Here is a 57,494-nt window from a genome sequence, read left to right on the forward strand (position 1 = left end):
CCGGCGGCCGACAGCGAGGTGCTCAACGCGCTGACCGCCTATGCCTACTGGCTGTCCACCGGCGCGCCGGTGGGCAAGGCCTTGCCGGGCCGCGGCTTTGACGAACCAATGCCGCCCAAGGGCGGCTACGACATCGCCCGCGGGGCGAAGGTGTACGAGGCCCAGTGCGCGCTCTGCCACGGCGCCAACGGCGAGGGCAAGAAGGTGGGGGCGACCCAGGTCTTCCCGCCGCTGTGGGGCAAGGACTCCTACAACTGGGGCGCCGGCATGCACCGCATCAACACGGCGGCCGGCTTCATCCAGCACAACATGCCGCTGGGCAAGGGCGAGACACTGAGTGACCAGGAGGCCTGGGACGTGGCGGCCTTCGTCAATTCGCATGAACGGCCGCAGGACCCGCGCCTGGTCCAGGGCGACATCGAAGCCACCCGCAAGAAGTTCCACGAGGGCGACGGTGTCAACCTCTACGGGGTCATGGTCAACGGCGTGCTGCTGGGCCAGGGTGTGAAGTGAGGGCTCAGCCGGCCTGACGGCCGGCGGCCTCGATCTCCTCGCCCAGTTCCAGCCAGCGTTCCTCCAGCATGGCCAGCTCGGCCTGGATGTGGGCCAGGCGGCGGCCATGCTCGGCGAACTGTTCGCCGGTCAGGCCGGGGGCAGCCAGCAGGGCCTCCACCTCGGTCTTCTCGCGGCCCAGCTTTTCCAGCCGCTTGTCGATCTGGGCCTGTTCGTTGCGCAGGGGGCGCGTCAGGTCGGCCAGCTTGGCCCGGGCCTGGGCGGCGGCCTTGCGGTCCTCCCGGCCGTGGCTGACGGCGGGTGGGGCGCTGACAACCGCGGCGGCGGCTGTGGTGGGCGTCACGGGGGCGGAGGCCCGCTGGGCTGGCGCCTTGCCGCTGGCGGCCCGCTGGGCCTCACGGCTGCGTTCCACCAGCCAGCGCTGGTAGTCGTCCAGGTCGCCGTCGAAGGACTTCAGCTCGCCGTCGGCCACCAGCCAGAATTCGTCGCAGACCTCGCGCAGCAGGGCGCGGTCGTGGCTGACCAGCATCAGCGTGCCGTCGAAGCTGTTGAGCGCCATCGACAGGGCCTCGCGGGTCGCCAGGTCCAGGTGGTTGGTCGGCTCGTCGAGCAGCAGCAGGTTGGGCCGCTGCCAGACCAGGCTGCACAGCACCAGCCGCGCCTGTTCCCCGCCCGACAGCGTGCCGATGGGCTGGTGCACCATGTCGCCGACGAAGCGGAACTGGCCCAGGAAGTCGCGCAGCTCCTGCTCGCGTGGCTCGCCGCCCAGGTGGGCCGCGGTGGCCTTGCCCAGCCGCACCATGTGCTGCAGCGGGCTGTCGTCGGCGTGCAGCAGGTCCATCTCCTGCTGGGCGAAGTAGCCGATCGCCAGGCCCTTGCCTTCGGTCAGCGTGCCGGCCAGCGCCGGGTGGGCGCGGGCGATGGTCTTGACCACGGTGGACTTGCCCTGGCCGTTGGCGCCCAGGATGCCGATGCGCTGGCCCGCCAGCACGGTGCGGTTGATGCCGTGCACGATGGGCTTGTCGCTGCCGTCCTCGTTGGCACCGACGTAACCACAGACCACGTCGCGCATCGCCAGCATCGGGTTGGGCAGGCTGATCGGCTCGCGGAACTCGAAGCTGAAGTCGGCCGCGGTGAGCACCGGGGCCAGCTTTTCCATCCGCGCCAGCGCCTTGACCCGGCTTTGCGCCTGCTTGGCCTTGGTGGCCTTGGCCTTGAAGCGGTCGATGAACTTCTGCAGATGGGCGATGCGGTCCTGCTGCTTGGAGAAGGCGGCCGCCTGCTGCTCCATGCGCTCGGCGCGCATTTCCTCGAAGCGGGTGTAGTTGCCGCCGTAGCGGGTCAGCTTGGCCTCGTCCAGGTGCACGGTCACGTTGGTGATGGCGTCCAGGAACTCGCGGTCGTGGCTGATGATCAGCAGGGTGCCGGCATAGCGCTGCAGCCAGCCTTCCAGCCAGACCAGGGCGTCCAGGTCCAGGTGGTTGGTGGGCTCGTCGAGCAGCAGCAGGTCGCTGGGGCACATCAGCGCGCGGGCCAACTGCAGGCGCATGCGCCAGCCGCCGGAGAAGCTGTTGACCGCGCCTTCCAGCTGGTCGGGCTTGAAGCCCAGGCCCAGCAGCAGGGTCTGGGCCCGGGCCTTGGCGTCGAAGGCGCCGGCCTCTTCCAAGGCCAGGTGGGCCTCGGCCATCGCGTGGCCATCATCGGTGGCTTCGGCCGCGTCCAGCGCGGCCTGGGCCTCCATCAGCGGCAGGTCGCCCTGCAGCACGAACTCGGTGGCCGGGGTGTCCACCTCGGGCATCTGCTGCGAGACCTCGCCGACCCGCCACTTGGGTGGGATTTCGAAATCGCCCGCGTCCGGCGCGAGCCGGTGGGTCAGCATGGCGAACAGGCTGGACTTGCCGGCGCCGTTGCGGCCGACCAGGCCGACCTTCTCGCCGGGGTTGAGGGTGAGTGTGGCGCCATCAAGCACCACCTTGACGCCGCGGCGCAGCGTCACATTGCGAAGAGTGATCATGGAACGTCCGAATGCGGTGGGGACGTCCCCGCGGGCTCAGGCCGGGCCGGGCAGGGCGCCGGGCGCGGTCAGCGCATCGCGGGTGACGAGCAGCACCTGGTCGTCGCCGGCGCTGGTGGGCAGCCAGACAACCTCCAGGTGGGGAAAGGCGGCTTCGAAGAAGTCGCGCTCATGGCCGATCTCCAGCACCAGCACGGCGCCGGGGTTCATGTGCGCCGCGGCCTGTTGCAGCAGCGGGCGGATGAAATCCATGCCGTCGTGCCCGCCGGCGGCATTGCCGGACAGGGCAAGCTGGGGTTCGGCCCGGTATTCCGGCGGCAAGGCCGCCATCGCTTCGGCGTTCACATAGGGTGGGTTGCAGAGGATGAGGTCAAAGGTCTGGCCGGCGACGGCTTGGAGGCCATCGCCCCGGGCCAGGCGAATGCGGTCGGCCAGGCCGTGCCGCGCGATGTTGATGCGGGCCACGGCCAGCGCATCCTCGGACAGGTCGGCGCCGGTCACCTGCACGTCCGGCCAGGCCATCGCAGCCAGCACGGCCAGGCTGCCGTTGCCGGTGCACAGGTCCAGCACGGTGTGGGTGCTGTCGCTGAGCCAGGGGTCGATGGTGGCGTCGGCCAGGCATTCGGCGATCAGCGAGCGCGGCACGATGACCCGCGGGTCCACCGTGAAGGGCACGCCCTGCAGCCAGGCCTCGCCGGTCAGGTAGGCCGCGGGCTGGCGGGTGGTGATGCGGCGCTCGATCAGCTCGGCCGCCTTGGCGGCTTCGTCGGGCGGCACTGGCTGCTCGGCCACCTCGTCGAGTGCGTCCAGCGGCAGGTCCAGCGACCAGAGGACCAGCCAGGCGGCCTCGTCGAAGGCGTTGGTGGTGCCATGCCCAAACGAAACGCCCGCCTCGGTGAGGCGGGCGCTGCTGCGCTCGATCAGTTCCAGGACGGTCATGATGGGTCAGGCCAGCAGGGTTTCCAGGGTGCGGCGGTAGATGTTCTTCAGCGGCTCCACGCTGTCCACGGCCACGTGCTCGTTGACCTTGTGGATGGTCGCGTTCACCGGGCCGAATTCCACCACCTGTTCGCACAGCTTGGCAATGAAGCGGCCGTCGGAGGTGCCGCCGGTGGTGGACAGCGCGGTGGTGACACCGGTCTCGGCGCGGATGGCCTCGCTCAGCGCATTGACCAGGCTGCCCACCGGGGTCAGGAAGGGCTCGCCGCCCAGCGTCCAGTCGATGCGCCACTGCAGTTCATGGCGGTCCAGCACCTGGGCCACGCGGGCCTTCAGACCCTCCGGCGTGGAGGCGGTGGAGAAGCGGAAGTTGAAGTCCACCACCAGCTCGCCCGGGATCACGTTGGTGGCGCCGGTGCCGGCGTGGATGTTGGAGATCTGCCAGGTGGTGGGCGGGAAGTAATCGTTGCCTTCGTCCCAGACCATGGCGGCCAGTTGGGCCAGCGCCGGCGCCGCCTCGTGCACCGGGTTGCGGGCCAACTGCGGGTAGGCCACGTGGCCCTGCACGCCGGTGATGGTGAGCTTGCCCGAGAGCGAGCCGCGCCGGCCGTTCTTGATCATGTCACCCAGGGTCTCCACCGACGTCGGCTCACCGACGATGCAGCAGTCCAGCGGCTCACCGCGCTCGCGCAGGGTCTGCACCACCTTGACGGTGCCATCCACCGAGGGGCCTTCTTCGTCGCTAGTGATCAGGAAGGCGACGCGGCCGGCATGGTCCGGGTGGGCCTGCACGAACTCCTCGGCCGCCACCACCATGGCGGCCACCGAGGTCTTCATGTCGGCGGCGCCGCGGCCGTAGAGCTTGCCCTCGCGGTAGCTGGGCACAAAGGGGTCGCTGCCCCAGGGCGCCAGCGGGCCGGGGGGCACCACGTCGGTGTGGCCGGCAAACACCACGGTCGGGCCGGGGCGGGGGCCGGTGTGCACGGCCCACAGGTTCTGGACGCGAAAGTCCTCCGGCCCGAAGGGCAGGTGCTCACAGGCGAAGCCCCGCGGCGTGAGGCGCTGGGCGATCAGATCCTGGCAGCCTTGGTCGGCCGGGGTGACGGAAGGGCGGGCGATCAGGTCTTCGACCAGGCGCAGGGTATCGGACATCGGGGGAACAACAGGACAGGGTCAGCGCGTGCGGGCACTGACCGAAGGATCGCCGCGAGGGGTGTCGGGCACCACGTCGAGCGTGATTTCGGTGAAGGAGGGCGCGTCCGGTTCGGGCGGCGGCGCCGGGGCGACGCGCGAGACCGGGGCCTGTTCGTTCTGCAGGCGCCAGAGCAGGTTGGTCGGCGAATCGGCCTGGGACAGCGCCTCGTCGCGCGAGACGATGCCTTCCTTGATCAGCCGGGCCAGGTCCTGCTCGAAGGTCTGCGAGCCGGCGGCCAGCGAACGCTCCATGGCCTCCTTGACGCCAGCGAAGTCGCCCTTCTCGATCATCTCGGAGACGAGCTTGGAGTTCTGCATCACCTCCACCGCCGGGATGCGGCCGCCCTTCATCGAGCGCAGCAGGCGCTGCGAGACGATGGCCTTGAGCGCGGCCGACAGGTCGGCCAGCAGCGCGGGGCGGGCCTCGGGCGTGTAGAAGGACAGGATCCGGCCCAGCGCGTGGTAGCTGTTGTTGGCGTGCAGCGTGGCCATCACCAGGTGGCCCGACAGCGCATAGGAGATCGTCTGCGTCATCGTTTCCCGGTCGCGGATCTCGCCGATCATGATGCAGTCGGGGGCCTGGCGCAGCGCGTTCTTCAACGCGATGTGCATGCTGGCCGTGTCACGGCCGACTTCGCGCTGGTTGACGATCGAACGCTTGTTGTTGAACAGGAACTCGATCGGGTCTTCGATGGTGAGGATGTGGCCCGAGACGTTCTGGTTGCGCCACTCCAGCATGGCGGCCATGGTGGTGCTCTTGCCGGTGCCAGTGGCGCCCACCATCAGGATCAGGCCGCGCTTTTCCAGGGCCAGCGGGGCCAGCACATCCGGCAGGTTCAGCGTGTCCATCGAGGGGATCTTCACCGGCACGCAACGCACCACCGCGGCGATGCTGTTGCGCTGCTTGAAGCCCGACAGGCGGAAGCTGCCGACCTTGGGGATGCCGATGCCGATGTTGAGCTCACCGGTCTGGTCCAGCTCTTCCAACTGCTGTGGCGTCAGCACCTCGGCCAGCAGCGTGCGCGGCATGGCCGGGGGCAGCACGTGGTCGGTGATGGGCACCAGTTGCCCGTTGATTTTCAGCAGCGCTGGGGCGTTGGCCGACAGATAGAGGTCGGACGCCCCTTTTTCTGCCATCAGCTGCAGCACACGTTGCATGTTCATCGGCAGGTTCTCCCTCGCATGGAAGCCGACAGGATAGGCGCAATCAACGGGCGGGGCGAGCGCGCCGTGTCAGCCGCGCAGCAGGTCGTTGATGCTGGTCTTGGAGCGGGTCTGGGCGTCCACGCGCTTGACGATGATGGCCGCGTACATGCTGTAGGCCTGGCCGGCGGCGGTCGTCTTGGGCAGGTTGCCGCTGACCACCACCGAGCCGCTGGGCACGCGGCCGTAGCTGATCTCGCCGGTTTCGCGGTTGAACAGCGGGGTGCTCTGGCCGATGTAGACGCCCATGCCGATCACCGAGTTCTCCTCGACGATCACGCCTTCGACCACTTCGGAGCGGGCGCCGATGAAGCAGTTGTCCTCGATGATGGTCGGGTTGGCCTGCAGGGGTTCGAGCACGCCGCCCAGGCCCACGCCGCCCGAGAGGTGCACGTTCTTGCCGACCTGGGCGCAAGAGCCCACGGTGGCCCAGGTGTCGACCATCGTGCCCGAATCGACGTAGGCGCCGATGTTCACGTAGGAGGGCATCAGCACCGCGCCCTTGGCGATGAAGCTGCCGCGGCGGGCCACGGCCGGCGGCACCACGCGCACGCCGGTGGCGGCCAGGGTGGCGTCGTCCATGCCGCCGAACTTGGTGTCCACCTTGTCGAAGAAGGCCAGTTCGCCGGCGCGCATCACGCGGTTGTCGTGCAGGCGGAAGGACAGCAGCACCGCCTTCTTGACCCATTGGTTGACCTGCCACTGGCCCACGCCCTGGCGCTCGGCCACACGCAGGCGGCCGCTGTCGAGTTCGGCGATGACATGGGCGACCGCGTCGCGCACGTCGGCCGGGGCCTGGGTGGCGCTCAGCTCGGCGCGTTGTTCCCAGGCGTTCTCGATGGTGGTTTGGAGTTGTTGCGTCATGTCAGGGCTGGAGAGGGGAGTCAGAGAAGGGTTCGGGTGTAGGCCACGATGCGTTCGGCGGCCTCGACGCATTCGTCGAGCTCGGCCACCAGGGCCATGCGGATGCGTCCGGCGCCGGGGTTCACGCCATGGGCCTCGCGGGCCAGCAGGCTGCCGGGCAGCACCGCCACATTGTATTGAGCGAGCAAGCCCAGGCTGTAGGCAATGTCGTCCCCGCCGGGCACGGCCGCCCAGAGGTAGAAGCCGGCGTCGGGCAGCTTCACGTCCAGCACCTCGGCCAGCATGGGGGTGACGCGCTTGAACTTCTGGCGGTAGAGCGCCCGGTTGGCCTCCACATGCGCCTCGTCGTTCCAGGCGGCGATGCTGGCCTGTTGGATCGTCTTGCTCATCGCACTGCCGTGGTAGGTGCGGTAGAGCAGGAAGGCCTTGAGGATGCGGGCGTCGCCGGCGACGAAGCCCGAGCGCATGCCCGGCACGTTGGAGCGCTTGGACAGGCTGGATAGCATCACCAGGTTGCGGAAATCGTCGCGGCCCAGGGCCTTGGCGGCCTGCAGCGCCCCCAGCGGGGCTTCAGAACGGAAATAGATCTCCGAATAACACTCGTCACTGGCGATCACGAACCCATGCCGATCACTCAGTTCGAACAGGCGCTGCCACTCGTCCAGCGGCATCACCGCGCCGGTGGGGTTGCCGGGCGAACAGGCGTAGACCAGCCGGGTGCGGGCCCAGGCGGCCTCGTCGATCTGCGACCAGTCGCAGGCGAAGTTGCGGGCCGGGTCGCTGTTGGCGAAGGCGGTGTTGGCGCCGCCCAGCAGGGCCGCGCCTTCGTAGATCTGATAGAACGGGTTCGGGCAGACGACGATGGCATCGCGCTCGGCCGGGTCCAGCACCGTCTGGGCCAGCGAGAACAGCGCCTCGCGCGAGCCATTGACCGGCAGCACCTGGCTGGCGGCGTCCAGCGTCACGCCGTATCGGCGCTGTACCCAGCCGGCGATGGCCTCGCGCAGCGCAGGCTCGCCCGCGGTGGCCGGGTAGCTCGACAGCCCGCCCAGGTGGGCGCACAGGGCCTCTTCCACCAGGGCCGGGGCCGGGTGCTTGGGCTCGCCAATGCCCAGGCTGATCGGCCGCAGGGCCGGGTTGGGGGTGATGTCGCGCGTCAGGGCGCGCAGGCGTTCGAAGGGGTAGGCGTGCAGCCGGCCAAGCAGCGGATTCATGGGGCGTGATTATCGGCGAGCGAGGCTGCCGCTGCCTGCTTGAAACGCCGCGGCAAGTCCTGCAACAAATCCTGTAGCATGACCCGGCAATGCCAAGGGGCAATGCACAGCGCCCCACGGGGCATGTGCCATGGGTTGGGACCGGGCGGGACCCGGTGGTGGTTTGACAGCAGAACAACGGATGTCCAGGCCGGGAGTGGCGCGATGAAGCGGCGAGGCGTGCTGCATGCGGCAGCCTGCGCTCCGTGGGCCAGCCTGCTGGCGGGCTGCCAGCGGGCGGCCGACGCGCCGGAGGCCGAGACCCTGCGCCTGGCCATCGACCTCTGGCCCGGCTACCTGCCCGGCGTGCTGGCCGACGAACTGGGCTGGCTGTCGCCGGCCGGCATCCAGCTCAAGGTGTTCTACCCCGGTGACACGGACAAGATGCTGGCCGACTTCGTGGCCGGCCGCTATGACGTCATGGGCGCCTCGCTGGGTGACATCTTCACGATCAGCCGGGGGCACCTGGCGGTCAAGGTGATCGCGATCACCGACGAATCGGCCGGTGGCGACATGGTGCTGGCCCGGCGGGGCCTGAAGCTGCGTCCGGACGGCCACTACACCATCGCGACCAACCTGGGCGGCTTTGGGGAGCTGTTCCTGCAGGAGTTCATTCGCCGGCGTCAGCTGGGCTCGGCGCGCTGGTCCTGGGTGAATGCGGACGGGGCCGAGGTGCAGCAGCTGCTGGCCAGCGGCAAGCTCGACATCGGCCACACCTGGGATCCTTACGCCTCCCGCGCCGTCGCCGCCGGCGCGCAGAAGCTCTTCAGCAGCCTGGACACGCCCGGCTTGGTGGCCGATGTGCTGGTGGCCACCAATGCCACCATCCAGCGTCGTGCGCGGCTGCTCAAGCTGTTCCTCAAGTTCTGGTTTGAGGCGGTGGATTGGTGGCTGGCCCATCCGGAGGAGGCCCGCAAGCTGATCTCCCGCCGGGTGCGCATCGAGCCGGACCGGATCTCGCTGCATGGCTTGCAGCTGCTGGACCTGGCCCATGACCGGCAGCTGATGATCGGGGCCCAGGGCCGGGGGCCCGGTGTGGCCGACGTGGTGCAGCGCTACAGCGACTTCTTCATCGAGAAGGGCTCGGCGGTGCGTCCGCTGGGCGCAGCCGACCTGCTGGAAGCGGGGTTGCTGCCATGAGAACCCGCCTGTTCGCGGCAGCCATGCTGTTCGGGGTGGCCGTGCTGCCCCTGGGCCTAGTGTCCGGCCTGCAGGTGCGCAAGGATGTGGCGCAGATCCGCGGCGCGCAAGACCAGGTCCTGAAGGGACTGAGCCAGGAAGCCGCCCGCGGGCTGAGCCAGCGCTTCTTCAGCCTGGAGGACAACGTTCGGGCCGATGCCTCCATCCCGGGGCTGGCCGAGGCCGTGATGAAGCCGGCCCGGGCCGACCCGTTGTGGCTCAACCAGGTGGTCAACATGATCCGCCTGCGCGAGCCGGCCAACACCACCTCGGTGGGCATCCTGGATGGCGCCGGCATCGACATTGCCGACACCCAGGCCCAGCGCGTCGGCCGCCAGGAGGCGTCGGAGGCCTATTACCGCCAGGGCGCCGCCCGCCTGTATCCCTCGGTGCTGGGGCCGATGCATTCGCCCGAGGACGGGCGCCGCGTGCTGTTCGTGCTCAGCCCCATCCGGCATGAGGCGCAGGTGGTGGGCCTGCTGCGGGTGCGGCTGGAAGAGGGCCTGCTGGGCCAGGTGCTGATGGAGGCCCTGGCCGATCAGCCGGCCATGCAAGGCATGGTGTTCGACGGGAACGGCGCGGTGCGGGCCTGGACCGATCCCGAGTTCCAGAGCACCGATGAATCACTGCCCATCGAGCTGACCCGCACCCAGGCCTCGCATGTGGACCTGACCTGGCGCGGCAACCGGCTGCGCGGGGCGGTCGAAGCGGTGCCGGGCACCGACCTGCGCGTGCTGGCCTATGAGCCGCGCAGCCGATATGACCTGTCGGCCCATGCCCGCCTGCGGGACTGGGGCTTTTTCATGGGGGTGCTCACCCTGCTGGCCCTGGGCGCCGCCTGGACCATCGCCGAGCGCATGGCGCGCCCGGTGGATGACCTGAGCCGCACGGCCGAGGCGGTGGCCGGCGGCGACCTGACGCGCCACATGCCCGTCCACGGCACCGATGAGCTGCAGCGCCTGAGCCGGGCCTTCAACCTGATGCGCGAGCACCTGGTGACCAACCTGCGCTCGCTGTCGGACGAACTGGCGCAGCGGCGGCAGGTGGAATCGGCCCTGCGGGCCAGCGAAGCCCAGCTGCAGACCCTGAACCAGCGGCTGGAGCAGGAGGTGCGCGAACGCACCGCCGAGCTGGCCCGCGCCAAGGAAGTGGCCGAGACCAGCAGCCGCGCGAAGAGCGCCTTTCTGGCCAACATGAGCCATGAGATCCGCACGCCGATGAACGCCATCATCGGCCTGACTGGCCTGATGCGCGAGGCCACCCAGGACCCGGCCCAACTGGACCGGCTGTCCAAGGTGAGCGCTGCGGCGCGCCACCTGATGAGCCTGATCAACGATGTGCTGGACCTCTCGCGCATCGAGGCGGGCAAGCTCTCGCTGGAGACCGTGACCTTCTCGCCCGGCGACCTGATGCAGCGGTCGATCGTGATGGTGGAGCAGGCCGCTCGCGACAAGGGCCTGCACCTGCGCGCCGATGTCGACCCGATGCTGCCCACCTTCCTGCGCGGCGACGAGCGCCGGCTGGGGCAGATCCTGCTCAACTTCCTGGGCAATGCGATCAAGTTCACCGGCACCGGCGAGGTGGGCCTGCGGGCGCAGATGCTGCGCCGCGAGGGCCAGCAGGTCTGGCTGCGCTTCGAGGTCTGGGACACCGGCATCGGCCTGTCACCCGAGCAGCAGGCCCGGGTGTTCGATGCCTTCGAGCAGGCCGATGTCTCGACCACCCGGCGCTTTGGCGGCACCGGGCTGGGCCTGACCATCAGCCGCGAGCTTTGCCACCTGATGGGCGGCCAGATCGGTGTGGCCAGCCAGTTGGGGGAGGGCAGCCGCTTCTGGGTGGTGGTGCCGCTGCAGGTGCCTCAGGAATTGGCGCCGATCGACGCCCTGCCGACGCCGGGCCAGGGGCCGACGCGCTGGGAGGGCCGGCGGGTGCTGGTGGTGGACGACAACCCGGTCAACCTGGAGGTGACGCAGGCGATGCTGATGCGCCACGGCCTGGTGGTCGATTGCGCCAGCGATGGCGTGCTGGCCGTCTCGCGGGCGCAGAGCCAGGCCTACGACCTGATCCTGATGGACATGCACATGCCGCTGATGGACGGGCTGGAGGCCACGCGGCGCATCCGGGCGCTGCCGCTGCACGCGCGCACGCCCATCCTGGCGATGACGGCCAATGTCTATGAGGAAGACCGCGAACGTTGCCGCGCCGCGGGCATGAACGCCCACCTGGCCAAGCCGATCGACGTGGACGCCTTGCAGGCTGCGCTGGCCCGCTGGCTGGCCCCCGCGCCCACCCCGGCGCCGCAGGCGCCGGCCTGAACCGGCTCAGAGCCGGCCGACGCAGCCCGGCGCGCCGCAGCGGCAGCTCAGCCGGCCTTCGTGGTGGGTTTCGCCGTAATCGACGGTGATTTCCTCGCCCACGGCGATGTCGCGCAGCGCGTAGAACTCGATGCGGCCCTCGTCGATGCTCAGCCGCGCATTGGGCTGGCAGCTGTGGTTGGTGAACCGCATCGGGTCGGTCGAGCGGGCCAGGTCCACCGCCGTCTTGTGCGAGACCTCGACGATCATGATGCGCTGCAGCGTGGCGGCGCGGCGCCGGGCCTCGGCCACGGTGATGGTCTCGCCCCGCACCTCGCCGATCTTGTGCCAGTGCGGCACCGCCTCCAGCGCGAACACGCCGAAGCCGTCGATCGGGCTGCGCCGCACCGCCACGTCGTACTTCTGGTACGGCGGGCGGATCGCCAGGCAGCCCATCAGCCGGGCCTGCGCATCGGGCGCGGGCGGCCCGACGAAGACTGGAGGGCGGACGGCAGGCGCAGGCGCACGCGGGGCGAGCTTGGGCAAGGTGTCAAAGGCCGGTGGCGTGGGGCAGGTGGGCGGCCGGCACCACGGCGTCGCCCTTCCAGCCGCGCTTGCGGTGCTCGGCGATCACGTTGGTGTAGATGCCGCCACGCACATACCAGCGCGCGGTGATGCGCACATAGCGCGGGTTGGTGGTCTGGACGATCTTGGTCAGGATGTCGTTGGTGACCTTTTCGTGGAACGCGCCCTCGTTGCGGAAGCTCCACATGTACATCTTCAGGCTCTTGAGCTCGATGCACAGCTTGTCGGCCACCATGTCGATGACGAAGTGCGCGAAGTCGGGCTGGCCGGTCAGCGGGCAGTGGCAGGTGAACTCGGGGATCTGGAACTGGATGACGTAGTCGCGTTCCGCCGCCGGGTTGGGGAACACATGCAGTTCCTTGGACGGGGCGCTGGGCGGGTTGACCGGCATCGGGCGCTCCTTCGGGGCCGCGGCGGCGGCCTTGGCGGCGCGGGCCGGCTTGGCCGCAGGCTTCGAAGCGGTCTTCGCGGGGGTCTTCACAGGCGTCTTGGGGGTGGCAGGGGTACGGGCCATGGCAGCGGATGCGCAATGCGCAAAGCAAACAGGGCCGGTGCCGGCGCATGGCCGGGCGGCCCAGACAACAGGATCGGGCTGCTGCACCAGCCCGGACGGGAAGGCCGCGATGGTATCATGCAGGGCAGTCCAGATGCCCGAAACTGGGCAAAAAATACCCATAAATCAACAGCTTAGCGAGGAGGTCCAGCCCATTGCAGGGTTGGCGCCCTTCCCACTGCATGCGGCTCAACCAGATCAAGCTTTCCGGCTTCAAGTCCTTCGCCGAGCCCACCACCTTCCAGCTGCCGGGGCAGCGCGTGGGCGTGGTGGGCCCCAATGGCTGCGGCAAGTCCAACATCATGGACGCGGTGCGCTGGGTGCTGGGCGAATCCAAGGCCAGCGAACTGCGTGGCGAATCCATGCAGGACGTGATCTTCAACGGCTCGGGCAACCGCAAGCCGGCCAGCCGCGCCAGCGTCGAGCTGGTGTTCAACAACGAGAGCGGCCGGGCCGGCGGCGTCTGGAACCAGTATGCCGAGATCGCCGTCAAGCGGGTGCTGACCCGGGACGGCAACAGCAGCTACTACATCAACAACCAGGCGGTGCGCCGGCGCGACGTGCAGGACGTGTTCCTGGGCACCGGCCTGGGCCCGCGCGCCTACGCCATCATCGGCCAGGGCACGATCAGCCGCATCATCGAATCCAAGCCCGAAGAGCTGCGCCTGTTCCTGGAAGAGGCGGCCGGTGTCTCCAAGTACAAGGAGCGCCGCCGCGAGACCGAGAACCGACTGAAGGACACGCGCGAGAACCTGACCCGGGTCGAGGACATCCTGCGCGAGCTCAACGCCAACCTCGACAAGCTGGAGCACCAGGCCGAGGTGGCCACCCGCTACCGTGGCCTGCAGGAGCAGGGCACGCTCAAGCTGCACCAGCTCTGGTTCCTCAAGCACCGCGACGCGGCGGCCGAGGAGGAGCGGGTCAAGCTGGCGATGCTGGAGGCCACCAACGCGCTGGAATCGCGCATGGCCGAACTGCGCCACGTCGAGGCCCAGTTGGAGACGGTGCGCCAGGCCCATTACGAGGCGTCCGATGCGCTGCACGCCCGCCAGGGCGACCTGGCCCAGGCCTCGCTGGAGGTCAGCCGGCTGGAAGAGCGCATCCGCTACGTCGTGGAAGGCCGCCAGCGGGCCGAAGCCCGGCTGGCCGAGCTGAAGGCCCAGAACGAACAGTGGGAACAGCGCCGCGAAGAGGCGCTGGCCGAACAGGACACCATTGCCGAGCAGATCGCGGCCGCCGAAGAGCAGGCCGAGATCCTGGCCGCCCAGGCCGAGGAGGAGGCCGGTGCCTCGCCCCAGCATGAAGAGGCGGTGCGCGCCGCCCAGGCCCAGGCCAATGCGCAGCGCGCCGTGGTGGCCCAGGTGCAGCAGCAGATCCAGGTGCTGGCGGCCGAGAGCCGCAACATCGACGAGCAAAGCCGCGGCCTGCGGTCCCGGCGCGAGCGCCTGGCCGGCGAGCGCCAGGGCCTGGCCGCGCCGGACAGCGAACGGCTGACGGCCCTGCGCGAAGACCTGGCCATGGCCGAGGAGGCCAGCGCCGAGGCCGAGGCCCGCCTGCAGGAGCTGGGCGAACAGCTGCCCACGCTGGACGAGCAGCGCCGCAGCCAGCAGGCGCTGGTCAACCGCGAAAGCGCGAAGCAGGCCGACCTGACCGCCCGCCTGGAGGCGCTGCGCGCCCTGCAGGACAAGGTGCAGACCGAAGGCAAGCTCAAGCCCTGGCTGGCCAAGCATGGGCTGGACGGCTTGCAAGGCCTGTGGACCCAGGTGCACATCGAGTCCGGCTGGGAAGTGGCGCTGGAATCGGCGCTGCGCGAGCGGCTCAACGCGCTGTCGGTGGGCCGGCTGGAGACCGTGCGGGCCTTCGAGCTGGACGCACCGCCGGCCAAGCTGGCCTTCTATTCGCCCCCGACCGGCACGGTGACGCCGCCGCCCGCTGCCCCCGCCGGCATGGCCCCGCTGGCCGCGCTGCTGAAGGTGGCCGACGCCGGCCTGCAGGCCTTGCTGACCGAGTGGCTGACCGGCGTCTACACCGCCAGCAGCGTGGAAGACGCGCTGGCCCGCCGCAGTCAGCTGCAGCACGGCGAGCTGCTGATCACCCAGAAGGGCCATGCGGTCTCGCCGTTTGCGGTGAACTTCTACGCCGAGGATTCCGAGCAGGCCGGCCTGCTGGGCCGGGCCCAGGAGATCGAGAACCTGGAGCGCGGCACCCGCGCCCAGGCGCTGCTGGTGGACGAGGCCCGCAGCGCGCTGGTGCGGCTGGAGGCCGCCTACACCGAGGCTGCCCAGCGCCTGGCCCAGGCCCGGCGCGAGGCCAGTGAAACCCAGTCCCAGGCCCACCAGCTGCAGGTGCAGTGGGTGCAGCTGAGCCAGCAGGCCGAGGCCGCCAACACCCGGCGCGGTCAGCTGGAAGAGGAACTGGCCGAGGTCGATGGCCAGCTCGACGAGCTCAACGAGCGCCGTGCCACCGGCGAGGCCCGCTTCGAAGAGCTGGACATGGAACTGGCCAACACCCAGGAGCGCCATGCGGAGCTGGAAGAGGGCGTGATCCAGGCCGAGCGCAAGCTCTCGGGCGCGCGCGAACAGCTGCGCGCGCTGGAGCGCCAGGCCCAGGAGGCCCAGTTCCAGGCCCGGGCATTGGCTTCGCGCCGGGGCGAGCTGCAGCGTGCCATCGAAACCGCCCAGCAGCAGATCCAGGCCAACATCACCAGCGGCGAGCAACTGCGCGAGGAGCTCGACAGCTTCAACGACGCCGCGGCCCAGGCCGGTCTGCAGGAAGCGCTGGCCGTGCGGGCCGAGAAGGAAGAGGCCCTGGCCGCCACCCGGATGCAGTACGACGAGCTGTCGCAGCAGTTGCGCCAGGCCGACGAGCAGCGCCTCACCTTCGAGCGCAGCCTGGACCCGCTGCGCGAGCGCATCACCAAGCTGCAGCTGGAACAACAGGCCGCCGCGCTGGGTGGGCAGCAGTACCTGGAACAGCTGACCGCCGCCGAGGTGGACCTGGAGGTCCTGGCCCAGGGCATCGAGGCGGGCCAGGTGCGGCTGCACGGTCTGCAAAGCGAGATCGACCGCATCAACCGCGAGATCGCCAGCCTGGGCGCGGTCAACCTGGCCGCGCTGGACGAACTGGCCGCCGCGCGCGAGCGCAAGACCTTCCTGGACGCGCAGAACGCCGACCTGACCGACGCCATCACCACGCTGGAAGGCGCGATCCACAAGATCGACCTGGAAACCCGCGACCTGCTGATGAGCACCTTCAACCAAGTCAACGAGGGCTTTGGCCGCATGTTCCCCAGCCTGTTCGGCGGCGGCACGGCCAAGCTCATCATGACCGGCGACGAGGTGCTGGACGCGGGTGTGCAGGTGATGGCCCAGCCGCCGGGCAAGAAGAATTCGACCATTCACCTGCTCTCGGGCGGTGAGAAGGCCCTGACCGCGATCGCCCTGGTGTTCGCGATCTTCATGCTGAATCCAGCGCCGTTCTGCCTGCTTGACGAGGTGGACGCGCCGCTGGACGACGCCAACACGGAACGCTATGCCCGGCTGGTGGCCGAGATGTCCACCAAGGGCACGCAGTTCCTGTTCATCTCGCACAACAAGATCGCCATGGAAATGGCCGAACAGCTCATTGGGGTGACCATGCAAGAGCAAGGCGTGTCCCGCATCGTGGCGGTGGACATGGAAGCCGCCGTCAACATGATGGAGGCGGCATGACGTTGACCGTGGGGCTGGCCATTCTGGCCGGCATGGTGCTGCTGGGGGTGGTGGTGCACGGGGCCTGGTCCGCGCGCAAGGCCAGCCCGCGCGCGTTGCCCGACCTGGGCGAACGGCACGAGCCCTCGCTGGGCGATGGCGCCCCTGCCGAAGCGGCCGCAGATGGCGCGCCGGCCGAGCCGACGCTGGCTGAGCCGCCGGTGCGCCCCGTGCCGCCGCGGCGCAGCATCCGCATCGACGCACTGATCGACGCCATCGTCACTCTGTCGCCCGAGGCGCCGGTGACCGGCGAACTGGCGCTGCAGCACCTGCCGCCCACCCGGCGTGCCGGCGGCAAGCCCTTCCAGGTGGAGGGCCTGAACGCCGACAGCGGCGAATGGGAGCTGCCGCGCCCGGGCCAGCGCTATGGCGAGTTCCAGGCCGGCCTGCAGATGGCCAACCGCAGCGGCGCGCTCAACGAGATCGAATACTCCGAGTTCGTGCAGAAGATCCAGCCCTTTGCCGACGCGCTGGGCGCCACGGCCGACTTCCCGGACATGCTGGAAGTGGTGGCGCGCGCCCGCGAGCTGGACGCCTTCGCCAGCCAGCACGACGCCCAGCTGGGCGCGGTGCTGCGGGCCAACTCGGTGGCCTGGTCGGTGGGCTACATCCAGCAGTGCGCGGCCCGGCATGGCTTTGTGCCCGGCGTGGTGCCGGGGCGGCTGGTGCTGCCGTCGGCCGACGAGGGCGCGCCGCCCATCCTGGTGCTGTCCTTCGATTCCCAGGCAGCGCTGTCGGAAGACCCGGGCCAGGCTGCGCTGCGCGACCTGTACCTGACGCTGGACGTGGCGCAGACGGCCGAGAGCGTCGAGCCCTTTGCCAGCTGGCAGGAATGTGCCCGCCGCCTGGCCGACGACCTGGACGCCACGCTGGTGGACGACCGCGGCTCGCCAATCACGCTGCATGCCTTCGCCACCATCGGCCAGGAGCTGGAACGTTTGTACCGGGCCCTGGAAGAGCATGACCTGGCGGCTGGTACGGCCGCCGCGCGACGACTGTTCAGCTGAGCGCATGACGACCCACGAGACGCCGGTGCCGGCCGAGGCCGCCACCGAAGCCGCCCAGCTGCGCACCGCGCTGCACCACCATGCGCACCGCTATTACGTGCTGGATGCGCCTGAGATTCCGGATGCCGAGTACGACCGGCTGTTCCAGCGCCTGCAGGCGCTGGAAGCCCGGTACCCGGCGCTGCGCACACCCGATTCGCCCACCCAGCGCGTGCTGGGCCAGGTGCTGGACGGCTTCACCCCGGTGCGCCACGCCGTGCCGATGCTGTCGATTTACACCGAGACCGACACCACGGTGGGTGGCGCCCAGGCTTTCGACGCCCGGGTGCGTCGCCAACTGGCGCTGGGTGACGAGGCCGCGCCCATCGACTATGCCGCCGAGCTGAAGTTCGACGGCCTGGCGATGAACCTGCGCTACGAGCGCGGCGTGCTGGTGCAGGCCGCCACCCGGGGGGACGGCGAGACCGGCGAGGACGTCACGCAGAACATCCGCACCATCGGCCAGATCCCGCTGCGGTTGATGGGCGCCACGCCGGATGTGCTGGAGATCCGCGGCGAGGTCTTCATGCGGCGAGATGACTTTGAGGCCCTGAATGAGCGCCAGCGCGCGCTGATCGCCGCCGGGGCCAAGAACGAGAAGACCTTCGTCAACCCGCGCAATGCCGCGGCCGGCGCGGTGCGCCAGCTGGACCCGGCCATCGCCGCCAAGCGCCCGCTGAGCTTCTATGCCTACGGCCTGGGCGAGGTGCAGGGCTGGGACGTGCCCACCACCCACAGCGGCCTGCTGGATGCCGTGGCCGCCTTGGGCCTGCCGGTGTGCGAACACCGCGCGGTGGTGCAGGGCGCCGCAGGCCTGATGGCCTTCCACGACCGCATCGCGGCGCTGCGCGACAGCCTGCCGTTCGACATCGACGGCGTGGTCTACAAGGTCAACGACCGGGCGCTGCAGGAACAGCTGGGCTTTGTCAGCCGCGAGCCGCGTTGGGCGGTGGCGCACAAGTTCCCGGCGCAGGAGCAGATGACCCGTCTGCTGGACATCGACATCCAGGTCGGCCGCACCGGCAAGCTCACGCCGGTGGCCAAGCTGGAGCCGGTGTTTGTCGGCGGCACCACCGTCAGCAACGCCACGCTGCACAACGAGGACGAAACCCGCCGCAAGGACGTGCGGGTGGGCGACACCGTCATCGTCCGTCGCGCGGGTGATGTGATCCCCGAGGTGGTGGGCGTGGTGCTGGACAAGCGCCCCGAGGACGTGGGCGAGCCCTTCGACCTCTACAAGCGCCTGGGCGGCCAGTGCCCCGTGTGCGGCAGCCCCATCGAGCGGGAAGAGGGCGAAGCCGACTGGCGCTGCACCGGTGGCCTGACCTGCCCGGCCCAGCGCAAGCAGGCCCTGCTGCACTTTGCCAGCCGCCGCGCCATGGACGTGGAAGGCCTGGGTGACAAGCTGGTGGACCAGTTGGTGGACGCGGGCATCGTGCGCGCCATCCCCGACATCTACAAGCTCGGCTTCACATCCCTGGCCACGCTGGAGCGCATGGGCGACAAGAGCGCCCAGAACCTGCTGGCCGCCATCGAGAAGAGCAAGACGACCACGCTGGGCCGCTTCCTGTTCAGCCTGGGCATCCGCCATGTGGGCGAGGCCACGGCCAAGGACCTGGCGCGCCACTTCGGCAATATCGACCGGCTGATGGACGCCCGCGTCGAAGAGCTGCTGGAGGTGAACGACGTGGGTCCAGTGGTGGCCGAGAGCATCCGCCACTTCTTCGACCAGCCGCACCACCGCGAGGTGGTGGAACAGCTGCGCGCCGTCGGCGTGCACTGGCCCGACGAAGTCGGTTTGGCCAGCGACGCGCCGCGCCCGCTGCTGGGCCAGGTGCTGGTGCTGACCGGCACGCTGCCCACGCTCAGCCGCGACGAGGCCAAGGCCCTGATCGAGGCCGCGGGCGGCAAGGTGACCGGCTCCGTCTCGAAGAAGACGAACTACGTGGTGGCCGGCGAAGAGGCCGGCAGCAAGCTGGACAAGGCCCGCGAGCTGGGCATCACCGTGCTGGACGAGGCGGGGCTGCGCGCCTTGCTGGGCGGCGAAACAGACTGAGGTCGTCGCGGGCCGGGGTCGGTTGGCTGTCCACGACGTAACACCCGTATCCAAACCTTGCCACAGGCGGGTGTTTCGACGCTGACTCCCTCTGGCGGGGGATGGTGACGATGCGCGGGCTGGCGACACTGGCGGCTTCGTCAAACGTCGGTGCCCCGCATGGCCGCCTTGTCCCCTGAACTCGACGCCCTCAGCGCCTTCACCTGGCTGGAAGAGACCGAGCGGCTGATCACGCTGCGCACCGCGCTGCCGGCGCTGAACCTGGTGGCCACCCGGCTGGTGATGCGTGAAGCCGAGGGGCAGGGCTTCGAGCTGATCCTGGACGCGGTCTCCACCTCGGCCTACCTGCCGCTCAAGCGCCTGATCGGCGAGCAGATGACCGTGGGCCTGCGCCAGGCCGATGGCAGCTACGCCCCCAGGCACGGCTACGTGACCGAGGCCGCCCAGTTGGGCAGCGACGGCGGCCTGGCCCGCTACCGCCTGGTGATGGCACCCTGGCTGGCCGTGCTGCAGCTGCGCCGCGACAGCTTCGTCTTCCAGGACAAGACGGTCCCCCAGATCCTGGACGACATCTTTGCCGACTATCCCCAAGCCCAGTGGCGCTGGGAGTTGGCCGACGCTTCGGCCCTGCGCACCCGCTCCCTGTGCATCCAGTACCGCGAGAGCGACTGGGCCTTTGTGCAGCGCCTGCTGGCCAGCGAGGGCCTGAGCTGGCACATCGAGCATCTGGGGGAAGAGGACGCCGCCACCGCCGACGAGCAGGGCAAGGCCCGCCATGTGATGGTCATCACCGACGCCGGGGCCGAGCGCGCCGACCTGGGCCTCATCCGCTTTGCCAGCCTGCACCCCACCGCCGTGGTGGCGGGTCTCGAAGACCCGATCACCGGCTTTGCCGCCCAACGCAGCCTCACCCCCAACGCCGTGGCCCTGGGCAGCTGGAACTACCGCAGCCTGGCCGGGGCCAGCGCCGAACTGGCCAGCGCGCTGGACCTGGGCGAAGTGCCCTGGCTTGAGCAGTACGACGGCAGCGGGGCGTATCGCTTTGCCGACACCCAAGCCGCCGAACGTGCCGCCCGCCTGGCACTGGGTGCGCTGGAACTGCAGGCCAAGCGCTTTGCCGGCCAGGGCGGTGCCCGGGTGCTGCGTGCGGGCGCGCAGTTCCAGCTGATCGACCACCCGCTGTACGGCGCCAACACCACCGCCCCGAGCTATGCGGCGGCCCTCACCGCCAGCCACCCGCGGCCCGACAACGCCTTCACCGTGCTGGCCGTCGAACACCATGTGGCCAACAACCTGGGCGACCAGGCCGCCGAGCTGCTCAAGCAGACGGCCCTGGCCAAGGGCGGCTACCGCAACCAGTTCCAGGCCGTGCCAGCCGCCGCCCCCGTGCTACCGCGCCCCGCACGCGCGCCCACCGCGCCCTACCTGCTCACCGCCCGGGTGGTGGGCCTGCAGGATGAAGCCCTCACCACCGAGCGCGACCACCGGGTCAAGGTGCAGTTCCACTTCCAGCGCGGCAGCGCCCCCAACCCCGGCGGCCTGCCGCATGCCTACAGTGCCGACGAGACTGGCAACGCCCCGGGCAACGACCAGAGCGGCACCTGGGTGCGGGTGGCCACCCCAGCCGCCGGGGCCAACTGGGGCGCCGTCTGGGTGCCGCGCATCGGCTCGGAAGTGGCGGTGCAGTTCATCGAGGGCGACATCGACCGCCCCATCATCGCCGGCGGCCTGAGCAACGGCGACCAGCCGCCGCCCTTTGCGGCGGGCGTGGACGCCGGCGTGAACCACCCCGGCGTGCTGGCCGGCCTGCACAGCCGCACGCTGGATGGGCAGCACACGCAGCAATGGGTGGTGGACGACGCCCCCGGCCAGCTGCGCACCCGGCTGGCCACCACCCCATCCTCCTCAGGTGGCGGCAGCGAGCTGAGCCTGGGCCACCTGATCCACCAGAGCCCGACCAGCGCCCAGCGCGGGGCCTGGCGCGGCAGCGGCTTCGAGGCCAACACCCAGGGTTGGGCCAGCCTGCGCGCCGGAGCGGGCCTGCTGGTGAGCACTCAGGCGCGCAGCGGCACCTACGGCTCGGCCCAGGGCCCACAGATGGACGCGGCCGAGGCCCTGGCCCAGCTGCAATCGGCCAGCGAGCTGGGCCAGCGCCTGTCACAGGCCGCTCAGGCCATCGGTGCCCAGGCTCTCTCCAGCACCGAGGAGGGCCAGGACCTGGTCAAGCTGCACCAGGCCCTGGACCCGAGCCAGGACGGGCGCCACCCGGACCAGGTCAACGGGCAGGATGCCAAGATCCCCACGGACGGAAGAGACCCCAGCCAGGGCGAGCCCGTCCCGGCCTTCGCCCAACCCGCCGTGGTGCTGGACAGCGCCGCCGCCCAGCTGCTGGCCACCCCGGCCAGCGTGCAGCAGTTCAGCGGCCAGCGCCTGAGCCAGGTCGTGCAGCAGGACCTGCAAACCACGGCCGCCCACACCGCGTCCATCGCCGCGGGCCAGACCGCCAGCCTCTACGCCCACCAGGGCGGGCTGCAGGTCAAGGCCGCCAACGGGCCGGTGTCCCTGCGCGCGCACACCGATGAGCTCAAGCTGCTGGCCGACCAGAGCGTGACGATCACCAGCGTCAACGACGAGATCCGCATCAGCGCCAACAGCAAGATCGAACTCATCGCCGGCCAGTCGGGCATCACGCTCGAAGGCGGCAACATCACCGTCACCACCCCGGGCAGCTTCGCGGTCAAGGGGGCCACGCATGGGTTTCTGGGCGGGGGGAGTCAGGCGGCGAGTTTGCCGGCGCTGCCCACGGGGCAGGTTTCTCAGGCGCCCGTGTTCATGGAGCTGAACCTGCACGACGAGTGGCTGATGCCGGTCGCCGGCGCGGCCTACACCGTGGTGTTCGAAGACGGCACGCAGCGGCAAGGCCACCTGGATGCCGACGGCCATGCCCGGCTGGAAGGCGTGCCCAATCTGCCGGCCCGCGTGTTCTATGGCGAGGACCCGGCTGAGCCTGAGGCCCGGGTGGCGTTGCCCGCCAACGACTTCCAACCCAGCGCACAAACCAATGAAGAGGCAGAGGCCAACATCAAGGCTTACCTCGAACGCGCCGAAGCCTTCTGGGCGGAGCAGGCGACCACCGAGCAGCGAGAGGTCCGTGCCGAACTCAACGACGAGGGCACCGACGACGCTGGCGAGAACCTCTGGCACTACCTGGACGAAGCACAACAGCAGTCGCTGCAGCAGGAACTGCAAGGAGACGGCGCATGAGCGGCGCAACAGTCGTGGCCAAGGGCGGCGCAGCGGTAGCCCGGGCCGATCGAGGAGGGTGGTTCGACTCGATCAAGAACGAGGCGCTGAGCTTCGTCAAAGGCGACAACAACGCCCCCTGGGCCATCCTGGCGGAGACGGTGATCGGCTGCGTGCCCATCCTGGGCCAGGTGGTGGATGCTCGGGACATCATCAAAGGGCTGGTGGATGTCAGTGGGGCACCAGCCAGCCCTCTGGCCTGGTTCAACCTCATCACCGCCCTCATCGGCCTGATCCCCGGTGGGGGCGACGCCGCCAAGCGGGCGCTGCGTTCCGTGAAAGCCGGCGCCACACAGGTGGACGATCTGCTGGCGATGATCCGAAGGATCTACAAGGGTGACCCGGAGGCCTTGCTGCGCAAGGTGCTCGATCTGTCCACACTGCGCAAGTCCCTGGACGACATCCTGGCCGATTCACGGCTGACCAGCCGGCTCAGTCCCGAGCTCAAGCAGAGCGTCGAGGGCATCCGCACCAACCTGGCCAAGCAGTTCGACAGCTTCAAGAAGGAAGTGGACGGCTGGCTGGCCAAGGGACGCAAGACCAGCGCCGACGGGCCACCGGCGGCCAAGGCGCCCACTGGCACGCCAGCGGCCAAGCCGGAGACGCACGCCAAGGCCGGTACGCAGGAAAAGGCACCCCACAGCGACCCGGCCCAGCCCCAGACGCCCAACGCGGCCCAGCAGCGCACGGCCCGCTTCAAGACCCTGGCCAACAAGTTCCTGGGCGTGATGGGCGAGCACATGGCCGACTACCACTGCCAGGACACCAAGGGCTGGGGCAGCAAGACCGCCCACGACGGTGGCGGCATCAACCTGGCCAAGCTCAACGATGGTGGCCACTTGGTGCAACTGTGGCCGACGTTGGTGCGAGGGCGTGGCATCGATGCGGTCTGGAAGACCACAGGGGCCACCAAGCCCTACGCCATCATCGAAGCCAAGGCCAGCTATGACCCGACCAAGTCACTCAAGGCGCTGCTGGGTGAGGCGGGGGACAAGACGGAGCGCCAAGGCGGCAACTCCGGAGGACTTCAGCGGCGTTCAGGTACGGGCGGGAAAAGTGCGAGTGGCCCCGATACCATTCGCCAGACCAACGGCAAAGTCACGCAGATGGGGCATGGGTGGATTCAGCGGCGATTGCCCAAGGCAACCGGTGAATTGGAAGCCAAAAAAGTTGGGAAAGCAGACTACACCCGTCACGTCCTATTCTTCTCCATTCCGCAAGCCGTTGCTCATGCAGAAGCACTGATCAAGTTGATCGCCAAGCAAGACGTCTCGGCAGACTTTCATGCAGCGCACGAGGTCACCAGGGAATGGGGTGACGCGGCCATCGACAAGGTTGTCGACAATCGAGCCGGGCTTGAAGGTGCTGCCCGCAAACGTTGAGCAGAGCAATGAACATGGAATTTCATAAGAAGCGTCGTCAGCAGTTCTTGGGGGAAGATAGATATAGGACCACTGCGCCGATCCTCGTTGATTCAATTGCCTACTTTGATACGAACCCTTATGGCAGCGGTCGCAATCAAGCAGAACGCGACATGTTGGGACGTATGTCGGCGGCGCTTGATCGATTCAACATGCTCACTTTCAAGTACACCGCCGGCGAGCCAATTGAGCCCTTGCGGTCCGAGCTTGAGCAGGTCGTTGCAGCTTACGAACGTTATGGCGAGTTGCTGTGGTCCTTCCGCAAGGACCGCAATGAAGTGGTCTTCGAGTTCACCAGCATCGACGACTACTGCCAACTGATGCAGTTGATCGGCCTGTGTTTCCTGCTGCATCGCAGGGATCTTCTGCCCCGGTTGGCTGCGCTCCAGGACGGCGTCGATGGCACGAATGGCGGCTGCGATGTGATCTATGAGGAGTTCATGATTCACGTGGTCGGTCCTGAAAAGCGGTATCAGACGGACCACGCCTGCCAGATCCGCCCCTACGAGAACCTGTTCTACGCCCTGACCGAAGACACGCAGGCCAAGCAGCTCAAGGAACTCGATCTGTTCCTGAAGCACTGGTACAAGGACCTGGCCGGCACCGGCTGGCACGACAGTCACAAGCCCGACGAGAACGGCAACCAAGGCGGCTACTACGGCTACTGGAGCTTCGAGGCGGGCGCGGCCGTGCTGCTGCTGGGCATTGAAGACGATTCCAGCCTGCACAAGTACCTGTACTACCCCAAGGACCTGGTGGCCTGGGCTCGCGAGCATGCCAAGCTGACTCAGGCCGATGTTGCATCACCAGGCCACTCACTGCGTCTGCGCTGCGAAGCCAACCAACCCTGCCCCAAGACCGGCTTCTGGTTCACCCCGGCACGCGCCAGCAGCCGCCAGCGCTTCGAAGCTGGACAGGTCATGCCCGAGGTCGGCGGCGACTACGGTGCGACGGTCTGGCAGTGGGACGAACTGCAGGATTGAGCCGAAAGGACGGACCATGCCAACGCAGTGCACACCTGAAGACCGTGACACTTCCCAAGCCCCGAAGGACTCGCACTTCGGCGTCAAGCGCTCCTTGCTGAGCCAGCTCTGGGAAGTGCGGCTGTACCGCCGCGGTGTGACCCACCGGCGGTGTTTCAGTGCAGCGCGCTATGGCGACATGGACCAGGCGCTGGCGGCGGCCCTGGCCTGGCGGGATGCCCGTCTGGCTGAGCTGGCTCCGTTCACCGAGCAGGAACTGTGCATGCGCCAGCGGGGCAACAACACCTCGGGCACACCGGGCGTGACACTGATGACGGTCCGCCGCAAGCGGGCCGATGGCCACGTGGCCGAGGAGCAGCATTGGGTGGCCCGGCTGGAGCGGCGGGGGCAGCGTCGGCAGGCCAAGCGGTTTTCCGTGGCCAGGTACGGGTATGAGCGGGCCTATGAACTGGCGGTGCAGGCCCGCCTGGCCATGGTGGCCACAGTCACGGGCCTGCGGCTGTGTCAAACACCGGAACAGCTCAAGCCAGCCTCAGACGCACGGCTGACGGTGCAGGAGCAGCCACTGCCCACCCGGCCCCGGGGCGGTCGAGGGGTGCGCTTGGATTGAGCAAGGGGTAGGCCGGCGCGCCGCCCCACCAAGCTGGGCTCAATACACCTCGGGGACGATCATCTCCGCGGGCACCGGCTCGCGGTGGTAGTCCTCGTGGCGCTCGCGCGCGGGCAGCACCACCGGCGGCTTGACGATCTCGTGGTAGTCGAACTGCTCCAGCAGGTGGTGGATGCAGTTCAGCCGGGCGCGCTTCTTGTCCACTGCCTGCACCACCCACCAGGGGGCTTCGGGAATGTGGGTGCGCTCCAGCATGTCTTCCTTGACCTTGGTGTAGTCCTCCCAGCGGCGGCGGCTTTCCAGGTCCATGGGGCTGAGCTTCCACTGCTTGAGCGGATCGTGGATGCGGCTCAGGAAGCGCAGGTGCTGCTCGTCGTCGGTGATCGAGAACCAGTACTTGATGAGCTTGATGCCCGAGCGCACCAGCATGCGTTCGAACTCCGGCACCGAGCGGAAGAAGTCCTCCACCTCGTCCTCGGAGCAGAAGCCCATCACCCGCTCCACGCCGGCGCGGTTGTACCAGCTGCGGTCGAACAGCACCATCTCGCCCGCGGCGGGCAGGTGCGAGACATAGCGCTGGAAGTACCACTGGGTCTTCTCGCGGTCGTTGGGGGCGGGCAGGGCCACGGTGCGGCACACGCGGGGGTTCAGGCGCTGGGTGATGCGCTTGATCACGCCGCCTTTGCCGGCGGCGTCCCGCCCTTCGAACAGGATCACCACCTTCTGGCCGCTGGCCTGCACCCAGTCCTGCAGCTTCACCAGCTCGCCCTGCAGGTGGAACAGGCTCTTGAAGTAGAACATGCGGGCCGAGCGCTCGTCGTCGCTGCGGATGGGGTCGTGGCCATCGGCGGTGTAGTGCCGGTCCTCGATCTCCAGTTCCAGTTCCTCGTCGTAGCCGTCAAGCAGGTCCTGGCGGATGTGGTCGACCAGGGTGCCGTGGTCCTCGGCGGGCGGAATCGGATTCATGGATGGGGGGAAAGGCAGTCGCAGACTGCACCAGTCTGACAGGAATGCATGACATCGGCATGTCATCGTCAAGAAGGGCTGGCGGCTAGGATGCAGGCCAACAGCCTGCCTTCTCCGGAGCCTCTTGCCCATGACCACCGACGCCCCCATCCAGCCGCCCGTGCCCTACCTGGTGACCGGCGAGGAGAGCCAGGGGCTGATCTGCGGCTACCAGTTCATCCCCGGCCAGGCCCCGCGCGTGCTGGACACCCTGGCCGCCGTGGACGCCGCCGGCACCGACGGCTTCTGCTGGCTGCACTTCAACCTGAACCACGTGGCCGGCATGCGTTGGCTGCAAGAGAACGGCGGCCTGAGCGAAGCCTTCTTCGAGGCCCTGCACGAGGGCTCGCGCTCCACCCGCATCGAGCGTGATGGCGACACCCTGTTCGCAGTGGTCAACGACGTGGCCTACGACTTCAATTTCGACGCCAGTGACGTGGCCACACTGTGGGTCAGCGTCAGCCCGGGGCGGGTCATCACGGCGCGCTGGCACCCGCTGCGCTCGGTGGACCACCTGCGCATGGTGGTCAAGCGCGGCGAGGAGCAATTGGCGTCCAGCGTGGACCTCCTGGACCAGCTGCTGCGCTTCCAGGCCGACGAGCTGCAGCGCATTGCCCGCCGCGTGGCCGACCGGCTGGAGGACATCGAGGACGAACTGCTGGCGGGCCACCACCAGCGCCACACCGCCGAACTGGCGCGGCTGCGCCGCCTGGCCGTGCGCCTGCAGCGCCTGCTGGCGCCCGAGCCCAGCGCGCTGATGCGCACCCTGGCCAACCCGCCCGGCTGGGTGCAGGCCGAAGACCGCGCCCAGCTGCACCGTGCCAGCGAAGAGTTTGCGCTGGTGCTGCGCGACATCGCGGCCCTGCAGGAGCGCATCAAGGCCATGCAGGACGAGGTGGGCGCCCGGGTGGCCGAAGAAAACAACCGCACCCTGTTCATGCTGACCATGGTGACCGTGCTGGCCCTGCCCATCAACCTCATCTCCGGCCTGTTCGGCATGAATGTGGGCGGCATCCCCCTGAGCGAAAGCAGGGAAGGCTTCTGGCTGATGCTGGGCTTCATCGTGCTGCTGACCGCCGTCATCGCCTGGATGGCGCTGCGGCGGTTGGTGCCCCGGGGGGACGCCGAGCGGCGCTGAGGGCGGTGCGTTGGCGCGGGCCGCTCAGGCCAGGCCCAGCCACAGCACGCCCAGGCTGTACTGCATGGCCAGGATGCCCAGCACCAGCACCGGCAGCAGGAGGGCCGACACGGCCAGCGCTGCCGGCTTGGGCAGCACCCGGGCCAGGGCCGGCTGAAGGGCCTCCAGCCCCACCGTCAACCCGGTGAGCAGCAGCAGCGCCGGCAGGTGGGCCCAGGCCAGGGCCAGCGAGGTGCCCAACGCCTGCAGCGCCGTCGTCTGCGGCGTCAGCACCAGCACGGCCGGCAACATCAGCCAGGGCAGGCCACCCAGGTACATCGCCCATTTGAAGGCCATGAAGTCCCGCGGTGCCGGGGGCTTCTCCTTCCCGAAGCGGCCAAAGAAGAAGCGTGGCGCCGCGGCGCCAGCCTTCCACCGCAGAAACGCCAAGCCCAGGCCAAAGGTCAGCAAGCTGGTGCCGGCCAGGGCCAGCACATGCCCCAGCGGCCAGTGCAGCACCCCCAGCAACTGGCCCAGCGATGGCGCGCCACCCGCTGCCGCCGTGGCAAACAACAACAGCGCCTGCGCACCCAGCACCGCACCCACCGCCGTCTTCACCACAAAGCCGATTCGCGGCAGAAACATCAGCCCCTCCACCAGCACCAGAAAGACCAGCACGAACAGCAGCCAGAAGCCGGGATGGGCCGCCAACAGATGGGCGGAGGCTAGGAGGGCGTGGGTGAAGGCGGGGAGGTCGGGCATGGGCAATGGGGCAGGTGGTTTCTGCGCTTCTGGGGCAGCCGGTTCGTCTACCTAGGTGGGCTGAGAGGGGCGCAATTCAAGACCGGTGATCCACGAGCTACGGCCATCTTCTTCTGAGGGTTTGCGCTGAATTGGCACGCTTTGCCTTGCAGGTCGCCTTCCTCACTTTGAGTGATTCGATCAATGTCCTTTTTGGAAGCTGATTTGCAGTGATGCTATATTATGATGTCATGAAGCGACTCAATGAATATATCGATGTCGACGGTGATAATTTAATTGATAACTTCCGTTGTTGTTTTTGAATGGTGGTTGATTTTGCGGTTTTGGATTAGCCATTATGTAGATTTTTTTAGGGTGGGTGGTTTGATGTATTATAAGTTTTGGCGGCGAATGGCTGCTTTTTGTGTTGATTGTATTATTCTTAGTCCATTGTTCGTTGTTTCGAATTTTGGGGATGAGAATTTTAGGCTATTCAAAGTTTATTGGTTTCTGCCGGCAAATATTTTTTGCGCCTTCTACTACGTCTACTTGCCGTACCGTTTTGGTGGTACGCCCGGGAAGCGAATTTTTGGGTTGAGGATGCTTCGGATAAATGGTGAGCCGCTGAAGTATCGAGAGGTGATTTTGAGATTCTTGACTTTCTGGCTGCCGGGGTTGGGTGTTTCTGTTGCTGGAATGATGGCTGTATGGAGTCTCACGGATGCTCAGTATTTTTCTGTTGCGTCCGCTCTTGATAGAAGCCGCTTGGTAACAATGGCGATGCCCAGTTGGTACAATCCATTGACTGTTGTTTGGGGGATGTTTCTTTGGGGTGACTGGGGTGCAATTCTTATGAACAAGAAGCGACGGGCGTTGCATGACTTCATTGCAGGAACGGTTGTCGTGAGGGATATTCCACACGGTTCCGGCGCTTCGCCTGGCAACGCTAGGGAAAAGGATGTTGCATAGCGCTTTGAGCCTGAGCTCATAAAAACTGGCCGGCACAAGAGAATCGCCTGCCATCAAGCCGCCAAGTTCGAATAGAAATTTCCATGCCCTTGTGTCTCCGCCTTTCTCTATCCCTGCTGCCGCTGGCCCTGCCCCTGGGCGCTTGGAAACCGAGCTTGCTTGTCAATTCCGCGTTGGGATGTCATGCCGTGGGCAAGTCGCCCCAAGCCTGCCTGGATATGGGGGTGGATGTTCAGCCGGCTTTGGCTCTGGGGGCCTGGTGGGGCATGTTGTTGTGGGGGCCCGGGCTGGTGCTCAGCGGCTTGCTCGTGGGCCAGGTGTTGGCTGGCAAGCTGCCGCGCCCCTGCGGGCGTGGCGATGCGCGGTGATCGGTTCTGTACAGTGCCCGCCGATATGCCCATCACCCTCGAATCCCCCAACCAACCCGACGTGATCGCCCTGATCGGCGAGCTGGATGCCTTTCAGGACAGCCTGTATCCGCCCGAGGCGCGCTATGCGCTGGATGTGGCCTCGCTGATGCAGCCGAACGTGCGGTTTGTGGTGGCGCGGGACGCGCAGGGCGCAGCCATCGGCTGTGGGGCAGTGGTGCTGGCCGCAGACCATGGGGAGCTGAAGCGGATGTATGTGCAGCCCGGCGCCCGGGGCAGCGGCGTGGCGCAGGGCATGCTGGTCTTGCTGGAAGCTGCCGCGGCGGCAGAGGGGTGCCCGGAGATCCTGCTGGAAACCGGGCCCTTCCAGCCGCAGGCCATCGCCTTCTACGAGAAGCAGGGCTACCGCCGCCGCGCCGCCTTTGGCGAATACCCCGAACACCCAATGAGCGTGTTCATGGGCAAGCGGCTCTGAGCCTCCTCGGTCCGGCTCGGTCAGGGCTGGCTGGCCGCGGCCGATGCCGCGTTCATCACCTGCTGCAGCGGCGTGGCCTGCAGCCGCCCCTGGCCGATGGGCCGGCCTTTGGCGTAGAGCTTGAAATCCGGCTGGCCGGGGGCCACGCGGAAGGGCTGGGTGCAGCGCAGGGCGATTTCGGCGGATTCGCCGGGGGCGATGCGGGAGTCGTCGGTCGGCATGCGCAGCGAGCAGGTCACCACCTCGGGCTCGCCCGAGAACTTCACCTGCGCCATGAAGCCGTGATACACGGGCTGGGCCAGGCCGCTGCGCATGCCGGGCTTCCACAGGCTGACTTGCACGGCCACCGGGGTTTCTTGGGCGAACTGCAGCGGTGCGGCGGCCTGGGCCGCCATGCCGACTAGGCCGACCCAGGCGGCCAGGGCGCGGCAAAGGCCGGGGCGAACCATCAGGCCGCCTCCACCGCCGCTTCCACCACCATCTGCACGCGCTGCTGGCCCTGGAATTCGTCCAGGCTGATGCGGTAGGCCAGGCGCACCTTTTCGCTCACCGGCTCGGCGTGGCCGAACCAGATGGCGTCGCGCAGTTGGCCCTGGTGGCGCACGCGCAGCTTCAGGTGTTTTTCGCCGACCAGGCGCTGCTGCACCACGTCCACCACATCGCAGAAGACGGGGGCCTCGAAGCCCTGGCCCCAGACCACCTGTTCCAGCTGCGCGGCGGTGGCGGGGGTGAAGTACTCCACCGGCAGCGGGCCGTCGGTGGCCATGCGGCGCTGCAGAGCCTCGGGCGCCAGCCATTCGCGGGCCACCTGCTGCAGGGCCTGCTCGAAGGTGTCCAGGTGCTCTTCGGCCAGGGTGCAGCCGGCGGCCATGGCGTGGCCGCCAAAGCGGATCAGCACGCCGGGATGGCGCTTGCTGACCAGGTCCAGCGCGTCGCGCAGATGAAAGCCCGGGATGGAGCGGCCGGAGCCCTTGAGCAGCCCGTCCGCGCCGATGGCGAAGACGAAGGTGGGGCGGTGCAGCCGGTCCTTGGTGCGGCCGGCCACGATGCCCACCACGCCCTCGTGGAATTCGGGGTCGAAGAGCACCACCGCCTCGGGCGGCGTGCCTTCGGGCATCAGGTGTTCCAGCAGGGCCTCGGCCTGTTCGCGCATGCCGCCTTCCACCTCGCGGCGCTCGCGGTTGATGGCGTCGAGCTGGCCGGCCAGTTCGGTGGCGCGGGCGGGGTCGTCGGTCAGCAGGCACTCGATGCCCAGCGTCATGTCGGCCAGGCGGCCGGCGGCGTTGATGCGCGGGCCCAGCGCAAAGCCGAAGTCGAAGGCGCTGGCCTTGGCCGGCTGGCGAGCCGCGGCCTGGAACAGCGCCGCCACGCCGGGGTGCACGCGGCCGCTGCGCACGCGCTTGAGGCCCTGGGTGACGAGGCGACGGTTGTTGTCGTCGAGCTTGACCACGTCGGCCACGGTGCCCAGGGCCACCAGGTCCAGCAGGGCGTCCAGCCGGGGCTGGTTGGTGGGGTCAAAGCGGCCGCGGGCGCGCAGCTCGGCGCGCAGGGCCAGCAGCACGTAGAAGACCACGCCCACGCCGGCCAGCGACTTGCTCTCGAAGGGGCAGCCCGGCTGGTTGGGGTTGACGATGACGTTGGCGTCGGGCAGATCCACCTGGCCGTCGATGACGGCGGGCAGGTGGTGGTCGGTCACCAGCACGTCCAGGCCCTGGGCGCGGGCATGGGCCACGCCGGCCAGGCTGGCGATGCCGTTGTCCACCGTCACCAGCAGCGCGGGCTGGCACTGGGCGATGGCCAGATCGACGATGGTGGGCGTGAGGCCGTAGCCGTGCACCGCGCGGTCGGGCACCACGTAGTGCAGGGTGTCGGGCCGGGCGCCCAGCATGGCCAGGCCGCGCAGCGCGGTGGCGCAGGCGGTGGCACCGTCGCAGTCGTAGTCGGCAATGACGCACAGGCGCCGGCCGGCGTCGATGGCATCGGCCAGCAGCTGGGCGGCCTCAAGCGCGCCTTTCAGTGCGGTGGGCGGCAGCAGCTTGGCCAGGCCGTCGTCCAGGGCCTCGGGGCTGCGCACGCCGCGGGCGGCAAACAGCCGGGCCAGCAGCGGGTGCACACCGCTTTCTTCCAGCGCAAAGGCGGCGCGCGGCGGCACGTCGCGGGTGAAGAGGGTGGGGGTGGCGGGGATGGGCGCGTTCACAGCAGAGGTTCAGGCTCAGAGGTCTTGCAGCAGGGCGGCAGCGTGGGGGCGGGCACGGGACAGCAGGCGGCGCCACCAGGGCTGGGGCTGCGGCGCCCAGTGGCGCACATGGCGCTCGCCGCACAGGCTCAGACGCAGGGGCTGGCCCTGGTCCAGCCGGGTCAGCAGCTCGGGGATGCGGCTGGCGTCCAGCGCCTGCCAGGCCTCGGCCCAGGCGGCCCAGTCGTCGGCCAGCACGGGGCCTCGCAGGCGGTCGTCCAGGGTCACGGCATCGGTGGCGGGCGGGGGCAGGGCGGGGCCGGTGCCGCTCAGCCAGAAGGAGTTGACGGGCAACTGGCCGCGGGCCTCGCGTTCGTCGTTGAGCGGGTGGGTGTAGAGCAGCATCTGCACCTCGGCCTGCAGGCGGCGGATCTGCTTGGCGGCGGGGTGGTCGTTGAGCCACCAGTCCACGTTGCGGCCGATCACCCGGTCCAGCGACGCGGTGGGCAGGCTGGCCAGCTGCGGGTGCTGCACATACCAGCGGGTGGGCGCGCCCCAGTGCAGGCGCCAGCCGTCCTCCTCGAACAGGGGGCGCAGCACGTCGAACAGGGCACGGGCGGTGGGCTCGTCCAGGTCCAGCTCGGCCGGGTTGGCCAGCGACACCTGCTCGGTGCCCAGGTGCCAGTGGGTGGGGCTGATGAGGCCCCAGCCTTCGCCTTCGGGGGCCAGGCCATCGGCCCGGGCGCTCAGCGTGGCCAGGGGCAGCAGGCCGTCGGCCACGGGCCAGCCCCAGGCCTGGGCCAGGGCGCGTTCGTGCGGGGCGCTCAGGCTCAGCTCGTCGCCCAGGTCCTCGGCCACCGGGGCCATGCGGGTGAGCAGGCGTTCCAGGTTCGGCAGGGTCAGGCCGCTGAGGGCCTGGGTGGCCGCGGGCGAGAGGGCGCTGGCGTGGGCGATGACGAACTGCATGGGGCGCGATTATCGGTCCCCCACCCGGTGGGCGCCGGCGCTCAGACCACGCTGTCCCAGGGGGCCGACAGGCGCACCGCGCCGTGGATGATGCCGACCATGGAATAGGTCTGCGGGAAGTTGCCCCACAGTTCGCCGGTGGTGGCGTGCATGTCCTCGCTGAGCAGGCCGACGTGGTTGCGCCGGGCCAGCAGGGCCTCGAAGGACTCGCGGGCTTCCTCGCGCCGGCCGATGCGGGCCAGCGCATCCACCCGCCAGAAGGAGCAGACGTTGAAGGCCACCTCGGGCTTGCCGAAGTCGTCGGCCGCCTCGTAACGCCGCATGAAGGGGCCGTCGCACAGCGTGCGCTCCATGGCTTCGACGGTCTGGATGAAGCGCGGGTCGTTGGGCGGCAGAAAGCCGACCTCGCCCATCAGCAGCACGCTGGCGTCCAGGTCTTGGCCGCCAAAGCTATCGGTGAAGGCCTGGCGCTTGTCGCTCCAGGCGTGCGCCAGGATGTCGGCGTGGATCTTGGCGGCGCGGGCCTGCCAGAAGTGGGCCCGCTCGGGCAGACCCAGCGGGCCGGCGATGCGGGCCAGCCGGTCGCAGGCCGCCCAGCACATCAGCGTGGACGAGGTGTGCACGCGGGAGCGGGTGCGCAGCTCCCAGATGCCAGCGTCCGGCTGGTCGTGCAGGCGCCAGGCCTGTTCGCCCATGGCCTCCAGCGCGGCAAAGTCGGCGCTGTCGCCACGGCGGAACAGGCGGTGGTCATGGAAGGCCTGGGCCGCACCCAGCACGATGTTGCCGTACACGTCGTGCTGGAAGTGCTCGTAGGCCTGGTTGCCCACCCGCACCGGGCCCATGCCGCGGTAGCCGGCGGCCTGCGGCACGATGGATTCGGGCAGGGCCCGCTCCAGGCCGATGCCGTAGAGCGGCTGCACGTGGTCGCCGGGCGTGCTGCGGATGACGTTGTAGAGCCAGTTCAGGTAGCTCTCCATCGTACCCACCTCGGACAGGCCGTTGAGCGCCCGCACCACGAAGAAGGCGTCGCGCAGCCAGCAGTAGCGGTAGTCCCAGTTGCGGCCGCTGTTGGCTGCTTCGGGGATGCTGGTGGTCATGGCGGCGACGATGGCGCCCGTTTCCTCGTACTGGCAGAGCTTGAGGGTGATGGCCGCGCGGATCACCGCGTCCTGCCATTCCAGCGGCAGGGCCAGACGGTGGGTCCAGTTGCGCCAGTGCAGGCTGGTGGCTTCCTCGAAATCCCGGGCGGTTTCTTCGATGCCGCCGGACAGCGTCTCGTCCGGGCCCAGCAGCAGGCTGACCGGGCCATGCAGCGAGAACCAGGTGCCGTCCAGCAGGTAGGTCAGCGGCACGTTGGTGTTCAGACGCAGCGTGATGTCCGGCAGCACGAAGCGCAGGTGGTGGCTGCCGCGGGTCAGCGTGGGGGCGGTGGCACCCCAGTCACCGCGGGGCTTGACCGAGAAGCGCACCCGCGGGTGGCCGGCCAGGGGGCGCACGCGCCGGATCAGCTGGGCCGGGCGGAACACCCGCTCGCGGGTGATGAAGCGGGGCGCGAAGTCCACCACCTCGATGCCCTGGCCCTGGCCATCCCACAGCCGGGTGCGCAGAATGGCGGTGCCGTCGTCGTACTGCTGCTCGGTGCGGGTCAGGCCTTCCAGCTCCACCGTCAGCGCGCCATCCAGCGGCAGGCCCTCGGCCGAGTGCAGCAGGGCATCGAACACCGGTGGGCTGTCGAAGCGGGGCAGGCAGGCCCAGACCAGGCTGGCCCGGTTGTCCACCAGCGCGCTGATCGCACAGTTGCCGATCAGCGCCAGATCCAGAGAGGCGGCGGGGCGGGGAGCAGCGGCGGGAGAGGTCATCAAGAAAGACTCCGGGTTCCGGGATGGAACTTGAGATGATGGGGCTGTGGCACTATATATTTATACAAATATAAAGAAGCGCGTTTCCAATGACCGCCAGGCACGACCGGCGGAGAAGGGTTCATCCCAGGCATGTTCAAGACACTGCGACTTCAGCTTCGGTTCCTCCTGCCCCTGACGGTGACCTTGGTGGCGGCGGCGTACTTGGCGGTACCGTTGCTGGACCAGGTGACTTTGCGCTGGTTTGCCCGCGATCTCAACAGCCGTGGGGCGCTGGTGGCCGGCACCTTGTCGGACAACGCGGCCGAGGCGATCACCAGCGGGTATTTCGGGCGGCTGCGCGCCATGATGGAACGGGTGGCGCAGGATGAGCGGCTGTTCGCCATGGGGCTGTGCAGCCCGAGCGGTGATTGGCTGGTGCGCACCTCCGGTTTCCCGGCCGACCTGAGCTGCCGGCGGGCCGAAGAGGTGGCGGCCCAGCCGGAACACCGTCTGGCGCTGGCCGGCGGGCCCGTCCACCTGGGGGTGCACCCGGTGATGGGGTTGCCGCCGGCGGCGCCGGTGGCGCAAACCCCGATGACGGCGGCCTCTTCGGCGGCCCAGGCCTCCAGCCTGTTCGTCGGGCCGCTGATCGAACCGCGGGCGCAGCCCGAGGACACCGCGCCCATCCTGCTGGGCGAGCTGGTGCTGGTTCATGACCTCAGCTTCATCGAGCGCCGCAGCCAGGACACCCGGCGCTATCTGATCGTCTTCCTGGCGGTGCTGGGCTTCGTGATCGCGCTGATCACGATGGTGGTGGCGCAGCTGAGCTGGCGCGGCTGGGTCAACGGCGTGCGTGCCATCCTGCGGGGCGAGGGCCTGCTCACCCCAATGGTGCCGGCGCCGGAACTGGCGCCGTTCGCCAAGGAGATGCAGCTGCGCCTGCGCGACCTGGAGGACGAGTACCGTCGCCTGCAGGGGCCGGAATCCGACTGGACGGCCGAGCGGCTGCGGGCCCTGCTGCACACCCAGCTGCGGGGAGACCAGGTGATCGTGGTTTCCAACCGCGAGCCCTACATCCATGAGCGGGGCGAGAACGGCAGCGTGGTCGTGCGCCGCCCCGCCAGTGGTCTGGTCACCGCGGTGGAGCCGGTGATGCGGGCCTGCTCGGGCACCTGGATCGCCCACGGCAGCGGCAGTGCCGACCGCGAGGTGGTGGACGACCGCGACCGCGTGCCGGTGCCACCGGGGCACGACGACTACTACCTGCGGCGCATCTGGCTGTCCCCGGACGAGGAGCGCGGCTATTACTTCGGCTTTGCCAACGAAGGGCTCTGGCCGCTGTGCCATGTGGCGCATGTGCGGCCGGTGTTCCGGGAAAGCGACTGGGAGGCCTACAAGGCCGTGAACCAGCGCTTTGCCGACGCGGTGGTGGCCGAGGCCCGCAGCGAGGACCCGGTGGTGCTGGTGCAGGACTACCACTTCGCGCTGCTGCCGGCCATGGTGCGCGAGAAGCTGCCGCAGGCCACCATCCTGACCTTCTGGCACATCCCCTGGCCGAACCCGGAGTCCTTCGGTATCTGCCCGTGGCGCAAGGAGCTGCTGCAGGGCATGCTGGGTTCCACCATCCTGGGCTTTCACACCCGCTTCCACTGCCGCAACTTCATGGAGACGGTGGACCGCTACCTGGAGGCGCGCATCGAGCAGGAGCACTCGACCATCTCCTACCAGGACAAGGAGACGCTGGTGGAGGCCTACCCGATCTCCATCGAGTGGCCGAGCGCCGCCACCGTGGCGAGCTGGGGCCCCGTGGCCCAGTGCCGCCAGCGGGTGATCGAACGCCTGGGCCTGCCCGAGGACGTCTGCCTGGCCGTCGGGGTGGACCGTTTCGACTACACCAAGGGCATCCTGGAGCGGCTCAACGCGGTGGAGCGCCTGCTGGAAAAGCACCCGGACTGGATCGGCCGCTTTGTCTTCGTCCAGGTGGCCGCGCCCACCCGCAGCTCGCTGGAGGAATACCGCAGCTTCCAGGAGCGCATCGAACGCCTGACCCACCGCATCAACGAGCGCTTCGGCCGCCCGGACTACCAGCCGGTGCACCTGCTGGCCCAGCACCATGAGCCCGAGAAGGTCAACGAGCTGTTCCGCGCCGCCAACATCTGCGTGGTGACCAGCCTGCACGACGGCATGAACCTGGTCAGCAAGGAGTTTGTCGCGGCGCGCGACGACGAGCAGGGCGTGCTGCTGCTCAGCCGCTTTGCCGGTGCGGCCCGCGAGCTGACCGAGGCCCTGATCGTGAACCCCTACCACGTCGAGGAGACGGCCGACGCCCTCTACCAGGCCGCCACCATGCCCTCGGCCGAGCAGCGCGAGCGCATGGCCAGCCTGCGCAGCACGGTGCATGAGTTCAATGTGTACCGCTGGGCCGGCCACATGTTGAGCGACGCTGCGCGCTGGCGCCTGCGGGCCCGGGTCGAAGCACGGGTGCGGCGCTTCCAGAACGCCGGCCCTTCATCGAACTCTGACCTGCGTCCCGCATCGGATCACCCATGAGGCATTTGTTCAGTCCGGAAGGCGAGGCGGCCCTGGTCGCCGCCCTCCAATACCAGCCCCTGCTGGCCTTCGATTTCGATGGCACCCTGGCGCCCATCGTCCCCCGGCCGGGCGACGCCCGGGTGTCCCGGGCGGTCGCGGGGCGTCTGAGCCAGCTGATGCGCTGGCTGCCGGTGGCCATCGTCACCGGCCGGCGGGTCGAGGATGTGCGCGAGCGGCTGGGCTTCGTGCCCAGCTACGTGGTGGGCAACCATGGCGCGGAGGACGAGGCCGACCCGGCGGTGGGCCAGGCCTTGTGCGAGGCGTTGGACAGCGCGCGCGAGTTGCTGCTGCAGCGTGAACCGGTGCTGAAGGCGGCCGGCGTCAGCGTGGAGGACAAGCAGCAGTCGATCGCCTTGCACTACCGGCTGGCGCGTGACCGCGACCGGGCCAGGCAGGTGATCGACGAGGTGCTGGAAGGCCTGGGGCCGACCCTCACCGTGTTCGGCGGCAAGTTGGTGGTCAACCTGACCCCGGCCGATGCGCCGGACAAGGCCCATGCCGTGCGCACGCTGGTGGCCCGCAGCGGCGCGGGCGGGGCCTTGTTCGCCGGCGACGACCTGAACGACGAACCGGTGTTTGCCGCCGCGGCGCCGCACTGGCTGACGATCAAGATCGGTCGCGAGCCTGCCCACACCCGTGCGGCCTTCTTCCTGGAGAACCCGGCCGAGATGGCCTTGCTGCTGGAACGCATCCTGGGCCTGGTGCCCAAGCTGCTGGCGCGCTGAGTCGGCCCTGCGGGTAGCATTCGGGCCCATGAGTCTACGCATATCGCTGCCCTACGAGTGGCAGATCGGCTGGCGCTACACCCGCGCCGGCCGCGCGGGCCGGCGCAACGGCTTCATTTCCTTCATCTCCTTCGTCTCGGTCATCGGCATTGCGCTGGGGGTGGCGGCGCTGATCATCGTGCTCAGCGTGATGAACGGCTTTCAGAAGGAGGTGCGTGACCGCATGCTGTCGGCCATTCCGCATGTGGAGCTGCTGTCGCCCAACGGGGACGCGCTGCCGGACTGGCAGGCCCTGGCCCGGCAGGCCCGGCAACAGCCGGAGGTGCAGGCGGCCGCGCCGTTCATCGCCGTGCAGTCGCTGCTGGCCCGGGGTGAGGACATGCGCGGCACCATGGTGCGCGGCGTGGAACCGGCCGACGAGGGCGGCGTGACCGACCTGGCCGCACAGCTCAAGCGCGAAGGCGTGCTCGACCAGCTGCAGCCCGGGTCCTGGAAGATCGTGCTGGGCAGCGAGCTGGCGCGTTCGCTGGGCGTGCGCGAAGGCGACCCGGTGACGCTCATCGCCCCGGGCGGGCAGGTGACGCCGGTTGGCGTGTCCCCGCGCCTGAAGCAGTTCACCGTGGCCGGCGTGTTCACCGTGGGCCACTTCGAATATGACAGCGCGCTGGCCCTGGTGAACCTGGACGACGCCGCCCGGCTGTACCGCGTGGGTGGACCCACCGGCGTGCAGCTGCGCCTGAAGGACGTGCAGGAGGCCCGGCGCGTGGGCGCGGACCTGGCGGCCCGCCTGGGCGACCAGGTGCTGGTGCGTGACTGGACCCGCACCAACGCCGCCTGGTACGACGCGGTGCAGATCGAGAAGCGCATGATGGCCATCATCCTGACCCTGATCGTCGCGGTGGCCGCCTTCAACCTGGTGTCCACGCTGGTGATGACGGTGACCGACAAGCGGGCCGACATCGCCATCCTGCGCACGCTGGGGGCCAGCCCGCGCTCCATCATGGGCATCTTCGTGGTGCAGGGCGCGGCGGCCGGGGTGATCGGCACCTTTGCCGGCGTGGCCGGGGGGCTGCTGGTGGCCTTCAACATCGACATCATCGTGCCGGCCATCGAGCACCTGCTGGGTGTGCACTTCCTGCCCGGCAGCGTCTACCTGATCAGCCGCATGCCCAGCGACCCGCAGGCGGCCGACATCGTGCCGATCGCGCTCATCTCGCTGGCCCTGGCCTTCCTGGCCACCCTGTACCCCAGCTGGCGGGCCAGCCGGGTCAACCCCGCGGAGGCCCTGCGCTATGAATGACGTGATCCTGGAAGCCACCGGCCTGCACAAACGCTATGTGGAAGGCCCGCTGGACGTGCATGTGCTGCGCGGCGTGGACCTGCAGGTGCGCGCCGGCGAGACGCTGGCCATCGTCGGTGCCTCGGGTTCGGGCAAGAGCACGCTGCTGCACCTGCTGGGTGGGCTGGACGCGCCCAGCCAGGGCGCGGTGACGCTGATGGGCAAGCGCCTGGACACGCTGAGCGCCGCGGAGCAGGGTGCCTGGCGCAACCAGCACCTGGGCTTTGTCTACCAGTTCCACCACCTGCTGCCCGAGTTCAGCGCGCTGGACAACGTGGCCATGCCGCTGCGCATCCGGCGCGAGAGCGTGGAGGCCGCTCAAGCTGCGGCCCGCCAGGCGCTGGCGGCGGTGGGCCTGGGCGAGCGGGTGTTGCACCGGCCGTCCGAGCTCTCCGGCGGGGAGCGCCAGCGGGTGGCGCTGGCGCGGGCGTTGGTGGCCCAGCCGGCCTGCGTGCTGGCCGATGAGCCGACCGGCAACCTGGACCGCGAAACGGCCGACCGGGTGTTCGACCTGATGCTGGGCCGCGCGCGGGAGCAGGGGCTGGCCTTCGTGCTGGTGACCCATGACCCTGCGCTGGCGGCGCGCTGCGACCGCGTGGTGCGCATGCAGGCCGGCCAGCTGCTGGCCGCAGAGGCCCCTGCCGAATACCTCTGACCCGGCCCCCCCGATGTGGATCGACACCCACTGCCACCTGGACGCCGCCGAGTTCGACCCGGACCGCGACGCCGTGCTGGCGCGTGCCCGGGCGGTCGATGTGACGATGCAGGTGCTGCCCGCGGTGGCGGTGGCCAACTTCGATGCGGTGCGCACGCTGGCCCACCAGCATGGCCTGAGCTATGCGCTGGGCATCCACCCGCTGTACGTGGACCAGGCCGCCGACGAGGACCTGGACCGGCTGGCCGAGGCGCTGGATCGGCACCGGGACGACCCCCGGCTGGTGGCGGTGGGGGAGATCGGCCTGGACCACTTCGTGCCCGGCCTGGACCAGGGGCGCCAGGAGCGCTTCTACCTGGCGCAGCTGAAGCTGGCGCGCCAGGCCGGGCTGCCGGTGCTGTTGCATGTACGGCGCTCGGCCGATGCCTTGCTCAAGGGGCTGCGCCGGTTCGAGGGCGTGACCGGCATCGTCCATGCCTTCAACGGCAGCCACCAGCAGGCCCATGCCTTCGTGCGGCAGGGCTTTGTGCTGGGCTTTGGCGGCGCGATGACCTTCGAGCGGGCGCTCAACATCCAGGCCCTGGCGGCCGAGCTGCCGGCCGACGCGCTGGTGCTGGAGACCGACGCGCCGGACATCCCGCCGCAGTGGCTCTACCGCACGGCCGAACAGCGGGCGGCTGGCGAGCGCAGCCGCAACGAGCCCGGCGAGCTGCCGCGCATCGCCCGCACGCTGGCGGCGCTGCGCGACTGGACACTGGCGGCCACCGAGCTGGTCACCAGCACCAACGCCTGCACGGCCCTGCCGCGGCTCAAACCCTTGATTGAGGTCTGAACCCGTGCTGACCGGTTTCCCTCCGGTGGCCGACGCCGGCACCCGCCTGCTGGTGCTGGGCAGCTTTCCCAGCGTGGCCTCGCTGCAGGCGCAGCAGTACTACGCCCACCCGCGCAACCAGTTCTGGCCGCTGCTCTCGGCCCTGTTCGGCCTGGACCTGAAGCCCCTGGCCTACGCCGAGCGCGTGGCCGCGGTGCAGGCCCGCGGCCTGGGCATCTGGGACGTCTATGCCGCCTGTGAGCGCGAGGGCAGCCTGGACAGCGCGATCCAGCAGGCTCAGTACAACGACTTCGCCGGCCTGATCGCCCGGCTGCCGCAACTGCGCGGCATCGCCCACAATGGCGGGGAATCGGCCCGGGCGCGGCGTTTCACCGCCTCGTTCGGCCTGCCGGTCTACCGCCTGCCTTCCACCAGCCCGGCCAATGCCAGCTGGTCCTTCGAGCGCAAGCTCGCCGCCTGGCGCGAGGTGTTCGCCCTGTGCGGTTTGCTCCCCACGACCTGATCATGAAGAAGACCCGCGACGAGATGGTGGGCGCCACCATGTCCGAACTGGACGGTGTGCGCTACCTGCACCTGGACTCCATCTGGGTGCAGGGTGCCATGCGCATCCGCAAGCCCCACGAACTGGAACTGGAATATGCCCAGCGCATGATGGCCTGGCTGCTCTGGCGCCCGCAGGAGGAGGTGGCCGAGGGCCACGCCGTGCAGCTGGGCCTGGGCGCGGCGGCGCTGACCAAGTTCTGCCACAAGGTGCTGCGCATGCAGACCACCGCAGTGGAGATCAACCCGACCGTGATCCACGCCTGCCGGCTGTGGTTTCGCCTGCCCGATGACGACGCCCGCCTGAGCGTGGTCAACGAGGACGCCGCCCGCTGGGTCAGCGACCCGGCCCACCGCCACACCGTGCAGGCCCTGAACGTGGACCTGTACGACCACGAGGCCGCCGCCCCGGTGCTGGACGACGAGGACTTCTACACCCATTGCCGCGATGTGCTGGACGAGGGCGGGCTGATGACGGTGAACCTGTTCGGCCGCCATTCCAGCTTCGCGCGCAGCGCCGGCGCCATTGCGCGGGCCTTCGGGTTGGATCAGGTCTGGAGCCTGCGGCCCACCAAGGAGGGCAACACCGTCATCGTCGCCGCCCGCCATGTAAAGGTGCCCGACCGGGAGGAATTGACCGCCCGCGCCGCTAACATCGAAGCGCGCTTCGGCCTGCCGGCTCGCAAGTGGCTGCGCATGGTGCGCCCGCTGGATCCGGCCGTGCTGGGCTGACGGCGCCGCCACCATGACCGTTGCCGCCCCGTCGCCCGCCGAACGTCCCCACACCGCGCCGCGCGGCCGGCTGGACATGCGCCACCTGCTCAAGTGGCTGCGCGACGACGGGCTGCTGACGGCCGAGGAGGCCGACCGCCTGCTGCGCCGCTTCGCCCAGGCCGGTTCCAGCCTGCACCCGCTGCAGCGCCTGGGCGGTGTCGGGCTGAAGGACGCCCGCACGGGCGAAGCCCTGGACACCGAGCAGCTGACCGCCTGGCTGGGCCAGCGCTTTGGTGTGCCGGTGATGCGCATCGACCCGCTGCGGGTGGAGGCCAGCCGGGTGCAGGAGGTGATGTCCCAGGCCTATGCCGAAAGCCGCCACGCGCTGCCGGTGCTGGTGACTCCGACCGAGGTGACGATCGTCACCTGCGAGCCCTTCGCGGTGGACTGGGTGCCCGAGATCGAGGCCCACACCCGGCGCCACATCCGGCTGATGCTGGCGCCGCCGGACGAGATCGCCCGCTACACGGCCGAGTTCTACCAACTGGCCCAGAGCGTGCGCGCGGCCCGCAAGATCAACGCCGAGAGCGCGGCGGCCAACAGCTTCGAACAGCTGGTGGAGCTGAAGGCCCGCGACAACCTGGACGCCAACGACCAGGGCGTGGTGCAGATCGTTGACTGGCTGTGGCAGTACGCCTTCGAGCAGCGCGCCAGCGACATCCACCTGGAGCCGCGGCGCGACACCGGCGCCATCCGCTTCCGCATCGACGGCGTGCTGCACACGGTGCACCGGGTGCCCGCGCCGGTGATGGCCGCCATGACCGCCCGCATCAAGCTGCTGGGCCGCATGGACGTGATCGAGAAGCGTCGCCCGCAGGATGGCCGCATCAAGACCCGCCGGCCCGGGGCGGGCGGGGGCGAGGTGGAAATGCGCCTGTCCACGCTGCCGACCGCCTTCGGCGAGAAGGTGGTGATGCGCATTTTCGACCCCGGCACGGCGGACAAGCCCTTCGATGCGCTGGGCTTCTCGCCCGACGAGGCCCGCCGCTGGGGCGAGCTGATCAGCCAGCCGCACGGCATCATCCTGGTCACCGGCCCGACCGGTTCGGGCAAGACAACCACGCTGTACTCCACGCTCAAGAAGCTGGCCACCGAAGAGGTCAACGTCTGCACCGTGGAGGACCCGATCGAGATGATCGAGTCGGCCTTCAACCAGACCCAGGTGCAGCCCGTGGTGGAGCTGAGCTTTGCCGAGGGCCTGCGCGCGCTGATGCGGCAGGACCCGGACATCATCATGGTGGGCGAAATCCGCGACCTGGAGACGGCCGAGATGGCGATCCAGGCGGCACTGACCGGTCACCTGGTGTTCTCGACCCTGCACACCAACGATGCACCCTCGGCCATCACCCGGCTGGTGGACCTGGGCGTGCCGCCGTACCTGATCTCGGCCACCGTGATCGGCGTGCTGGCCCAGCGCCTGGCGCGCACCCTGTGCCCGCAGTGCAAGCAGCCCGATCCCTCGGTCAGCGCCGAGGCGGTGGGGGCGCTCTCCAAGCCCTGGCGCCTGGCCGGCCCGCTGCGGGTGCACCAGGCCGTGGGCTGCCCGGCCTGCCGCCAGACGGGCTACCGCGGCCGGGCCGCGCTCTACGAGCTGATGCAGATCAGCGAGCCGGTGCGCCAGGCCATGCACCCGCAGCTGGACCTGGCCCGTCTGCGCCGCCAGGCGGCCGAAGAAGGGCTGATGCCGCTGCGCGTGGCCGGGCTGAGCAAGGTGGCCCAGGGCCTGACCACGCTGGAGGAAGTGCTGCGCTGCACCCCGGCCTGGGAACAGGGCTGAGACAGCGCCGGCTTCAGCGTGGGCCCATCGCCTCGGCCAGGGTCTGGGGCGTCACGCCGGTGCGGGTCTGCAGGCCGCCGCTGGCGTCCTGCCACACCAGGGCCGGGGTGGCGCGCAGGCCCAGGGCCTGCATCAGCTGGTCATTGGCGTTCAGGCGGGCGGCCCAGGCGGGCGGGATGGGGTTCAGTGGGGTCAGGCCCTGGGCCCCCAGCGGGCGGGGGTGGCCGGCGGCCAGGGTCTTGGCCACCGCGTCGACCTGTGCGCCCTCGTAGGCGGCCAGCGCCGTGGCCGGGTTGGCGGCCGACAGCAGGGCCGCGGCCTTGCCCGGGCTGTCGGCGGTCAGGATGCCGACGATCACATGGCGCAACTGCACCCGGCCAGCCCGGACCCAGGGCCGGGCGTCCGCCCAGAACTTGTTGCAGTACGGGCAGTTCGGGTCGGTGAAGACATAGACGATGCGCCGGGCGCCGATGCTGCCGTCGGCAATCCAGCTGCTGTGTTGCAGCGCCTGCCAGACCTGCCGCACCAGGGCCTGTTCGTCGTTGTCGTGGGCGGACGGTGCGGCGGCGGCCAGCACCACGGACGCGGGTGCCAGGCTCAACGCGCCCAGGCCCAGGGCCTGCTGCAGGCAGCGGCGGCGCGCAGCCACCGAGGTCGGGGAAAGAAGGCGATCGGAACGGGAAGGGGTCATGGGGAGGGGAGAGAAGCGGGGGGAGACGTGGGGGCCGCGGTGGCGCCGGCGTTCAGCCGGGCCAGCCGCTGGGCCAGGGTGGCGGGGGAGAGCTCGCCGATGCGTTGATCGACCAGGCGCCCCTGGGCGTCGAAGAAGAAGGTGGTGGGCAGGGCCCGCTGGCCCAGGCTGGCGCCCACCTCGGAACGCGGGTCGAGCAGCACCTGCTGCAGGCCCGGGGACTGATGGGTCAGGAAGGCCTGCACCGCGTCAGCGGCTTCGCCCTGGTTGATGAACACGAAGCGGACCTCTGGGTGGGCGGCCTGCGCGGCGGCCAGCACCGGCATCTCGCGCCGGCAGGGCGGGCACCAGCTGGCCCACAGGTTGATGACCGTGGGCTGGCCGCGCAGCGCGGGCAGCGACAGCCGGCTGCCGTCCAGACGGGCGACGCTGACGGCGGGCAGCGGCGGCATGGCGCGGGTCTGCCACAGCAGCAGGCCGGTGCCCAACAGCCAGAGCAGGCTGGCACTGCCCACCGCCGCCAGCAGCGGCCGCCGCAAGGCTGGGCGCCGCTGGACCCACACCAGGGTGGCGAGCCAGCCGGTGATCAGCCCGACCTGCGCATCCCAGCCGCCATCGCGGATGTCCAGCATGCGCAGCGGCTCGTCCAGGTAGAGGCCACGGTAAGGCCAGATGAAGCCCAGCCGCGCCGCCAGCAGGGCCAGCAGCAGCAGGCGAAAGGTCTGGGGTTCGGGGTCGACGCCGCTGGCACGGCCCACGCGGCGGCCCACCGTGTGGCCCAGCAACACGGCCAGCACGATCAGCAGCAGCGACCAGGGGAGGGCGAGGGGACCGATCTGCAGGGTGCTGCTCATGCGCGGGATGCGGGAATTGATGCGGGGTGGGGTATGGGATGGAGCCGCCGGGGCGGGCGGAGGTTCCCTGCGGCGGGAAAAAAGAGGCCGGGGCGCGAAGAGGGCCGTGCCGAACCGCGAAGCATGACCGGGCGCCGGGCTGCGAAGATGCAGGCATGCGTGTCACAGGAATCACTTCACCCCATCCGTCCCCCATCACCCGGCCCCGCTTGGCGGACTGGCGCGGCCTGGCCCTGGCGGCGGCCGGGGCCATCGCCTTCTCAGGCAAGGCCATCATCGTCAAGCTGGCCTACCGCCATGGGGTCGACGCAGTCACGCTGATCATGTGGCGCATGCTGATCGCGTTACCGCTGTTCCTGGCGCTGGCCTGGTGGGCGGGGCGCGGTCAGCCGGCGCTGAGTGGGCGCGACCGCTGGGCGGTGCTGGGGCTGGGCTTTTCCGGCTACTACCTGGCCAGCCAGCTTGATTTCATGGGCCTGGCCTACATCAGTGCCAGCCTGGAGCGGCTGATCCTCTACCTCGGCCCGACCATCGTGATGGCGATCTCGGTGCTGTGGTTCCACAAGCGGGTGACGGGGCGCCAGTGGCTGGCGGCCGGGCTCAGCTACCTGGGCACGGTGCTGGTCTTTGGCCATGAGGCCGCCGCCCCCGGCGCGAACACGGCCTGGGGGGCGGCGCTGGTGTTTGGCAGCGCGGTGAGCTATGCGCTCTACATGGTCGGCAGCGGGGAGGTGGTGCGCCGCCTGGGCTCGCTGCGCCTGACCGGGCTGGCCTCCAGCGTGGCCTGCGGCTTCTGCCTGCTGCAGTTCGTGCTGCTCAAGCCCCTGGCCGCCGCCGCGGTGCCGGCCCCGGTGCTGTGGCTGTCGTTGCTCAACGCGACCGCCTGCACGGTGGCGCCGGTGCTGATGGTGATGATGGCCATCGAGCGCATCGGCGCGCCACTGGCGGCCCAGATCGGCATGATCGGGCCGCTCAGCACCATCGGCATGGGCATCATGTTGCTCGGCGAGCCCTTCACGCCGCTGCTGCTGGTGGGCACCGCGCTGGTGTTGGGCGGCGTCTGGCTGCTGGCGCGCTGGCGCTGAGGCGGGTGCGGGCGCTCAGCCCGCCTTGCCCCGGCGCGAAGAGATCACGATGCCGCCGACGATCAGCACGAAGGCCACGATGTGGAACCAGCGCGGCGCCTCGCCCAGCAGCGCGGCCGACATCAGCGCCGCGAACAGCGGCATCAGGTTGACGAAGAAGCCGGCCACCGCCGGCCCGACGGCCGCCACGCCGCGGCCCCAGCAGAAGAAGGCCACCAGCGAGGGGCCGATGGCCACATAGGCCAGGCTGGCGAAGACCGTCGGGCTCCAGCGCCAGCGGGGATCGGACACCAGGGCCTCGCCGCCGCTGCCCAGCGCGCACCAGAACAGGCCGAAGCCGATCTGCAGCGAGAGGAAGCCGGCACTGTCCCAGGCCGGCCGCGCCGCGCCCTGCATCGAGGCCGGCGGGCGGGCCAGCAGCCAGCTGTAGAGGCTCCAGGTCAGCATGGCCAGCAGCATCAGCAGGTCGCCGGGCGAGAAATGCAGCGTGCGCAGCCGCGCCGGGTCGCCCTGGGTGATGACCAGGGCCACGCCCAGCAGCGAGGCGGCCGCCCCCATCAGGTCCTGGGCCCGGGGCCGCACGCCGTAGAGCAGCGCGCCCACGCCCAGCATCCAGACCGGCGAACTGGCGCCGATCAGCGTGACGTTCAGCGGCGTGGAGGTGTGCAGCGCCAGGTACTGCAGCGCGTTGTAGCAGCCGATGCCGAACAGCCCGAGCAGGGTCAGATAGCCCCACCGGGCGCGGATGGCCGCCCGGTCACGCCAGGCGGCACGGCCCATCGGCCAGAGCACCGCAAAGGCCAGCAGCCAGCGGATCAGGTTGAGGGCGAACGGGGGCGCGGCCCCCACCACCATCCGGCCGACGATCACATTGCCCGCCCAGAGCAGGGGCGGCAGGGTGAGCAGCAGGGCGGTGCGGGGCGTCAGGGAGGCGTGGGACATCAGGCGGGCCGTCAGCGGCCGATCGAACCGAACAGGGTGCTGAGTGTCTGTCGAAATGCGGAGAAATCCAGCGGCTTGGTCCAGTAGGCCGAGAAACCCTGGGCCAATGCGGCCTCGATGTCATTGGGCAGCGCGTTGGCCGACAGCGCGATGCAGGGAATGTCGCGCGTGGCCGGATCGGCCCGCAGCCGGGCCAGCACCTCGTGCCCGTGCAGGTCGGGCAGCTGCATGTCGGTCAGGATCAGCCGGGGCTGCAGCTCGCGGGCCAGCCGCAGCCCGGTCTGGGCATCGTCCGCGCCGACGAAGCGGATGCCCGGGTGGCGGGCCACCAGCTCGGCCACGATGGTCATGTTGACCGGGTTGTCTTCGATGTAGAGCAGGCAGGGGGTGGCGTTGGCTTCTGCCGCAGGGGGGGCGAGGGGCTCCGGGCTGGCCGGCGCGGGCTCGCCCGCGGCCAGGCGGATCTCGAAGGTGCTGCCGACGCCTGGCTGGCTGTCGATGCGGATCTCGCCCCCCATGCGACGCACCAGCGTCTTCACGATGGCCAGGCCGATGCCCACGCCGTCCACCTCGGCCGCGCTGGGCAGGCGCCGGAAGGGCTCGAAGGCGCTGGCCTGGTCCTGGGGCGCGATGCCGACCCCGCTGTCGCTGACCTGTAGCACCGCCTGGTCGCCTTCCTGCCGGGCCCGGACCTCGATCCAGCCGCCATCGCGGTTGTACTTGACGGCATTGGTCAGCAGGTTGAGCAGCACCTGGCGCAGCCGCACCGGGTCGGCCTGCACTTGCAGTTGCACCGGCACGTCCAGGCGCCAGGACAGCTGGTGTTGGCGGGCGGCGGCCTCGACCATCGGCAGCACGGTGCCCAGCACCTCGGCCAGCGGGACCGGTTGCAGCGGCGGGCGGTCAGCCGTCGTGTCCTCCGGCCGGGCCAGTTCCAGCACGTCGTTGATCAGCGAGAGCAGGTGCACGCCGGCGTGTTCGATCTGCTGCAGCTGCTTTTGCCGCTCCACCGCGCTCATGCGGTCATGGTCGGCCAGCAGCAGCTGGGTGAAGCCGAGCACCGCATTCAGCGGCGTGCGCAGCTCGTGGCTGAGGCGAGCCAGCAGCTCGGACTTGGCCTCGCTCTCGCGCTGGGCCAGCTCGCGGGCATGGCGTTCGGCCAGGGCCTGGTGGGTGTCGGTCACGTCCCAGTTCACCCCCACCTCCTGCAGCGGCTGGCCATGCTCGTCGCGCACCACCATCATCCGCGAGGCCAGCCAGTGCACCGAGCCATCCGGCCAGACGACCCGGAACTCATGCTGGCGGTCGCGGTCGCATTCATGCTGGTCTTGACGGGCCCGGCAGCTGGGGCGATCATCCGGGTGCACCATGGCCAGCAGCTCGTCGCCGGTGGGGGGCACCGGGCGGGGCGACAGGCCGCGCAGCTGCCACATCTGCGGATCCCATTCCTGGTACTGGGTGGCCACGTCCAGCACCCAGGTGCCCATGCCCACGCCGCGGGCTGCCAGGGCGATGCGTTCGCTGGCCGCCTTCAGCTCGCTGGCCAGACGCTGCTGCTGGGTGACGTTGAAGGCGATGCCCTGCAGCACCGTGGGGTGTCCTTCGGCGTTGCACTGCACCACACGCCGCGTCAGCAGGTACACCCAGCGGCCGTCCTCGCCACGCACCCGCACGGTGGCGTCCACCGGACCGTGGGTGGCCAGCGCCAAGGCATTGGCTTCGCGCAGGGATTCCAGGTCGTCCGGATGGACACGGGCGGTGAACTCCGCGGCCGGCCAGCCGCCCGGCCGGGTGGGCGTCCCGAGCAGGCCGTACCCTTGCTGGTCGGTGGTCAGCAGCCGCGTCTCCAGCGCCAGTTGCCAAGCGATGATGCCGGCCAGATCGTTGATCAGCCGGGAGTCAAGCGTCGGTGGCGCGGCAGCGTCGGACGCCGGTGGCGTTCTGGGCGGTGACGGGGGTTGTGACACCCTGAAACGGTAGCATGGCGCATGCCGTCTGCGTCAACGCAAGTGCGTGGCGTGCATGTCGCGCGACAATATACAAATGATGCTTGCTCCTCCGCTGACCCCTGTTGCGGGTCTGGATGCCGCCCTGGCCGACCAGGGCTTTGCGGTGATCGACGCCCAGGGCCTGCGGGGTCTGCTCGGAGCCCGTCCCGAGGATCTGGCCGACTGGCCGGCCTACTGGGATCGGCTGCCCGCCGACCACTACCTGCGCGATGGCGGGCACTACCGCTACCGTCGGCACAGCTGTTTCATCGTCGAAGGCAGCCATGTCACCCAGGTGGCGCATCGTCCGCACTGGCAGCCGGTGTCGTACAACGCGCTGCACGGCGGGATTGAGCGGCATTTCGAGCCGATCGAACCCACGCTGGTGGCCGACCCGTTCTGGTCACGTTGGCTGGTGGCCCTGGCGGCGCGGGCCACTGCGCTGCGAGGGCCGCGCGCCTGGTATGTGGAGGCCCACCCGTTCCGCATCGACACCACCGACGGCATCGGCCGGCCGACGCCCGAAGGGGCGCACCGGGATGGCGTGGACCTGGTCACGGTGACGTTGATCAACCGCGTGGGCATCAAGGGCGGGGAGACCCGTGTCTTTGCGGCCGAGGGGCGGGAAGGGCAGCGTTTCACCCTCAGCGAGCCCTTCAGCACCATGCTGCTGGACGACACGCGGGTGATCCATGAATCGACCCCCATCCAGCCGCTGGACCCGGGCGTGCGCGGCCACCGCGACACGCTGGTGCTGACCTTCCGCGCCGGCAGCTTCCAGGGCCCGGACAACAGCTGAGGCGGCGGCTGCGGCGCCGCCGTCCGGCCGTCATGGGGGCGACCGGAGGCCGGTGTATCGTTGCCGGATGCACATCGGTATCCTGACCGGGGGCGGCGACTGCCCCGGACTCAACGCGGTGATCCGCGCCGTCACCCTGGCCTTGATCAACGAGGCGGGCGCCAGCGTCACTGGCATCGAGCGGGGTTTTCTGGGCCTGTGCCGGCCGGCGATGCGGCCGCTGCGCGTGCCGGACGTGGAGGGCATCCTGTCCCTGGGCGGCACCATCCTGGGCACGCACAACCGCTGCGACCCCTTTCATTTCTTCGGTGCCAACGGGGGCGATGTCTCGGCCGAGGCCGTGGCCACCCTGAAGCGCGCGGGCATCGAAGGCCTGGTGGTGATCGGCGGTGACGGCACGATGGTGATCGCCGAGGGCTTTGCCCGCCTGGGCGTGCCGGTGGTGGGCGTGCCCAAGACCATCGACAACGACCTGATGCACACCGACCGCAGCTTCGGCTTCGACAGCGCGGTGGCGGTGGTGGCCGAGTCGCTGGACCGGCTGGCCACCACGGCCAAGAGCCATGGCCGGGTGATGATCGCCGAGACCATGGGCCGCTACGCCGGCTGGATCGGCCTGGAAGGCGGCATGGCCGGCGGGGCCGATGTGATCCTGCTGCCCGAGCTGCCGTTCTCGGTCGAGGCGGTGGCCGAGGTCTGTCGCCTGCGGGAGGCGCGCGAAGGCGACACCCTGATCTGCATTGCCGAAGGCGCCCACGCCGTGGACCACGAACAGGTGGTGCGGGCCCGTCTGGCGGACAGCCCGGAGCCGGTGCGCCTGGGCGGGGTGGGCCAGTGGCTGGCCCAGGCGCTGCAGCCGCGGGTGGGCAGCGAGGTGCGCAGCACCCAACTGGGCCATGTGCAGCGCGGCGGTTCACCCACGCCGTTCGACCGGGTGCTGGCCACGCGCTTTGGCTACCACGCGGCCCAGTTGGTGCGCCGTGGCGACTTCAACCGCATGGTGGTGCTGCAAGGCGACACCTGCACCAGCGTGCCGCTGGCCAGCGTGGCCGGGCAGAGCCGCCAGGTGCCGCTGGACCACCCGCTGCTGGCGGCGGCCCGGGGGCTGGGCCTGTCCTTGGGCCAGCCGGGCGCGCGCATCTGATCCTGGTCAAAGCCCGGCCCGGATGGGCCACAGAAATTGCGCTGGCGCATATGGGCCTGAGGGGCTCTGCGGTCTGATGGTGCCACTGATCCAACCGAGGAGAGACACCATGCACGCCCTTCGCGATTTCTTCACGACCGACTATGGCCTGATGAGTGCTGCCGGCATCCTGTTCATGCTGGGCATGCTGGGCTACTACGTCTACTACTTCATCCACCACATGCATGTGGATGAGCAGGCCGAGCAGGCGCGGCTGGCTGCGGCCCGCAAGTAAGACCAGCGTTCAGTCCATGCTGGCCTCGGTGGCCAGTTGCTGCAGTTCGACGAGGCGGCGGTAGATGCCGCCCTCGCGGGCCATCAAGGCTTCGTGCGGGCCCAGTTCGGCCACCCGTCCCTGTTGCAGCACCACGATGCGGTCCGCATCGCGGATGGTCGACAGCCGGTGGGCGATCGAGATGATCGTCAGCTGGCCGTGCAAGGCGGCCAGCGCTTCTTGCACCACCCGTTCGGTGGCACTGTCGATGTGGGATGTGGCTTCGTCCAGCAACAGGATGCGCGGCTGCACCGCCAGGGCGCGGGCGATGGCCAGCAACTGCTTCTCGCCCACCGCCAGGCGGGCGCCACCTTCACCCAGCACCGTGTCGTAGCCCTGGTCCAGGCGGGCGATGAAATCGGCCGCGCCGGCCGCCTGCGCGGCGGTGTGGATCTGCGTGTCCGTGAGCGGGCGGCCCATCGCGATGTTCTCGCGCACCGTGGCAGCCAGCAGGAAGGGCTCCTGCGGCACCAGGCCGACCGCATCGCGGAACTGCGCCTCGTCCAGTTCACCAATGGGCTGGCCATCCACCGCCAACTGGCCGGGGGTGATCGGGTAGAAGCGCAGCAGCAGCGACAGCAGCGTGGACTTGCCGCTGCCGGTGGGGCCAACGATGCCGATGAACTCGCCCGGTGCGATGTGCAGGTCCACGTTCTTGAGCACCGGTGTCCCGTCCCCGTAGGCAAAGCTCAGGTGGTGCAGGTCGACGGCGCCGGCGGTCACCACACCGTGGGCGCTGGGCCGTTCTGCCTGCGCCTCGTCCAGCAAGGTGTTGACCCGGGCGGCCGCGATGACGGCTTGCTGCAGCTGCGAGAACTGCATGGTCAGCTGGATCAGCGGCTCCACCACCCGGCCGATGTAGGCCACGAAGGCGTAGAGCACGCCCACCTCCAGGGTGCTGAGCGAACCGCCGGTCTCGCGCAGGCCGTAGACGGCGATCACCAGGGCCAGCATCAGCACATTGAGCAGGTCCAGCGCGGGGCGCAGCAGCAGGGCGTTGGCCCGCAGCTCGACCCGGCGCGAGGCATAGTGGGCCTGGTTCACCTCGGCATAGCGCGCGCCGTAGCGGGCAGCGGCCCCGCTGGCCTGCAGCACGGCCATGCCGGCGATCGATTCGGCCGTCTGGGCGTTCAGCCGGCTGCGCAGCTCGCGGGTGCGGGCCACGGCCGGGGCCGAGAGCCGCTGGTAGACATAGACGATCACAAACACCGCGGGCACCAGCGTCGCGACGATCAGCATCAGGTGCCAGTCCAGCAGGGTCATCGTGAACAGCACGCTCAGCAGCATGATGACCGCGTCCAGCATCACGAACAGCACCTGCACGTAAAGCTGCTTGACGGCCTCGGTGTCGTTGGTGACCCGGCTGACCAGCTGGCCGGTGATGGCGGTGTCGAAGAAGCGCATCGGCAGCCGCAGCACGTGGCCGTACACCTGTTCGCGGATGCGCTGCACCGCGCGCATGGCCACGCCGGCGAGCCGGCTGAGCTGGCCGTAGCGCAGCAGGCTGGCGGTGCTGCCGGCCAGCAGCGCGCCGCCCAGCAGTCCCAGCATCGCGGACAGGCCCGGCTGGTGCGGCACCAGGTGGCGGTCGATGAAGGCCTTGCCCAGCACCGGCCCCAGGGCGTCCAGCGCGGCGGCCAGCGCCAGCCAGGCGAGACCCAGGCCGATCTGCCGGCGGTCCGGCTGGACGGCCTGCCACAGCAGGCGCGCGGCGCGGCGGGCGGCCGAGGCGGACGGCGTCTGTGGCGGGTCGGATTCAGGCGGGGTCAAACGAGATCTCCAGTTGCTGGATGCGCCACTGCTGGGCGTACCAGCTGCCGGCCACACCGCGGGCCAGCAGTTGTTCGTGCGTGCCCAGCTCGGCCAGGCGCCCCTGGCGCAGCACCGCGATGGCATCGGCATCCATCACCGCCGAGAGGCGGTGGCTGACCACCACCACCGTGCGCCCCTCGCGCTGGGCCCGCAGGTGCTGCAGGATGCGGTGTTCGGTCTCGGTGTCCACGGCCGACAGCGCGTCGTCCAGCAGCAGCAGCGGGGCGTCGACCAGCAAGGCGCGGGCGATGGCCACCCGCTGGCGCTGCCCGCCCGACAGCGTCACGCCGCGCTCGCCCACCGGGGTGTCGTAACCCTGGGGCAGGCGTTCGATGTCCTCGTGCACCGCGGCCAGGCGGGCCGCGACCGCGATCTCGTCGCGCGTGGCGTCGGGACGGCCCAGCGCGATGTTCTCGGCCACGCTGGCGGAAAACAGGATCGGCTCCTGCGGCACCCAGGCGATGCCGGCGCGCAGCGCCTCCAACGTGTAGTCCGCCAGGGCCACGCCGCCCCAGCGGATCTGGCCGGCCTGTGGCGTCCACTGCCGCAGCAGCAGCCGGATCAGCGTGCTCTTGCCCGCGCCGGTGGGCCCCACCAGGCCCAGCGTGCTGCCGGCCGGAATGTCCAGGTCCAGATCGCGCAAGGCTGGCTGGCTGCTGCCAGGGTAGTTCAGCTGCACGCCCCGCAGGGTCAGATTGCCGGGCTGCAGCGGGCTGACTGTGCCGTCGTCGTCGATGGCCAGCGGTTCCTCCAGCACGGCCGACAGCCGTGCCCAGGCGGCGCGCCCGCGTTCCCACAGGGCCAGCACCCAGCCGGCGGCGAACATCGGCCAGACCAGTTGCCCCAGGTAGAGCCCGAAGCTGGTGAGCTGGCCGATGCTGAGCTCGCCTTGCCAGACCAGCCAGCCGCCCAGGCCCAGCGTCAGCGCGTTGGCCACCGCCAGCGTGATGCCAACGGCCGGCTCATAGCGCGCCTCCCAGCGCTGGGCGCGAAAGCTGGCATCCGCCGCGGCCTGCGCCAGTCGGCCGAAGTGGGCGTCGCTGCGGGCCTCCAGCCCCAGGGCGCGCAATGTGCGCACCCCCGAGAGGGTTTCCTGCACCTGGTCGTTCAGCGCGCCAAAGCGTTCCAGTGCCTCGTGCGAGGCATCGTGCACCCGGCGGGAGATCCACCAGAACGCGGCGGCCATGAACGGAAATGGCAGCAGTGCCACCGCGGCCAGCCGCACATCCACCGCCACCGCCATGGTGGTGACGACCATGACCAGGGTCAGCGTGCCGTCGAAGCCGGCCAGCACTGCTTCGCCGGCCGCCATTTCCACGGCGTCCACGTCGTTGGTGGCCAGCGCCATCAGGTCGCCGGTGCGCCGGGTCTGGAAGAAGCGGGGGCCCTGGTCGGCCAGGCGCTGGTAGAGCCGGGCCCGCAGTTCCACCCCCATCTGGTAGGCCGCGCCAAACAGCTGCAGGCGCCAGACCACGCGCAGGCCGTAGATCACCGCGCCGGCCAGCAACAGCCGGCCCAGTTCCCAAAGCAGGGCGTTGCGGTCCAGCCGGTGCTGCACCAGGCCATCCACCAGCAGCCCGATCTGGCGCGGAATCCAGACCGTCAGCAGGGCGATGCCCGCGAGCATCAACCCGGCCGAGGCATAGGCCAGGGCATGGCGGCGGATGAAGGCGAGGATCAGGCGGGCAAGCTGCATGGGGGCGCCGGATTCTAGGCGGCCGGCGGCACAATGGGCCGTTGACTTATCAGGAGTGGGCCGTGGCCGTGCGCGAGATTCTGAAGATGGGCGATGCCCGCCTGCTGCGGGTGGCGCAGCCGGTCGCTGCCTTCGGGACGCCCGAGTTGGCCGCGCTGATCCAGGACCTGCACGACACCATGGCCGCGGCCGGCGGCGTGGGGCTGGCGGCGCCGCAGATCGGGGTCGATGCGCAGCTGGTGGTGTTCGGCTTCGACCGCAACGAGCGCTATCCGGAGGCGCCGGCCGTGCCCGCCACCGTGCTGCTGAACCCGGTGATCACGCCCGACGAGGCGGCCGGTGAGGAGGACGGCTGGGAAGGCTGCCTGTCCGTGCCCGGGCTGCGGGGCCAGGTGCCGCGCTGGCGGCGCATTCACTACCAGGGCGTGGACCCGGCCGGGCAGCCCATCGACCGCTGGGCCGAGGGCTTTCATGCCCGGGTGGTGCAGCACGAGTGCGACCACCTGATCGGCCGGTTGTACCCGACCCGCATGCGGGATCTGCGCCAGTTCGGCTTCACCAGCGTGCTGTTCCCCGATCTGGACCCCGGCGCCGACGAGTGAGCCGCCCCGGCGGGAGAACCCGGTCAGCCGGGGGGAAGGCTGCCGCGTTGAGGCAGCACAGGAGATTGTGTCCATGCAGGAAGTGAAGGCCATGGGAACCCGACTGATCGATGCGAGCCGCTGGCTGTCACGCCTGCTGCTGGCCGGGCTGTTGCTGGGGGCCCTGGTGGGGGCCCGTGCTGCAGAGGATCCGCCGGGCCGGGTCGGCCGGGTGGCCGAGCTGGATGGCAGCGGCTGGATGCGACGCGGCGGCGTGGGCGAATGGTTCAGCCTGCAGCGCAACCAGCCGGTCACCACCGGCGACTGGCTGAGCACCGATGCCGGCGGCCGGGCCATGCTGCAGATCGGCTCGACCGTGCTGCGCCTGGATGCCGGCACGATGCTGCAGGTGCGCCGCCTGGACGACCAGCGCATCGACCTGTGGCTGCAGGCGGGCGGCGCCTCGGTGCGCCTGCGTGCACCGGAGGTCATCCGCGAACTGTCGCTGTCCTGGGCCCAGGGCAGCCTGCAGCCCACCAGCACCGGGGCCTACCTGGTGCGACAGGGCGATGAAGGTTCCAGCCTGACCGTGCTGGCCGGCGAGGCCCGCTTCAACAGCAGCGCCCGCAGTTTCAGCTTGCGGGCGGGCCAGTCGGTCGGGCTGGCCCAGCAGCCGGGCAGCCGCCAGCTGGACATCACCTGGACGGACGTGCCCGAGGACGATTTCACGGCCTGGGTGCGCGACGAAGACCTGCGCAACGACTGGGCCCGTGACAACCCGCCCGTGCCGGTCGAGATGACCGGCAGTGAGGACCTGGACCGCTATGGCCGCTGGGAACAGAGCCCCGAGTACGGCACGGTCTGGCAGCCGCTGATCGTGAGCGCCGGCTGGGCACCGTACCGTTACGGGCGCTGGACCTGGGTGGCCCCCTGGGGCT

General features: G+C 69.6%; 47 protein-coding genes (2 of these 47 cut by a window edge). 27 read left to right on the forward strand and 20 right to left on the reverse strand.

Annotation, left to right across the window (positions count from 1 at the left end):
- Positions 1-513: the 3' portion of a c-type cytochrome gene (locus KGA65_RS06880; protein WP_225862404.1), read on the forward strand. It extends 426 nt beyond the left edge of the window; only the last 513 of its 939 coding nucleotides appear in the window; its start codon lies beyond the left edge, outside the window; its stop codon occupies positions 511-513.
- 4 nt (positions 514-517) lie between these two features.
- Here KGA65_RS06880 and KGA65_RS06885 read toward each other — a convergent pair whose 3' ends face one another.
- The 6 genes from KGA65_RS06885 to dapC all read right to left on the reverse strand — a co-directional run bounded on the left by KGA65_RS06885 (position 518) and on the right by dapC (position 7,941).
- Entirely contained in the window at positions 518-2,527 is a 2,010-nt protein-coding gene (locus tag KGA65_RS06885; RefSeq protein WP_225862405.1) for an ABC-F family ATP-binding cassette domain-containing protein, read from the reverse strand.
- 36 nt (positions 2,528-2,563) lie between these two features.
- Positions 2,564-3,466 (reverse strand): 50S ribosomal protein L3 N(5)-glutamine methyltransferase, encoded by a 903-nt coding sequence (gene prmB / locus KGA65_RS06890; protein WP_225862406.1) that lies wholly within the window; start codon positions 3,464-3,466, stop codon positions 2,564-2,566.
- Positions 3,467-3,472: 6 nt separating this feature from the next.
- Positions 3,473-4,618, reverse strand: a complete 1,146-nt coding sequence (dapE, locus tag KGA65_RS06895) for a succinyl-diaminopimelate desuccinylase (protein WP_225862407.1) — start codon at positions 4,616-4,618, stop codon at positions 3,473-3,475.
- 21 nt (positions 4,619-4,639) lie between these two features.
- A complete protein-coding gene (locus tag KGA65_RS06900) occupies positions 4,640-5,830 on the reverse strand; it encodes a PilT/PilU family type 4a pilus ATPase (RefSeq protein ID WP_375142616.1) in 1,191 nt (396 codons plus the stop codon).
- 63 nt (positions 5,831-5,893) lie between these two features.
- Entirely contained in the window at positions 5,894-6,727 is an 834-nt protein-coding gene (gene dapD / locus KGA65_RS06905; RefSeq protein WP_225862409.1) for a 2,3,4,5-tetrahydropyridine-2,6-dicarboxylate N-succinyltransferase, read from the reverse strand.
- Positions 6,728-6,747: 20 nt separating this feature from the next.
- Positions 6,748-7,941 carry a succinyldiaminopimelate transaminase gene (dapC, locus tag KGA65_RS06910; RefSeq protein WP_225862410.1) on the reverse strand — a complete coding sequence of 398 codons (1,194 nt, stop codon included), beginning with the start codon at positions 7,939-7,941 and terminating at the stop codon, positions 6,748-6,750.
- 204 nt (positions 7,942-8,145) lie between these two features.
- Between dapC and KGA65_RS06915 the strand changes: the two genes are divergently transcribed.
- Both KGA65_RS06915 and KGA65_RS06920 read left to right on the forward strand, forming a co-directional pair.
- On the forward strand, positions 8,146-9,120 hold the full coding sequence (locus KGA65_RS06915; RefSeq protein ID WP_225862411.1) for an ABC transporter substrate-binding protein: 975 nt from the start codon (positions 8,146-8,148) through the stop codon (positions 9,118-9,120).
- Positions 9,117-11,474 carry an ATP-binding protein gene (locus KGA65_RS06920; protein WP_225862412.1) on the forward strand — a complete coding sequence of 786 codons (2,358 nt, stop codon included), beginning with the start codon at positions 9,117-9,119 and terminating at the stop codon, positions 11,472-11,474. Before KGA65_RS06915 ends, KGA65_RS06920 begins: the two co-directional genes overlap by 4 nt.
- A 6-nt stretch (positions 11,475-11,480) precedes the next feature.
- Here KGA65_RS06920 and KGA65_RS06925 read toward each other — a convergent pair whose 3' ends face one another.
- Together KGA65_RS06925 and queF are read right to left on the reverse strand one after the other, a co-directional pair.
- Positions 11,481-11,999, reverse strand: a complete 519-nt coding sequence (locus tag KGA65_RS06925) for an SET domain-containing protein (protein WP_225862413.1) — start codon at positions 11,997-11,999, stop codon at positions 11,481-11,483.
- 4 nt (positions 12,000-12,003) lie between these two features.
- On the reverse strand, positions 12,004-12,429 hold the full coding sequence (gene queF, locus KGA65_RS06930) for a preQ(1) synthase (protein WP_225862650.1): 426 nt from the start codon (positions 12,427-12,429) through the stop codon (positions 12,004-12,006).
- Positions 12,430-12,773: 344 nt separating this feature from the next.
- Here queF and smc point away from each other — a divergent pair, with 344 nt between their 5' ends.
- The 7 genes from smc (at position 12,774) to KGA65_RS06965 (ending at position 25,759) form a co-directional block, all read left to right on the forward strand.
- Positions 12,774-16,301, forward strand: coding sequence for a chromosome segregation protein SMC (smc, locus tag KGA65_RS06935; RefSeq protein WP_225862414.1), 3,528 nt, complete (start codon positions 12,774-12,776; stop codon positions 16,299-16,301).
- A complete protein-coding gene (locus KGA65_RS06940; protein WP_225862415.1) occupies positions 16,298-17,347 on the forward strand; it encodes a cell division protein ZipA C-terminal FtsZ-binding domain-containing protein in 1,050 nt (349 codons plus the stop codon). The genes smc and KGA65_RS06940 overlap by 4 nt, the downstream gene beginning before the upstream one ends.
- Before the next feature lie 4 nt (positions 17,348-17,351).
- Positions 17,352-19,442 carry an NAD-dependent DNA ligase LigA gene (gene ligA, locus KGA65_RS06945; RefSeq protein WP_225862416.1) on the forward strand — a complete coding sequence of 697 codons (2,091 nt, stop codon included), beginning with the start codon at positions 17,352-17,354 and terminating at the stop codon, positions 19,440-19,442.
- Positions 19,443-19,601: 159 nt separating this feature from the next.
- Positions 19,602-22,706, forward strand: coding sequence for a type VI secretion system Vgr family protein (locus tag KGA65_RS06950; protein WP_225862417.1), 3,105 nt, complete (start codon positions 19,602-19,604; stop codon positions 22,704-22,706).
- Positions 22,707-22,720: 14 nt separating this feature from the next.
- Complete coding sequence (locus tag KGA65_RS06955; RefSeq protein ID WP_225862418.1) at positions 22,721-24,127, forward strand: hypothetical protein; 1,407 nt, start codon at positions 22,721-22,723, stop codon at positions 24,125-24,127.
- 191 nt (positions 24,128-24,318) lie between these two features.
- Positions 24,319-25,149, forward strand: coding sequence for a PoNe immunity protein domain-containing protein (locus tag KGA65_RS06960; protein WP_225862419.1), 831 nt, complete (start codon positions 24,319-24,321; stop codon positions 25,147-25,149).
- Positions 25,150-25,165: 16 nt separating this feature from the next.
- Positions 25,166-25,759, forward strand: coding sequence for an AP2/ERF family transcription factor (locus KGA65_RS06965; protein WP_225862420.1), 594 nt, complete (start codon positions 25,166-25,168; stop codon positions 25,757-25,759).
- A gap of 39 nt (positions 25,760-25,798) precedes the next feature.
- Here KGA65_RS06965 and ppk2 read toward each other — a convergent pair whose 3' ends face one another.
- Positions 25,799-26,725 carry a polyphosphate kinase 2 gene (gene ppk2, locus KGA65_RS06970; protein WP_225862421.1) on the reverse strand — a complete coding sequence of 309 codons (927 nt, stop codon included), beginning with the start codon at positions 26,723-26,725 and terminating at the stop codon, positions 25,799-25,801.
- A gap of 130 nt (positions 26,726-26,855) precedes the next feature.
- Between ppk2 and KGA65_RS06975 the strand changes: the two genes are divergently transcribed.
- Positions 26,856-27,902 carry a transporter gene (locus tag KGA65_RS06975; protein ID WP_225862422.1) on the forward strand — a complete coding sequence of 349 codons (1,047 nt, stop codon included), beginning with the start codon at positions 26,856-26,858 and terminating at the stop codon, positions 27,900-27,902.
- Between the two features lie 24 nt (positions 27,903-27,926).
- Here the strand turns inward: KGA65_RS06975 and KGA65_RS06980 are convergent, their stop codons facing one another.
- Positions 27,927-28,643, reverse strand: coding sequence for a hypothetical protein (locus KGA65_RS06980; RefSeq protein WP_225862423.1), 717 nt, complete (start codon positions 28,641-28,643; stop codon positions 27,927-27,929).
- A 276-nt stretch (positions 28,644-28,919) separates the two neighbouring features.
- Here KGA65_RS06980 and KGA65_RS06985 point away from each other — a divergent pair, with 276 nt between their 5' ends.
- Together KGA65_RS06985 and KGA65_RS06990 are read left to right on the forward strand one after the other, a co-directional pair.
- A complete protein-coding gene (locus KGA65_RS06985; protein ID WP_225862424.1) occupies positions 28,920-29,591 on the forward strand; it encodes an RDD family protein in 672 nt (223 codons plus the stop codon).
- Between the two features lie 393 nt (positions 29,592-29,984).
- Positions 29,985-30,434, forward strand: a complete 450-nt coding sequence (locus KGA65_RS06990; RefSeq protein WP_225862425.1) for a GNAT family N-acetyltransferase — start codon at positions 29,985-29,987, stop codon at positions 30,432-30,434.
- Between the two features lie 20 nt (positions 30,435-30,454).
- Here KGA65_RS06990 and KGA65_RS06995 read toward each other — a convergent pair whose 3' ends face one another.
- The 4 genes from KGA65_RS06995 to KGA65_RS07010 are packed head-to-tail and all read right to left on the reverse strand — an operon-like array spanning position 30,455 to position 35,435.
- Complete coding sequence (locus tag KGA65_RS06995) at positions 30,455-30,883, reverse strand: hypothetical protein (RefSeq protein ID WP_225862426.1); 429 nt, start codon at positions 30,881-30,883, stop codon at positions 30,455-30,457.
- On the reverse strand, positions 30,883-32,631 hold the full coding sequence (gene recJ / locus KGA65_RS07000) for a single-stranded-DNA-specific exonuclease RecJ (protein WP_225862427.1): 1,749 nt from the start codon (positions 32,629-32,631) through the stop codon (positions 30,883-30,885). The genes KGA65_RS06995 and recJ overlap by 1 nt, the downstream gene beginning before the upstream one ends.
- A 15-nt stretch (positions 32,632-32,646) precedes the next feature.
- The gene (locus KGA65_RS07005) at positions 32,647-33,576 is read right to left on the reverse strand and encodes a hypothetical protein (protein ID WP_225862428.1); all 930 of its coding nucleotides are present in this window, start codon (positions 33,574-33,576) and stop codon (positions 32,647-32,649) included.
- Positions 33,577-33,617: 41 nt separating this feature from the next.
- On the reverse strand, positions 33,618-35,435 hold the full coding sequence (locus tag KGA65_RS07010) for a glycoside hydrolase family 15 protein (protein WP_225862429.1): 1,818 nt from the start codon (positions 35,433-35,435) through the stop codon (positions 33,618-33,620).
- A gap of 132 nt (positions 35,436-35,567) precedes the next feature.
- Here KGA65_RS07010 and KGA65_RS07015 point away from each other — a divergent pair, with 132 nt between their 5' ends.
- Genes KGA65_RS07015 through KGA65_RS07050 form a run of 8 tightly spaced genes read left to right on the forward strand, consistent with a single transcriptional unit; the run spans position 35,568 to position 44,651 of the window.
- On the forward strand, positions 35,568-37,967 hold the full coding sequence (locus tag KGA65_RS07015) for an alpha,alpha-trehalose-phosphate synthase (UDP-forming) (protein ID WP_225862430.1): 2,400 nt from the start codon (positions 35,568-35,570) through the stop codon (positions 37,965-37,967).
- A complete protein-coding gene (otsB, locus tag KGA65_RS07020; RefSeq protein ID WP_225862431.1) occupies positions 37,964-38,734 on the forward strand; it encodes a trehalose-phosphatase in 771 nt (256 codons plus the stop codon). The genes KGA65_RS07015 and otsB overlap by 4 nt, the downstream gene beginning before the upstream one ends.
- Before the next feature lie 40 nt (positions 38,735-38,774).
- Positions 38,775-40,034, forward strand: a complete 1,260-nt coding sequence (locus KGA65_RS07025) for a lipoprotein-releasing ABC transporter permease subunit (protein ID WP_225862651.1) — start codon at positions 38,775-38,777, stop codon at positions 40,032-40,034.
- On the forward strand, positions 40,027-40,728 hold the full coding sequence (gene lolD / locus KGA65_RS07030) for a lipoprotein-releasing ABC transporter ATP-binding protein LolD (RefSeq protein ID WP_225862432.1): 702 nt from the start codon (positions 40,027-40,029) through the stop codon (positions 40,726-40,728). Before KGA65_RS07025 ends, lolD begins: the two co-directional genes overlap by 8 nt.
- Before the next feature lie 13 nt (positions 40,729-40,741).
- Complete coding sequence (locus KGA65_RS07035) at positions 40,742-41,560, forward strand: TatD family hydrolase (RefSeq protein WP_225862433.1); 819 nt, start codon at positions 40,742-40,744, stop codon at positions 41,558-41,560.
- Between the two features lie 4 nt (positions 41,561-41,564).
- Positions 41,565-42,062, forward strand: a complete 498-nt coding sequence (locus KGA65_RS07040; protein WP_225862434.1) for a DNA-deoxyinosine glycosylase — start codon at positions 41,565-41,567, stop codon at positions 42,060-42,062.
- Positions 42,063-42,064: 2 nt separating this feature from the next.
- The gene (locus tag KGA65_RS07045; RefSeq protein ID WP_225862435.1) at positions 42,065-42,832 is read left to right on the forward strand and encodes a spermine/spermidine synthase domain-containing protein; all 768 of its coding nucleotides are present in this window, start codon (positions 42,065-42,067) and stop codon (positions 42,830-42,832) included.
- 13 nt (positions 42,833-42,845) lie between these two features.
- Positions 42,846-44,651, forward strand: coding sequence for a GspE/PulE family protein (locus KGA65_RS07050; RefSeq protein ID WP_225862436.1), 1,806 nt, complete (start codon positions 42,846-42,848; stop codon positions 44,649-44,651).
- 13 nt (positions 44,652-44,664) lie between these two features.
- On the opposite strand, the gene dsbG is transcribed toward KGA65_RS07050, so the two are convergent.
- Positions 44,665-45,342, reverse strand: coding sequence for a thiol:disulfide interchange protein DsbG (gene dsbG / locus KGA65_RS07055; protein ID WP_225862437.1), 678 nt, complete (start codon positions 45,340-45,342; stop codon positions 44,665-44,667).
- Positions 45,339-46,196 carry a TlpA family protein disulfide reductase gene (locus KGA65_RS07060; protein WP_225862438.1) on the reverse strand — a complete coding sequence of 286 codons (858 nt, stop codon included), beginning with the start codon at positions 46,194-46,196 and terminating at the stop codon, positions 45,339-45,341. The genes dsbG and KGA65_RS07060 overlap by 4 nt, the downstream gene beginning before the upstream one ends.
- Before the next feature lie 155 nt (positions 46,197-46,351).
- On the opposite strand from KGA65_RS07060, the gene KGA65_RS07065 reads away from it, so the two are divergent.
- Positions 46,352-47,281: a DMT family transporter gene (locus KGA65_RS07065; protein ID WP_225862439.1), complete on the forward strand. Its 930-nt coding sequence runs from the start codon at positions 46,352-46,354 to the stop codon at positions 47,279-47,281.
- Positions 47,282-47,296: 15 nt separating this feature from the next.
- Here KGA65_RS07065 and KGA65_RS07070 read toward each other — a convergent pair whose 3' ends face one another.
- Positions 47,297-48,223 carry a DMT family transporter gene (locus KGA65_RS07070; RefSeq protein WP_225862440.1) on the reverse strand — a complete coding sequence of 309 codons (927 nt, stop codon included), beginning with the start codon at positions 48,221-48,223 and terminating at the stop codon, positions 47,297-47,299.
- Positions 48,224-48,234: 11 nt separating this feature from the next.
- Positions 48,235-50,190, reverse strand: a complete 1,956-nt coding sequence (locus KGA65_RS07075) for a hybrid sensor histidine kinase/response regulator (RefSeq protein WP_225862441.1) — start codon at positions 50,188-50,190, stop codon at positions 48,235-48,237.
- Positions 50,191-50,266: 76 nt separating this feature from the next.
- On the opposite strand from KGA65_RS07075, the gene KGA65_RS07080 reads away from it, so the two are divergent.
- From KGA65_RS07080 to KGA65_RS07090, 3 genes are all read left to right on the forward strand, one after another.
- Entirely contained in the window at positions 50,267-51,010 is a 744-nt protein-coding gene (locus KGA65_RS07080; protein WP_225862442.1) for a 2OG-Fe dioxygenase family protein, read from the forward strand.
- Between the two features lie 67 nt (positions 51,011-51,077).
- Positions 51,078-52,154, forward strand: a complete 1,077-nt coding sequence (locus tag KGA65_RS07085; protein ID WP_225862443.1) for a 6-phosphofructokinase — start codon at positions 51,078-51,080, stop codon at positions 52,152-52,154.
- A 109-nt stretch (positions 52,155-52,263) separates the two neighbouring features.
- Positions 52,264-52,428, forward strand: a complete 165-nt coding sequence (locus KGA65_RS07090) for a DUF3149 domain-containing protein (protein ID WP_225862444.1) — start codon at positions 52,264-52,266, stop codon at positions 52,426-52,428.
- Between the two features lie 9 nt (positions 52,429-52,437).
- Here the strand turns inward: KGA65_RS07090 and KGA65_RS07095 are convergent, their stop codons facing one another.
- Positions 52,438-54,237, reverse strand: coding sequence for an ABC transporter ATP-binding protein (locus tag KGA65_RS07095; protein ID WP_225862445.1), 1,800 nt, complete (start codon positions 54,235-54,237; stop codon positions 52,438-52,440).
- On the reverse strand, positions 54,224-55,975 hold the full coding sequence (locus KGA65_RS07100) for an ABC transporter ATP-binding protein (protein ID WP_225862446.1): 1,752 nt from the start codon (positions 55,973-55,975) through the stop codon (positions 54,224-54,226). The genes KGA65_RS07095 and KGA65_RS07100 overlap by 14 nt, the downstream gene beginning before the upstream one ends.
- A 62-nt stretch (positions 55,976-56,037) precedes the next feature.
- Between KGA65_RS07100 and def the strand changes: the two genes are divergently transcribed.
- Positions 56,038-56,577: a peptide deformylase gene (gene def, locus KGA65_RS07105; RefSeq protein WP_225862652.1), complete on the forward strand. Its 540-nt coding sequence runs from the start codon at positions 56,038-56,040 to the stop codon at positions 56,575-56,577.
- 91 nt (positions 56,578-56,668) lie between these two features.
- Positions 56,669-57,494: the beginning of a DUF6600 domain-containing protein gene (locus KGA65_RS07110; protein ID WP_225862447.1), read on the forward strand. The gene runs 1,136 nt beyond the window's last position; 826 of the gene's 1,962 nt are visible here — the first part of the coding sequence; its start codon is at positions 56,669-56,671; its stop codon lies beyond the right edge, outside the window.

Origin of the sequence: Ideonella benzenivorans, assembly GCF_020387415.1 — a bacterium.
In the GTDB taxonomy this organism is placed as follows: domain Bacteria; phylum Pseudomonadota; class Gammaproteobacteria; order Burkholderiales; family Burkholderiaceae_C; genus Ideonella; species Ideonella benzenivorans.

Coding starts and splice junctions, on each gene's coding strand:
- KGA65_RS06885 (WP_225862405.1), bottom strand. CDS start 2,527: ATGATCACTCTTCGCAATGTGACGCTGCGCCGCGGCGTCAAGGTGGTG.
- prmB (WP_225862406.1), bottom strand. CDS start 3,466: ATGACCGTCCTGGAACTGATCGAGCGCAGCAGCGCCCGCCTCACCGAG.
- dapE (WP_225862407.1), bottom strand. CDS start 4,618: ATGTCCGATACCCTGCGCCTGGTCGAAGACCTGATCGCCCGCCCTTCC.
- dapD (WP_225862409.1), bottom strand. CDS start 6,727: ATGACGCAACAACTCCAAACCACCATCGAGAACGCCTGGGAACAACGC.
- dapC (WP_225862410.1), bottom strand. CDS start 7,941: ATGAATCCGCTGCTTGGCCGGCTGCACGCCTACCCCTTCGAACGCCTG.
- KGA65_RS06915 (WP_225862411.1), top strand. CDS start 8,146: ATGAAGCGGCGAGGCGTGCTGCATGCGGCAGCCTGCGCTCCGTGGGCC.
- KGA65_RS06920 (WP_225862412.1), top strand. CDS start 9,117: ATGAGAACCCGCCTGTTCGCGGCAGCCATGCTGTTCGGGGTGGCCGTG.
- queF (WP_225862650.1), bottom strand. CDS start 12,429: ATGCCGGTCAACCCGCCCAGCGCCCCGTCCAAGGAACTGCATGTGTTC.
- smc (WP_225862414.1), top strand. CDS start 12,774: ATGCGGCTCAACCAGATCAAGCTTTCCGGCTTCAAGTCCTTCGCCGAG.
- KGA65_RS06940 (WP_225862415.1), top strand. CDS start 16,298: ATGACGTTGACCGTGGGGCTGGCCATTCTGGCCGGCATGGTGCTGCTG.
- ligA (WP_225862416.1), top strand. CDS start 17,352: ATGACGACCCACGAGACGCCGGTGCCGGCCGAGGCCGCCACCGAAGCC.
- KGA65_RS06950 (WP_225862417.1), top strand. CDS start 19,602: ATGGCCGCCTTGTCCCCTGAACTCGACGCCCTCAGCGCCTTCACCTGG.
- KGA65_RS06960 (WP_225862419.1), top strand. CDS start 24,319: ATGCTCACTTTCAAGTACACCGCCGGCGAGCCAATTGAGCCCTTGCGG.
- KGA65_RS06965 (WP_225862420.1), top strand. CDS start 25,166: ATGCCAACGCAGTGCACACCTGAAGACCGTGACACTTCCCAAGCCCCG.
- ppk2 (WP_225862421.1), bottom strand. CDS start 26,725: ATGAATCCGATTCCGCCCGCCGAGGACCACGGCACCCTGGTCGACCAC.
- KGA65_RS06975 (WP_225862422.1), top strand. CDS start 26,856: ATGACCACCGACGCCCCCATCCAGCCGCCCGTGCCCTACCTGGTGACC.
- KGA65_RS06980 (WP_225862423.1), bottom strand. CDS start 28,643: ATGCCCGACCTCCCCGCCTTCACCCACGCCCTCCTAGCCTCCGCCCAT.
- KGA65_RS06990 (WP_225862425.1), top strand. CDS start 29,985: ATGCCCATCACCCTCGAATCCCCCAACCAACCCGACGTGATCGCCCTG.
- KGA65_RS06995 (WP_225862426.1), bottom strand. CDS start 30,883: ATGGTTCGCCCCGGCCTTTGCCGCGCCCTGGCCGCCTGGGTCGGCCTA.
- KGA65_RS07005 (WP_225862428.1), bottom strand. CDS start 33,576: ATGCAGTTCGTCATCGCCCACGCCAGCGCCCTCTCGCCCGCGGCCACC.
- KGA65_RS07010 (WP_225862429.1), bottom strand. CDS start 35,435: ATGACCTCTCCCGCCGCTGCTCCCCGCCCCGCCGCCTCTCTGGATCTG.
- KGA65_RS07015 (WP_225862430.1), top strand. CDS start 35,568: ATGTTCAAGACACTGCGACTTCAGCTTCGGTTCCTCCTGCCCCTGACG.
- otsB (WP_225862431.1), top strand. CDS start 37,964: ATGAGGCATTTGTTCAGTCCGGAAGGCGAGGCGGCCCTGGTCGCCGCC.
- lolD (WP_225862432.1), top strand. CDS start 40,027: ATGAATGACGTGATCCTGGAAGCCACCGGCCTGCACAAACGCTATGTG.
- KGA65_RS07035 (WP_225862433.1), top strand. CDS start 40,742: ATGTGGATCGACACCCACTGCCACCTGGACGCCGCCGAGTTCGACCCG.
- KGA65_RS07045 (WP_225862435.1), top strand. CDS start 42,065: ATGAAGAAGACCCGCGACGAGATGGTGGGCGCCACCATGTCCGAACTG.
- KGA65_RS07050 (WP_225862436.1), top strand. CDS start 42,846: ATGACCGTTGCCGCCCCGTCGCCCGCCGAACGTCCCCACACCGCGCCG.
- dsbG (WP_225862437.1), bottom strand. CDS start 45,342: ATGACCCCTTCCCGTTCCGATCGCCTTCTTTCCCCGACCTCGGTGGCT.
- KGA65_RS07060 (WP_225862438.1), bottom strand. CDS start 46,196: ATGAGCAGCACCCTGCAGATCGGTCCCCTCGCCCTCCCCTGGTCGCTG.
- KGA65_RS07065 (WP_225862439.1), top strand. CDS start 46,352: ATGCGTGTCACAGGAATCACTTCACCCCATCCGTCCCCCATCACCCGG.
- KGA65_RS07070 (WP_225862440.1), bottom strand. CDS start 48,223: ATGTCCCACGCCTCCCTGACGCCCCGCACCGCCCTGCTGCTCACCCTG.
- KGA65_RS07080 (WP_225862442.1), top strand. CDS start 50,267: ATGATGCTTGCTCCTCCGCTGACCCCTGTTGCGGGTCTGGATGCCGCC.
- KGA65_RS07085 (WP_225862443.1), top strand. CDS start 51,078: ATGCACATCGGTATCCTGACCGGGGGCGGCGACTGCCCCGGACTCAAC.
- KGA65_RS07090 (WP_225862444.1), top strand. CDS start 52,264: ATGCACGCCCTTCGCGATTTCTTCACGACCGACTATGGCCTGATGAGT.
- KGA65_RS07100 (WP_225862446.1), bottom strand. CDS start 55,975: ATGCAGCTTGCCCGCCTGATCCTCGCCTTCATCCGCCGCCATGCCCTG.